Source organism: Williamsia sterculiae (assembly GCF_900156495.1).
GTDB classification, from domain to species: Bacteria; Actinomycetota; Actinomycetes; order Mycobacteriales; family Mycobacteriaceae; genus Williamsia_B; species Williamsia_B sterculiae.
In genome coordinates this window covers 172,505-230,175 of record NZ_FTNT01000007.1, presented here as the reverse complement: position 1 = coordinate 230,175, position 57,671 = coordinate 172,505, and the positions used below count along the sequence as shown (strand labels likewise).

51 protein-coding genes, 1 other RNA gene and 2 pseudogenes (2 of these 54 running past the window's edge) are annotated in these 57,671 nt (G+C 67.9%); 29 read left to right on the top strand and 25 right to left on the bottom strand.

The features are described from left to right. From BW971_RS13130 to BW971_RS21705, 5 genes are all read left to right on the top strand, one after another. Positions 1-381, top strand: partial view of a TIGR01777 family oxidoreductase gene (locus BW971_RS13130; protein ID WP_076480215.1) — the end only. The gene continues 510 nt to the left of window position 1, outside the view; only the last 381 of its 891 coding nucleotides appear in the window; its start codon lies off the left edge, out of view; it ends in the stop codon at positions 379-381. 20 nt (positions 382-401) lie between these two features. After that, positions 402-1,169, top strand: a complete 768-nt coding sequence (gene lipB, locus BW971_RS13125; protein ID WP_076480213.1) for a lipoyl(octanoyl) transferase LipB — start codon at positions 402-404, stop codon at positions 1,167-1,169. Positions 1,170-1,276: 107 nt separating this feature from the next. Then, positions 1,277-2,263 carry a lipoyl synthase gene (lipA, locus tag BW971_RS13120; RefSeq protein ID WP_076480327.1) on the top strand — a complete coding sequence of 329 codons (987 nt, stop codon included), beginning with the start codon at positions 1,277-1,279 and terminating at the stop codon, positions 2,261-2,263. 72 nt (positions 2,264-2,335) lie between these two features. Further along, on the top strand, positions 2,336-3,073 hold the full coding sequence (locus tag BW971_RS13115) for a DUF4191 domain-containing protein (RefSeq protein WP_076480211.1): 738 nt from the start codon (positions 2,336-2,338) through the stop codon (positions 3,071-3,073). Between the two features lie 40 nt (positions 3,074-3,113). Further along, the gene (locus tag BW971_RS21705; protein ID WP_200799436.1) at positions 3,114-3,251 is read left to right on the top strand and encodes a hypothetical protein; all 138 of its coding nucleotides are present in this window, start codon (positions 3,114-3,116) and stop codon (positions 3,249-3,251) included. On the opposite strand, the pseudogene BW971_RS22270 reads toward BW971_RS21705, so the two are convergent. Beyond that, positions 3,186-3,353: pseudogene (locus tag BW971_RS22270) on the bottom strand (hypothetical protein); the annotation flags it as partial. The gene BW971_RS21705 and the pseudogene BW971_RS22270 overlap by 66 nt on opposite strands. A 40-nt stretch (positions 3,354-3,393) precedes the next feature. Further along, entirely contained in the window at positions 3,394-3,858 is a 465-nt protein-coding gene (locus BW971_RS13105) for an RDD family protein (RefSeq protein WP_076480207.1), read from the bottom strand. Between the two features lie 208 nt (positions 3,859-4,066). Here BW971_RS13105 and glnA point away from each other — a divergent pair, with 208 nt between their 5' ends. Next, positions 4,067-5,500, top strand: a complete 1,434-nt coding sequence (gene glnA, locus BW971_RS13100; protein ID WP_076480205.1) for a type I glutamate--ammonia ligase — start codon at positions 4,067-4,069, stop codon at positions 5,498-5,500. Positions 5,501-5,583: 83 nt separating this feature from the next. Here the strand turns inward: glnA and BW971_RS13095 are convergent, their stop codons facing one another. Continuing rightward, the gene (locus BW971_RS13095; RefSeq protein WP_076480203.1) at positions 5,584-6,045 is read right to left on the bottom strand and encodes a MarR family winged helix-turn-helix transcriptional regulator; all 462 of its coding nucleotides are present in this window, start codon (positions 6,043-6,045) and stop codon (positions 5,584-5,586) included. Positions 6,046-6,101: 56 nt separating this feature from the next. Between BW971_RS13095 and BW971_RS13090 the strand changes: the two genes are divergently transcribed. Further along, a complete protein-coding gene (locus BW971_RS13090; RefSeq protein ID WP_076480201.1) occupies positions 6,102-7,004 on the top strand; it encodes an alpha/beta hydrolase in 903 nt (300 codons plus the stop codon). A gap of 11 nt (positions 7,005-7,015) precedes the next feature. Here the strand turns inward: BW971_RS13090 and BW971_RS13085 are convergent, their stop codons facing one another. The 4 genes from BW971_RS13085 to BW971_RS21495 all read right to left on the bottom strand — a co-directional run bounded on the left by BW971_RS13085 (position 7,016) and on the right by BW971_RS21495 (position 9,848). Next, positions 7,016-7,918, bottom strand: coding sequence for an NADP-dependent oxidoreductase (locus BW971_RS13085; protein WP_076480199.1), 903 nt, complete (start codon positions 7,916-7,918; stop codon positions 7,016-7,018). A 640-nt stretch (positions 7,919-8,558) separates the two neighbouring features. Further along, positions 8,559-8,696 (bottom strand): hypothetical protein, encoded by a 138-nt coding sequence (locus BW971_RS21500; protein WP_159441860.1) that lies wholly within the window; start codon positions 8,694-8,696, stop codon positions 8,559-8,561. 34 nt (positions 8,697-8,730) lie between these two features. Next, complete coding sequence (locus tag BW971_RS13075) at positions 8,731-9,723, bottom strand: copper resistance D family protein (protein WP_076480195.1); 993 nt, start codon at positions 9,721-9,723, stop codon at positions 8,731-8,733. After that, a complete protein-coding gene (locus BW971_RS21495; protein WP_159441859.1) occupies positions 9,699-9,848 on the bottom strand; it encodes a hypothetical protein in 150 nt (49 codons plus the stop codon). Before BW971_RS21495 ends, BW971_RS13075 begins: the two co-directional genes overlap by 25 nt. Before the next feature lie 207 nt (positions 9,849-10,055). Here BW971_RS21495 and efeU point away from each other — a divergent pair, with 207 nt between their 5' ends. Genes efeU through efeB form a run of 3 tightly spaced genes read left to right on the top strand, consistent with a single transcriptional unit; the run spans position 10,056 to position 13,493 of the window. Next, positions 10,056-10,967 carry an iron uptake transporter permease EfeU gene (efeU, locus tag BW971_RS13070; protein WP_076480193.1) on the top strand — a complete coding sequence of 304 codons (912 nt, stop codon included), beginning with the start codon at positions 10,056-10,058 and terminating at the stop codon, positions 10,965-10,967. Between the two features lie 28 nt (positions 10,968-10,995). After that, positions 10,996-12,213 carry an iron uptake system protein EfeO gene (efeO, locus tag BW971_RS13065; RefSeq protein ID WP_076480191.1) on the top strand — a complete coding sequence of 406 codons (1,218 nt, stop codon included), beginning with the start codon at positions 10,996-10,998 and terminating at the stop codon, positions 12,211-12,213. Further along, the gene (gene efeB, locus BW971_RS13060) at positions 12,210-13,493 is read left to right on the top strand and encodes an iron uptake transporter deferrochelatase/peroxidase subunit (RefSeq protein WP_076480189.1); all 1,284 of its coding nucleotides are present in this window, start codon (positions 12,210-12,212) and stop codon (positions 13,491-13,493) included. The genes efeO and efeB overlap by 4 nt, the downstream gene beginning before the upstream one ends. 187 nt (positions 13,494-13,680) lie before the next feature. Here the strand turns inward: efeB and BW971_RS13055 are convergent, their stop codons facing one another. Continuing rightward, positions 13,681-14,289: a phosphatase PAP2 family protein gene (locus BW971_RS13055; protein WP_234974391.1), complete on the bottom strand. Its 609-nt coding sequence runs from the start codon at positions 14,287-14,289 to the stop codon at positions 13,681-13,683. Positions 14,290-14,461: 172 nt separating this feature from the next. On the opposite strand from BW971_RS13055, the gene BW971_RS13050 reads away from it, so the two are divergent. Further along, positions 14,462-15,901, top strand: coding sequence for a sensor histidine kinase (locus BW971_RS13050; protein WP_076480187.1), 1,440 nt, complete (start codon positions 14,462-14,464; stop codon positions 15,899-15,901). On the opposite strand, the gene BW971_RS13045 is transcribed toward BW971_RS13050, so the two are convergent. Next, entirely contained in the window at positions 15,862-16,551 is a 690-nt protein-coding gene (locus BW971_RS13045; protein ID WP_076480323.1) for a response regulator transcription factor, read from the bottom strand. The two genes, BW971_RS13050 and BW971_RS13045, sit on opposite strands and share 40 nt — an antisense overlap. Positions 16,552-16,689: 138 nt before the next feature. Between BW971_RS13045 and BW971_RS13040 the strand changes: the two genes are divergently transcribed. After that, complete coding sequence (locus tag BW971_RS13040) at positions 16,690-17,436, top strand: ABC transporter permease (protein WP_076480185.1); 747 nt, start codon at positions 16,690-16,692, stop codon at positions 17,434-17,436. 59 nt (positions 17,437-17,495) lie between these two features. Here the strand turns inward: BW971_RS13040 and BW971_RS13035 are convergent, their stop codons facing one another. Then, positions 17,496-18,944 (bottom strand): cation:dicarboxylate symporter family transporter, encoded by a 1,449-nt coding sequence (locus tag BW971_RS13035; protein WP_076480183.1) that lies wholly within the window; start codon positions 18,942-18,944, stop codon positions 17,496-17,498. Positions 18,945-19,171: 227 nt separating this feature from the next. On the opposite strand from BW971_RS13035, the gene BW971_RS13030 reads away from it, so the two are divergent. From BW971_RS13030 to BW971_RS13005, 6 genes are all read left to right on the top strand, one after another. After that, positions 19,172-20,746: a sensor histidine kinase gene (locus BW971_RS13030; RefSeq protein ID WP_076480321.1), complete on the top strand. Its 1,575-nt coding sequence runs from the start codon at positions 19,172-19,174 to the stop codon at positions 20,744-20,746. Next, complete coding sequence (locus tag BW971_RS13025; RefSeq protein WP_076480181.1) at positions 20,743-21,435, top strand: response regulator; 693 nt, start codon at positions 20,743-20,745, stop codon at positions 21,433-21,435. The genes BW971_RS13030 and BW971_RS13025 overlap by 4 nt, the downstream gene beginning before the upstream one ends. A 168-nt stretch (positions 21,436-21,603) precedes the next feature. Further along, positions 21,604-22,254, top strand: a complete 651-nt coding sequence (locus BW971_RS13020; protein ID WP_076480319.1) for an ABC transporter permease — start codon at positions 21,604-21,606, stop codon at positions 22,252-22,254. Continuing rightward, complete coding sequence (locus BW971_RS13015; RefSeq protein WP_076480179.1) at positions 22,247-23,440, top strand: ABC transporter ATP-binding protein; 1,194 nt, start codon at positions 22,247-22,249, stop codon at positions 23,438-23,440. Before BW971_RS13020 ends, BW971_RS13015 begins: the two co-directional genes overlap by 8 nt. After that, the gene (locus BW971_RS13010) at positions 23,437-24,267 is read left to right on the top strand and encodes an ABC transporter permease (protein WP_407701219.1); all 831 of its coding nucleotides are present in this window, start codon (positions 23,437-23,439) and stop codon (positions 24,265-24,267) included. The genes BW971_RS13015 and BW971_RS13010 overlap by 4 nt, the downstream gene beginning before the upstream one ends. Positions 24,268-24,341: 74 nt before the next feature. Beyond that, positions 24,342-25,265 (top strand): glycine betaine ABC transporter substrate-binding protein, encoded by a 924-nt coding sequence (locus tag BW971_RS13005; protein WP_076480315.1) that lies wholly within the window; start codon positions 24,342-24,344, stop codon positions 25,263-25,265. Positions 25,266-25,289: 24 nt separating this feature from the next. Here BW971_RS13005 and BW971_RS13000 read toward each other — a convergent pair whose 3' ends face one another. The 4 genes from BW971_RS13000 to BW971_RS12985 all read right to left on the bottom strand — a co-directional run bounded on the left by BW971_RS13000 (position 25,290) and on the right by BW971_RS12985 (position 32,477). Next, positions 25,290-26,291, bottom strand: a complete 1,002-nt coding sequence (locus BW971_RS13000) for an endonuclease/exonuclease/phosphatase family protein (protein ID WP_143690341.1) — start codon at positions 26,289-26,291, stop codon at positions 25,290-25,292. Positions 26,292-26,302: 11 nt separating this feature from the next. Further along, positions 26,303-29,314: a bifunctional [glutamine synthetase] adenylyltransferase/[glutamine synthetase]-adenylyl-L-tyrosine phosphorylase gene (locus BW971_RS12995; protein ID WP_076480177.1), complete on the bottom strand. Its 3,012-nt coding sequence runs from the start codon at positions 29,312-29,314 to the stop codon at positions 26,303-26,305. A 103-nt stretch (positions 29,315-29,417) separates the two neighbouring features. Beyond that, positions 29,418-30,758, bottom strand: coding sequence for a glutamine synthetase family protein (locus tag BW971_RS12990; RefSeq protein ID WP_076480175.1), 1,341 nt, complete (start codon positions 30,756-30,758; stop codon positions 29,418-29,420). Between the two features lie 84 nt (positions 30,759-30,842). Then, positions 30,843-32,477, bottom strand: coding sequence for an alpha/beta hydrolase (locus BW971_RS12985; protein WP_083709913.1), 1,635 nt, complete (start codon positions 32,475-32,477; stop codon positions 30,843-30,845). Between the two features lie 216 nt (positions 32,478-32,693). Between BW971_RS12985 and panB the strand changes: the two genes are divergently transcribed. The 3 genes from panB (at position 32,694) to BW971_RS12970 (ending at position 36,189) form a co-directional block, all read left to right on the top strand. Next, positions 32,694-33,548 carry a 3-methyl-2-oxobutanoate hydroxymethyltransferase gene (panB, locus tag BW971_RS12980; protein WP_076480171.1) on the top strand — a complete coding sequence of 285 codons (855 nt, stop codon included), beginning with the start codon at positions 32,694-32,696 and terminating at the stop codon, positions 33,546-33,548. A gap of 99 nt (positions 33,549-33,647) precedes the next feature. Next, complete coding sequence (gene pip / locus BW971_RS12975; protein WP_076480311.1) at positions 33,648-34,607, top strand: prolyl aminopeptidase; 960 nt, start codon at positions 33,648-33,650, stop codon at positions 34,605-34,607. Between the two features lie 46 nt (positions 34,608-34,653). Then, positions 34,654-36,189, top strand: a complete 1,536-nt coding sequence (locus BW971_RS12970; RefSeq protein WP_076480169.1) for a CYTH and CHAD domain-containing protein — start codon at positions 34,654-34,656, stop codon at positions 36,187-36,189. 27 nt (positions 36,190-36,216) lie between these two features. On the opposite strand, the gene rnpB is transcribed toward BW971_RS12970, so the two are convergent. After that, an RNA gene (rnpB, locus tag BW971_RS12965) (RNase P RNA component class A) lies at positions 36,217-36,636 on the bottom strand. Positions 36,637-36,783: 147 nt separating this feature from the next. On the opposite strand from rnpB, the gene BW971_RS12960 reads away from it, so the two are divergent. After that, a complete protein-coding gene (locus tag BW971_RS12960) occupies positions 36,784-37,773 on the top strand; it encodes an alpha/beta hydrolase (protein WP_076480309.1) in 990 nt (329 codons plus the stop codon). Positions 37,774-37,776: 3 nt separating this feature from the next. Here BW971_RS12960 and BW971_RS12955 read toward each other — a convergent pair whose 3' ends face one another. Together BW971_RS12955 and BW971_RS12950 are read right to left on the bottom strand one after the other, a co-directional pair. Further along, positions 37,777-38,751: a helix-turn-helix domain-containing protein gene (locus BW971_RS12955; protein WP_076480167.1), complete on the bottom strand. Its 975-nt coding sequence runs from the start codon at positions 38,749-38,751 to the stop codon at positions 37,777-37,779. Positions 38,752-38,845: 94 nt separating this feature from the next. After that, positions 38,846-40,039, bottom strand: a complete 1,194-nt coding sequence (locus BW971_RS12950; RefSeq protein ID WP_076480165.1) for an alcohol dehydrogenase catalytic domain-containing protein — start codon at positions 40,037-40,039, stop codon at positions 38,846-38,848. Positions 40,040-40,220: 181 nt separating this feature from the next. Between BW971_RS12950 and BW971_RS12945 the strand changes: the two genes are divergently transcribed. Together BW971_RS12945 and BW971_RS12940 are read left to right on the top strand one after the other, a co-directional pair. After that, on the top strand, positions 40,221-42,929 hold the full coding sequence (locus BW971_RS12945; RefSeq protein WP_076480163.1) for an excinuclease ABC subunit UvrA: 2,709 nt from the start codon (positions 40,221-40,223) through the stop codon (positions 42,927-42,929). 81 nt (positions 42,930-43,010) lie between these two features. Beyond that, complete coding sequence (locus BW971_RS12940) at positions 43,011-44,267, top strand: SLC13 family permease (protein WP_076480161.1); 1,257 nt, start codon at positions 43,011-43,013, stop codon at positions 44,265-44,267. A gap of 17 nt (positions 44,268-44,284) precedes the next feature. Here the strand turns inward: BW971_RS12940 and BW971_RS12935 are convergent. From BW971_RS12935 to cobC, 4 genes and pseudogenes are all read right to left on the bottom strand, one after another. Beyond that, positions 44,285-44,977, bottom strand: a pseudogene (locus BW971_RS12935) (histidine phosphatase family protein); the annotation flags it as partial. 28 nt (positions 44,978-45,005) lie between these two features. After that, entirely contained in the window at positions 45,006-45,743 is a 738-nt protein-coding gene (locus BW971_RS12930) for a zinc ribbon domain-containing protein (RefSeq protein WP_076480159.1), read from the bottom strand. Beyond that, positions 45,740-46,918, bottom strand: a complete 1,179-nt coding sequence (locus tag BW971_RS12925) for a Nif3-like dinuclear metal center hexameric protein (RefSeq protein ID WP_083709903.1) — start codon at positions 46,916-46,918, stop codon at positions 45,740-45,742. The genes BW971_RS12930 and BW971_RS12925 overlap by 4 nt, the downstream gene beginning before the upstream one ends. Beyond that, positions 46,915-47,988: an Rv2231c family histidinol phosphate aminotransferase CobC gene (gene cobC, locus BW971_RS12920; protein WP_076480157.1), complete on the bottom strand. Its 1,074-nt coding sequence runs from the start codon at positions 47,986-47,988 to the stop codon at positions 46,915-46,917. Before cobC ends, BW971_RS12925 begins: the two co-directional genes overlap by 4 nt. 30 nt (positions 47,989-48,018) lie before the next feature. Between cobC and BW971_RS12915 the strand changes: the two genes are divergently transcribed. Beyond that, the gene (locus BW971_RS12915; protein ID WP_143690340.1) at positions 48,019-48,714 is read left to right on the top strand and encodes an HAD hydrolase-like protein; all 696 of its coding nucleotides are present in this window, start codon (positions 48,019-48,021) and stop codon (positions 48,712-48,714) included. Next, entirely contained in the window at positions 48,707-49,186 is a 480-nt protein-coding gene (locus tag BW971_RS12910) for a low molecular weight protein-tyrosine-phosphatase (RefSeq protein WP_076480155.1), read from the top strand. Before BW971_RS12915 ends, BW971_RS12910 begins: the two co-directional genes overlap by 8 nt. A 46-nt stretch (positions 49,187-49,232) precedes the next feature. Here the strand turns inward: BW971_RS12910 and BW971_RS12905 are convergent, their stop codons facing one another. Then, the gene (locus BW971_RS12905; protein WP_076480153.1) at positions 49,233-50,249 is read right to left on the bottom strand and encodes a zinc-binding metallopeptidase family protein; all 1,017 of its coding nucleotides are present in this window, start codon (positions 50,247-50,249) and stop codon (positions 49,233-49,235) included. A gap of 155 nt (positions 50,250-50,404) precedes the next feature. Between BW971_RS12905 and BW971_RS12900 the strand changes: the two genes are divergently transcribed. After that, positions 50,405-51,352, top strand: a complete 948-nt coding sequence (locus BW971_RS12900) for an SURF1 family cytochrome oxidase biogenesis protein (RefSeq protein WP_076480151.1) — start codon at positions 50,405-50,407, stop codon at positions 51,350-51,352. Here the strand turns inward: BW971_RS12900 and BW971_RS12895 are convergent. Further along, positions 51,264-52,223, bottom strand: coding sequence for a cobalamin biosynthesis protein (locus tag BW971_RS12895; protein WP_234974398.1), 960 nt, complete (start codon positions 52,221-52,223; stop codon positions 51,264-51,266). The genes BW971_RS12900 and BW971_RS12895 overlap by 89 nt on opposite strands. 70 nt (positions 52,224-52,293) lie before the next feature. On the opposite strand from BW971_RS12895, the gene BW971_RS12890 reads away from it, so the two are divergent. Next, the gene (locus tag BW971_RS12890) at positions 52,294-53,154 is read left to right on the top strand and encodes a spermidine synthase (protein ID WP_076480147.1); all 861 of its coding nucleotides are present in this window, start codon (positions 52,294-52,296) and stop codon (positions 53,152-53,154) included. 74 nt (positions 53,155-53,228) lie between these two features. Next, on the top strand, positions 53,229-54,074 hold the full coding sequence (locus BW971_RS12885; RefSeq protein ID WP_076480145.1) for a TY-Chap domain-containing protein: 846 nt from the start codon (positions 53,229-53,231) through the stop codon (positions 54,072-54,074). 22 nt (positions 54,075-54,096) lie between these two features. Here BW971_RS12885 and BW971_RS12880 read toward each other — a convergent pair whose 3' ends face one another. After that, positions 54,097-57,483 (bottom strand): DEAD/DEAH box helicase, encoded by a 3,387-nt coding sequence (locus BW971_RS12880; protein ID WP_076480143.1) that lies wholly within the window; start codon positions 57,481-57,483, stop codon positions 54,097-54,099. Positions 57,484-57,521: 38 nt separating this feature from the next. After that, on the bottom strand, positions 57,522-57,671 hold the final stretch of the coding sequence (locus BW971_RS12875; protein WP_234974390.1) for an SAM-dependent methyltransferase. Its footprint extends 447 nt past the window's final position; 150 of the gene's 597 nt are visible here — the last part of the coding sequence; the start codon falls outside the window, past its right edge; it ends in the stop codon at positions 57,522-57,524.

Sequence of the window (57,671 nt, the reverse complement as noted above, 5' to 3'; positions counted from 1 at the left end):
AAGCTGCGACCGCTCTTCACACTGGGCCTCGGCGGCCGTCTCGGTGACGGCAAACAGTATTTTCCGTGGATCAGCCTGCGCGACATGGTCCGCGCCATCGACTTCCTCATCGCGACCGAGTCGGTGGTCGGCCCGGTGAACATGTGCGGTCCACGGGCGGTGACCAACGCGGAGTTCACCAAGGCTTTCGGGCGCGTCGCGCACCGACCCACCCCGTTCGTCGTTCCCGGACCCCTGATGAAGCTGGCCGGCGGTGAGTTGGCCGAGGAAATGATCCTCGGTGGACAGAACGTTGTACCGAAGGTCCTCACCGATCACGATTTCGAATTCCTCGACCAGGACGTCGAGGAGGCCCTGGAGTACGCCCGTGAACAATCCTGACACCGACGATCCGGACCCGCATGCCTGACCGCACGCGCAGTTGTCGCCGTTCCACCGCTCCGGTGGAGGTTCGCGAACTCGGGCGCGTCGACTACACAGAGGCCTTCGACCTGCAGCACCGATTGGCCGCCGAACGCGCCGACGGTGTCCTCGACCACGACGTGGTGCTGCTGCTCGAGCACCCGTTCGTGTACACCGCGGGTAAGCGCACCACCGAGGCCGACCGCCCCACCGACGGTTCACCGGTCATCGACGTCGACCGTGGCGGCAAGATCACCTGGCACGGCCCCGGACAGCTGGTCGCCTACCCCATAGTCGCGCTCACCCAGGCGTTCGACGTGGTCGACTACGTCCGCAGACTGGAGCAGGCGATGATGACCGTCGCCGCGGCACACGGTGTGACGACCCGCCGTGTCGATGGCCGATCCGGGGTGTGGGTCGACGCCGACCCGGAGAGCGGCAGACCGCAGCGCAAGGTGGGTGCCATCGGCATCCGGGTGGCCCGCGGCATCGCACTGCACGGTGTCGCGCTCAACGCCGACCCCGAGTTGACGGCGTTCTCCGCCATCGTGCCGTGTGGCATTCCCGACGCCGGGGTCACCTCGCTGTCCGCGGAGACGGGTTCCCCGATCGGCGTGGACACGATCCGCGGTCTGACCGCCGATGCGATCGTCGCGGCGTTGGACGGCGACCTACCGATCAGCGATCTGGCCACCCCCGAGGTCCCCGCAGCCCGGGATCGGACCTCGATCCGGAGTGTGCCGGCGAGCGTAGGATCGGCCCGGTGACTGTGCAGCGAGAGACCCTCGACGCCCCGTCGGACGACACGACCTCCGGCTCCCGAACCGCCGCTCCGCACACCAGCGCTCCGCAGGCCGGCCCCAACGGCCGCAAGTTGTTGCGACTGGAGGTGCGCAACGCGCAGACCCCCATCGAACGCAAACCCGAGTGGATCCGTACCCGGGCGACGATGGGGCCCGAGTTCAAGGAGCTCAAGGGACTGGTCAAGCGCGAGGGCCTGCACACCGTCTGCGAAGAGGCCGGCTGCCCCAACATCTACGAGTGCTGGGAAGACCGCGAGGCGACCTTCCTCATCGGTGGTGAACAGTGCACCCGTCGGTGCGATTTCTGCCAGATCGACACGGGTAAGCCCGCCGAACTCGACCGCGACGAACCACGGCGGGTGGCCGAGAGCGTGCAGGCGATGGGGCTGCGGTATTCGACGGTGACCGGGGTGGCTCGCGACGATCTCGACGACGGTGGTGCCTGGCTGTACGCGGAGACCGTCTACGCCATCAAGCGGCTGAACCCGAACACCGGCGTGGAATTGCTGATCCCCGACTTCAACGCGGACCCAGCTCAGTTGGCCGAGGTGTTCGCGTCCCGCCCGGAGGTGCTTGCCCACAACGTCGAGACGGTGCCGCGCATCTTCAAGCGCATCCGTCCCGCGTTCCGCTACCAGCGCAGCCTGGACGTGATCACCGCCGCCCGGGACGCCGGTCTGGTGACCAAGTCGAATCTGATCCTGGGAATGGGTGAGACCGACGATGAGGCGCGCGAGGCGATCGTCGACCTGCACGAGGCGGGGTGCGACATCCTCACCATCACCCAGTACCTGCGCCCGTCACCACGACACCACCCGGTGGATCGATGGGTCAAGCCGCAGGAGTTCGTCGAACATTCGCAGTTCGCGGAGAGCCTGGGGATGGCCGGGGTGATGGCCGGTCCGTTGGTGCGGTCGTCGTACCGAGCCGGTCGATTGTATGCGCAGGCCATGGCTCACCACGGCCGTGAGCTGCCGGAGTCGATGGCGCACCTCGGCGACCACAGCAGCGCCGCCCAGGAGGCCACGTCCGTGCTGGAGCGTCTGGCCGCTCGCTGAGCGTTCACCGAGCGTGCCGTCGGTCGCCACCGATGCGATCCGACAGGTGAGTCGGGCAGTATCCTGACAGTCATGGCGCAGTCGAAAGCATCGAAAGAGGCCAAGGCGACGGCGAAAGCCGAACGCAGGAGGGCCTCGAAGGAACGTCGGTCCCAGTTGTGGCAGGCGTTCCAGATGCAGCGCAAGCAGGACAAGTGGCTGCTCCCGTTGATGATCGGCTCGCTGGTGGCCATCATCGCGATCTTCGTGGTCATCGGCCTGCTGGCCGGGATAGTCGTCTTTCTCGCCCCCCTGGGCGTGGTCCTCGGCATTCTCGTCGCATTCCTGATCTTCGGTCGTCGAGTACAGAGCAGTGTGTTCTCCAAGGCCGAGGGTCAGCCCGGAGCCGCGGGTTGGGCTCTGGACAACATGCGCGGGTCCTGGCGAGTGAAGCAGGCCGTCACCGGCACCTCGCACCTCGACGCGGTGCACCGGGTGATCGGCAAGCCGGGCGTCGTGCTGGTCGGTGAGGGCTCCCCCGCGCGGGTACGGACGCTGCTGGGCCAGGAGAAGAAGAAGGTGGCCCGGGTGGTCGGCGACACCCCCATCTACGAGGTGATCGTGGGCAACGAGGAGGGTCAGGTCCCGTTGCGCAAGCTGGAGCGCCACCTCAACAAACTGCCCAGCAACATCACCGGGAAACGCATCGACGCGTTGGAGTCTCGACTCGCCGCCCTCGGCGGTAAGGGTATGGGTCCCGGCATGCCCAAGGGACCGGTGCCTCAGGGTGCCAAGGTGCGCAACGTGCAGCGCGCCGCGCGTCGTCGCTGACCGGGCGGCGCGCAGCGGCCTCCAGGAAGTGCGAGAACGAATGGCGCGACTCGAACGTCGTCTGCACGTCGGCATCCACGAGGACATCGATCAGGTTGATGAAACGTTGCTGCGCCTGGGCGTCGACGTCACGCAGCAAGGGCACGGCGACCACTGTCCAGCGGCTGAACGTCCGTGACCACTCCAGGTACTCGATCGTCGAGACGGGCCGTCTCGATGGCTGTGGAGAGGTCGTCGACGAGGTGGCAGCACACCGGTAGCAGCGAGTACCCGCGCACATATCTGCTCGTGCACCGACGGGTCGACCTTCGTCTCGTTCCTCAGCGGGAGCGCACCAACGCCGTCTGGGTGGCCCGGTCGTGGAGCCCCCGACCGTCACCGTCGTTGAGCAGCGGCGGGACGATGAACACGATGAGGACCTGACGGGCGACGGCGCGTACCACGCCGATGGAGGTCCGGCCGTCGACTCGCACGACCCGCAGCCCCACCACGAACTGGCCGGGGGTGAACGAGAACAAGGCCACGGTGACCGCACCGATGACGAACCAGACCGCGAGCACCACGGTGGAGATGTGCGGAGAGGTGAAACGGACGAACAGCAACGACACACCACCGCACATCAGCCAGTCGACCAGCAGCCCCAGGCAGCGTTGCCAACTCCCCGCCAACGAGCCCGGCCCGGTCTCGGGCAGCCCGAGGGAGTCTCCGCGATATTCCCCCAGCTCGGGCTTGCGGCCCAGCACCGATTCCGGCCCCGACAACCACGATCCCGTCATACGTCCCATTCCTCGATCATAGAGATCCAGGTCTGGGCACTGAACAGCTCGCGACGTGGTGCGTAACGCAGGAGAAACATCCGCTTCATGCACGGGCAACGTATCGTCCTTAGCGTCAGGCGCAGGATCCACTGCCGTGTCGAAGGGGTGGATTGTGTCGTATCGGGCACAGCCAGAGAGACTGGTACGCCCCGTCAGAGATTGGAGTCACCCACCGGTGTACAGCACACAAGAGGAACTACTCGAGGGCATCAAGAGCGAAGGTGTCGAGTACGTCGACATTCGTTTCTGCGACCTTCCCGGCGTCATGCAGCACTTCTCGATTCCCGCCTCTGCGTTCGACGAGTCCGTCTTCGAGGACGGTCTCGCCTTCGATGGTTCGTCTGTACGCGGCTTCCAGTCGATCGACGAGTCGGACATGATGCTGCTGCCGGACCCGGCGACCGCCCGCATCGACCCGTTCCGGCACGCGAAGACGATGAACATCAGCTTCTTCGTCCACGACCCGTTCACCCGTGAGGCCTACAGTCGCGACCCGCGAAACGTCGCGCGCAAGGCTGAGGACTACCTCGCCTCCACCGGCATCGCCGACACCTGCTTCTTCGGCGCCGAGGCGGAGTTCTACATCTTCGACTCGGTCGCCTACGGCTCGGAGATGAACGGCACCTTCTACGAGGTCGAGTCGGAGTCGGGCTGGTGGAACACCGGGTCACCCACCGATCCGGACGGTTCGCCCAACCTGGGTTACAAGGTCCGCCCCAAGGGCGGCTACTTCCCGGTGGCCCCGTACGACCACTACGTGGATCTGCGTGACACCATGTCGACCAACCTGCAGAATGCGGGCTTCGAGCTCGAGCGCGGGCACCACGAGGTCGGCACCGGCGGCCAAGCCGAGATCAACTACAAGTTCAACACGCTGCTGCACGCGGCCGACGACGTGCTGCTCTTCAAATACATCATCAAGAACACCGCCTGGGCCAACGGCAAGACCGTCACCTTCATGCCCAAGCCGCTGTTCGGTGACAACGGTTCGGGTATGCACGCCCACCAGTCGCTGTGGAAGGACGGCAAGCCGCTGTTCCACGACGAGGCCGGATATGCCGGACTCAGCGATCTGGCCCGCAACTACATCGGCGGCATCCTGCACCATGCGCCGTCGCTGCTCGCGTTCACCAACCCGACGGTGAACTCCTACAAGCGTCTGGTGCCCGGTTACGAGGCCCCGATCAACCTGGTCTACAGCCAGCGGAACCGCAGCGCCTGCGTCCGTATCCCCATCACCGGCAACAACCCGAAGGCCAAGCGCCTCGAGTTCCGCTGTCCGGACAGCTCGGGCAACCCGTACCTCGCGTTCGCCGCGATGATGATGGCCGGCCTCGACGGCATCAAGAACAAGATCGAGCCGCACGAGCCGGTCGACAAGGACCTCTACGAGCTGCCGCCCGAGGAGGCCAAGAGCATCCCGCAGGCTCCCACCTCACTTGCCGCGGTCATCAACCGACTCGAGGAGGACCACGAATACCTCACGGCCGGTGGCGTGTTCACCGAGGATCTCATCGAGACCTGGATCCAGCTCAAGCGCGAGAACGAGATCGAGCCGGTGCAGATCCGCCCGCACCCGTACGAGTTCGCGCTGTACTACGACTGCTGATCGGGTCTGCAGCAGCAGAACATCCGCCCGTCCGGCTTCTCGCCGGGCGGGCGGATCTGTTGGTGGAGGGTGATACCGAGGGCTCAGACGTCTCCGATCGCCGTCCGCATCGCGCGTTGATATCGACGGATGACGGCCTGCTCGTCCGCGGTGAAGGTCGTCAGGCATTCGGTCGCGGACGAGATCACCGGACCGAAGAACTCCCACCCGAGCCGCCGCGCCTCGTCGGTGACCCGCAGAACCACCTGCCGCCGGTCACGCTCCCCTGGGGCCCTCGTCACGTGGCCCGCGCTCTCCATCCGATCGATCAGCGCCGTCGTCGTGGCGGAGGTCAGGGCGAGTTGGGTCCGGAGCCACGTCGGCGTGGCGACGGTGCCCGCCCGCTCCGCGTCGAGGAGCGCGATCAGCGCACGGACGTCGGTGCCGTGCAGTCCGTGCGCCTTCGCGAACCGCAGTCCGGCCAGGTTCAACTCCACCGCGATCGCGCGCAGCTGATGAACCATATCCATGACGCCGACCACGTCGTCGTCGCTTCCGCTACCCATGAACGCAGTATCTCACTTATCGTGTATCTCGACCATCGAACAATCTGAGGACACGTATGAACGGACACATCGCGGCCTTCGCGACGACCACCGTGGGACAGCGCTTCTTCACCGCATACGACGGCCTGCTGTCATCGTGGCCCTCCGACACCACCACCCTCGACGTCGTCGGTCGGTTCGGCTCGACTCGTGTCACCGCCACCGGGCCCGAGACCGCGCCACCGGTGGTGCTCGTCCCGGGGTTCGGCTCATCGTCGATGGCGTGGGCGGGTGTGGCCCGCGACCTCGGTGTGGACCACCGAGTCTTCGCCCTCGACTTCATCGGCGACATCGGACGCTCGGTGCCCGACGACGTGCGCATGAGAACCATGGACGATGTCATCGAATGGTTCGACCATCTGCTGGACGCAGCGGGACTGTCCTCGCCGTCGGTGGTCGCGCACTCATACGGGGCGATGCTCTCCGTGGCCTACGCACTGCATCGCGACGACAGAGTGGGCCGCGATGACAGGGTGGACCGCCTCGTGCTCATGGATCCGAATGCGTGCTTCGCACCGACGAACCCGCGGTATCTCGTCAGATCCCTACCCGTGGTGTTGAGACCCACCGAGAGTCGACAAGAGCGATTCTTGTCCTGGGAGACAGACGGAGTCGAGTTCGACGACGACCTCTGGACCATCATGACCGTCGGTCCGGCTCACTTCCCACGACGACGGCCGGTGGTGCCTCGACGACCATCCACTGCACAGTTGTCCACACTCCCCCACGCCACGACGGCCGTCCTCGCCGCGAACAGCAAGGTCCACGACAGCGAGCGCGTGTCGGCGTCGATCACTGATCGTCTGCCATGGGTGCGCGTGTGTCTCATCCCCGCCGCGACCCACCACAGCCTGCCCACCGTCCCGCACGACCCCTGCGTGGCCGCCATCCGGGACGCTCTGACAATTGAGTCCGCTTGACGGTGGCTGCGTCAGTCCGGGGCGACGACGAGCTTTCCGCGCAGGGACCCGGACTCCCCCGCCCGGTGCGCATCGGCGATGTGCGACAACGGGAACGAATGCACTGCGGGTAAGACGTAACGTTTCGCCGCGACGAGATCCGCGACCGCGCCGAGCGCGTAGAGTGCCCGACCGGTATCACCTCGACTGAAGCGCACCCCGGTCGCAGCGGCACCGGCAAAGTCGGCAACGGTGACCACCTTGTCCGGACTTCCGGTGAGCTCGATGAGTCCCGGCAGAACGCCGTTACCCGCGATGTCCAGGGCCAGGTCCACCCCGTCCGGCGCGAGAGCACGGGCGCGGTCGATCATCCCGTCACCGTAGGTGACGGGCTCGGAGCCCATCGCACGCAACTGATCGTGTGTAGCAGGACTGCCGGCACCGATCACACGGGCGCCACGCGCGACCGCCAATTGCACTGCGGCTCCGCCGATGTTGCCCGAGGCGCCGGTGATGAGCACCGTGGCCCCGTCACCGACACCCAGTTGATCCAAAGCCCTGGCCGCGGTTTCCGCCGACGTGGGGACAGTCGCCGCCTCGGCGAACCCGAGTGACGGGGGAATGTGCGCGTACTCACTCAGCACGGCGAGTTCGGCCTGAGCACAGCCTCCTGCGCTGAAACCGAAGACCCGGTCGCCGATCGCGGCGTCGGTCACCCCCGCGCCGAGCTCGTCCACCACCCCGGCCGCCTCGTAACCGAGGGTCTGCGGTAGCCCTTCATCCATCTCACCGCGACGCTTCTTCCAATCGCTCGCGTTGATCCCCGCAGCCCGTACGGCGATCCGCACCTCACCCGGACCCGGATGCGGGTCCGGTAGATCGACGACCTCGAGCACATCGGGCGTCCCGAACCGATGAAACTGCACAGCTCTCATGACCCAACCACTTCTCGAGATGATCCAGCGCGACATCAACGAGCAACGCTACCCCGCTGGGGCGCTCCCGCGCCGCGGTCGATTTTGCTCGCCATCGTGGTGGCCCTCTGATCCGACCACATGACGTTCACGGTGGTTCGAGAGGCCATCACTCATAGCTGAATCATTGTACGACTACCGCTTTCACGGTACTATCGAACACCCGTTCCCCGCAGTCACCGCCAAGTTCGGAGCGGCTTCACCCCCCGGACCTCCGGTCGGTATTGGCGTCGCTTGACCGCCTCGAGGCCGACGAGTGGCCTTGACGACGCAGCTGTTGCAGCGTGGGTTACCGGCGAAACGCGGTCTGCGGCGCAACGGGTTCCTGCGTGAGGTGTTGAGGTTACGTGCACGAATGGAAAAACGGTGGCCGCACCGATGTGACCGTGTTGGCCTTGGCGTGCGACGCCGACCACGCACAGGTCAACGACACCGCGAACACGGGTGGATCACCGAGATCATCACCCCCGACACCGGACCACTCGAATGGGTCGGCCGCATCGGCTGGAAACAACGCGGCACCAGCCGACCACTCCGGGCGAACCCGGTCCTGTTCCAAGACCGAACCATCGCTGCACGAGCCACCGCCAACCGCAACCAACTAGCGTTGGAATCCGACCAGGCCCGCACCGCCCAACAATTCCGAGACACACTGGGCGACCATACGACGCTCACACGTCATCACCTCGCCGAAGGCCACCGCCGGGAACACGACCTCCACCTCATCCCCCTCGGCCACCCACCCCACGAGCAACCCCAGGTCGCTGACGCTCCTACGCCACGACCGACGTCGAAACCTGACGGCGTGTCAGCACGGCGGACGCCCGGGCGGTGGTGAACAACGACAGCCCCAACACCGCCGCGATCAGCAGGCCGAGGCTCAAGATACCCAGTGTGGCTGTGTGTTCCGTGCCGTTATCACCCGCCTGTGACCGTGGGGAACCCGTCAGGAACGGAACCACCGCGATGACCCCTATCCCCAACAGCGCCTCCACGGCAACCACCATGCGCAAGTGCGACAGTGCCGATCCGCGTGAAGTCCTGGGTAGCAGCCACATCTGGTTGAACGCTCCCGCACCCACCATCAGCGCGACGAGGAGGAGCTTGAACAACAAGAACCGGCCGTACGTCGTCGACCACAACTGCGATACGTGGCCGAACTCCTTCCAGACCAGCCACAGTCCGGACGTGAGGACGACACCGACCGACACCAGGGCCACCGTCGAGAACCGCTGCCAGATCAGCGCCCACCGCTGTGCGCGATCATCGACGTCCAGAACACGCGACCGCGCGATGACGGCGAGCAGCAACAATCCGCCCACCCACGAGGTCCCGGCAATGATGTGGCCCTGCGCCAGAATGCGATTCACCAACTCGTCACGCGACAGTTGTGACGCGTCAGCGGGGGTGGACCGCACCAGCGACGCCAGGAGCACCACCGGAAGCGCGACCCCGGCCAACCGGTCGATGCGGGCAACACCCCATGAGGTCAGCAATGGTACGAGCAGCGCGGCGGCCAGCAGAACGACCGCCACATGGACCGCGGTGAGCTCACCGGCCGAGATCCACGCCTCGCGACCGGCCGAACGGGTCAGATAGGCGCCCATGCGATCCGGATTGAGCGCCTGCACGAACGTGAGGTGCTTCTCCGCCCTCGCGGTACGTGCGGCCACCTGCAGATAGTCACTGACCAACAGCGCCAATGCTCCCCACCCCAGTAACCGTCCCGCGACGATGCGGGTCAGGGGCGTGGCGACCGGCCGCACACCAGGACGTAGGTGACCACGAATCCGATGGTGGTCGTCAGGGAGAGGAAGTAGGTCCCGGTGGCCAGGTACTGCCACCACGACGGCAGGGTCGCAGCGCCCGCGGCCTGAATGGTCGTCAACATGGAAGTAAGTTAAGCCTAGCCTTGCTTAATGTCCACTAGTGCCCGGCACGGATCGCGCGCTCGGGCACCCCAGGCCTCCTTGACGATTCGCCCCGGAGACGTATCACGACCCACCTTAAGGAGCGCTGAAAGTCACGGATTGGAACCGCCCCAACCCCCTTGTAGCGTCCTGAGCTGAGGCTTACCAAACAGACGATCGGGGTGGGTATGGCGATGATGCTCGCGGACGCGGCAGCGCCGTCGATCGCCACCCAACTGGTGGGTAGCGGGTTGATCGGGGTGCGCGAGGGACTCGAGACCGGGATCGTGGTGATGATCCTGGCCGCGTTTCTGGTGAAAGGCGGCCGCCGCGAGGGGTTGAAGTGGCTCTGGGGTGGCGTGGCCGTCGCCGTGGTGATGGTCTTCGGCATCTTCGCCGCCATCCACTACGGCACCTCGACCATCAGCGGGCTCGCCGCCGAGGCGGTCGCCGGGATCGCCTCGCTGGTGGCAGTCGTCATCGTGACCCTGATGGTGCTCTGGATGCGTCGCGCGGCGTCCGCGATCTCCGGCGACCTGAAGGCCGGGATGGCTCGGGCCATCGAGGTCGGAAGCGGCGCCGTGTTCCTGCTGTCCTTCCTGGCCGTGGGGCGAGAAGGTTTCGAGACGGCGCTTCTCATGGTCGGTTACGCGGAGAACACCTCCGGCAGCAGTTGGCCGTTGATCGGACTGTTCTGCGGGGTGGTGGTCGCAGTGGCCCTCACCGTGCTCCTGTACGTCGGCGCGATCAGGATCGACTTCGCGGTGTTCTTCACCTGCACCGGGGCACTGCTGATCATCGTTGCGGCAGGCATTCTCGCCTACGGAGTGCGGGCGTTACAGACCGTCGGCTGGCTTCCCGGGATCGCCGCCCGCGCCTTCGACATCTCGCGCCACTTCGATCAATCGTCGTGGTACGGGACCGCTCTGGCGGGCCTCGTCAATTTTCGGCCCGACCCCACGGTGCTGCAGGTGATCGCGTGGGTCGTCTACCTGGCGGTGGTGATGACCCTGTTCCTGCTGCCCCGCTCGTTCCTGCGTTCGCGGTCGACGAAAGCGACCCGGCCGACGCCCGATCACATCGAGACACCCGCCGCCTGACGCGCGCGGATTCCTGGAAGGCGAACCCGTGACATCGAGTACCCCCGAGCGACTCATCGCAGTCATCACCGCACTGGTGGCGGCCGGCGCGCTCACCACCGCCTGCACGGATAAACAGCCGGGCGGTAGCGGCACCATCGCCGTGACATCCACCGACACCGGATGCGACCTCGCCACGGCGGAGGCGGCAACCGGACCGGTCACGTTCACGGTGGCCAACAGCGGTACCAAGGTCACCGAGTTCTACGTGTACGGCAACAACAACCGGGTGCTCGGCGAGGTGGAGAACATCGGCCCCGGCCTCACCGGGACCCTCACCGTGGAGGTGCCCGACCCCGGCACCTACGCCACCGCGTGCAAACCGGGCATGGTCGGCGACGGGATCCGACAGACACTCACCGTGGCCGGGGAGAAGAAGGCCAGGGCCGAGGTCCCGGCAGACATCGACGCGGCCAAGAGCCGCTATCTGCAGTACGTGCGCGGACAACTCGACGGTCTGGTCGCCCAGACCACGGCCTTCACCGATGCGGTCAGGTCCGGGGATCTCGATGCGGCCCGCAGCCAGTTCGGGAGAACGCGCACTTTCTACGAGCGCATCGAACCGGTCGCGGCCTCGTTCCCGGATCTCGACCCGGCCATCGACATGCGGTGGGATGACACCGAGAACGGGGCTCAGCCGTTCACCGGATTCCATCGCATCGAACGGTTCCTGTGGCCACCGCAGCAGTCGTCTGTCGGTGAACGGGGTGACGACGTCACCCAGGCCGACCTGGACAACGCTCGCACCACCGACGACAAGGGCGCCATCGACACGACGGCCGACACGTTACGGTCCGACGTCACCAGGTTGCGCGACGAGGTGAGCAAACCCGACTTCACCTTCGAGACACAGTCGTTCGTGAAGGGCCCGCAGGCGCTCATCGACGAGATCGCCGCGACCAAGGTCGGCGGTGAGGAAGATCGGTACTCACGCACCGATCTGTGGGATTTTGCCGCCAACGTGGACGGTTCGGAGACGCTGATCGCCGAACTGCAACCCATCATCGCCGCCAAGTCGCAGACCCTGATGAACCGCATCACCAGCCAGTTCCAGGCCATTCGCGACGACATCAACGCTTATCGCGCGGGCGACGGATACGTCTCCTACGAGCGTGTCACCGCACCGCAGCGGAAGTCGCTCTCGGTCGCCATCGATGCGCTGTCGGCCACGTTGAGCCAGGTCCCCGGGCTGGTCCTGGGCAAGTGACCGACACCCACCCGCGATTCTCCCGGCGTGCCCTGCTGGGGGCCACGGGGGCAGGTCTGGCGGCGGGGGCGGCGGCAGGCGTCGCCGGGTCGTCCGCGATGGGTGCAACGGACACACACTCGTCCGACGTCGTGAGGTTCCGTGGCACCCACCAGGCGGGTATCACCACACCGGTCCAGGACCGGTTGCACTTCGCCGCCTTCGACGTCATCACCGATTCGCGTGCCGAGCTGACCGATCTGCTCCGCCGGTGGACCGTGGCCGCTGACCGTATGTGTCGCGGCGAGGAGACGGTGGCGGGCGGAGCGGTGGGCGGTGGGCCATATCGACCACCGTCGGACACCGGTGAAGCACTGGGTCTGTCGCCCTTGTCGCTGACCTTGACCATCGGGTTCGGGCCCGGACTGTTCGGCGCGACCGCGGACGCACCGCAGCAGCAGGATCGATTCGGACTGGGTGACCGTCGGCCGGCTTGCCTGGCGGAACTGCCCGCGTTCCCGAAAGACGCAATCGAGCCGTCCCGCAGCCACGGCGACATCTGCATCCAGGCCTGTGCCGACGATCCGCAGGTCGCGGTGCACGCCGTGCGCAATCTCGCCCGGTTGGGGGTGGGAGTGGTCAGCGTCCGATGGTCGCAGCTCGGTTTCGGTCGGACGTCGAGCACCACCACCGCACAGGCAACGCCCCGCAACATGTTCGGCTTCAAGGACGGCACCGCGAATGTGAAAGCTGATCAGTCCGACCTGCTCGACCGGTGGGTGTGGGTGCACCACGATGACAACCCGACCGCGGCCCGGTGGATGACCGGGGGCAGTTATCTGGTGGCCCGACGCATCCGGATGTACATCGAGCCGTGGGACCGCGCGTCGCTCAGCGAGCAGGAACAGGTCGTCGGCCGCAGCAAGGGCTCGGGTGCGCCGCTCGGCGCGACCGCGGAATTCGACACGCCGGATTTCCGCCTCACCTCCGCGGGTACCCCGCTGATCGCCAGGACCGCCCACATACGCCTCGCCCACCCCGACAGCCTCGGTGGCGTACGACTGCTCCGCCGCGGGTACAACTTCACCGACGGTTCCGACGGTTTCGGGCATCTCGACGCCGGACTGTTCTTCATCGCCTACTGCCGAGACCCCCAGGCCCAATTCGTCCCGATGCAGCATGCTCTGGCGGCCAAGGACGCGATGATGGAATACATCACCCACAACGGCAGCGCGTTGTTCGCCTGTCCTCCCGGTCTTGCCGCCGACGAGTGGTGGGGTCAGCGTCTGTTCGACGATTGAGTCGGCAAGCCTTTCGCCACATCGATCTCGCTGTCACAGAGGAGAAGTCGCGCCGATCCGGCTGGAGGTATCGTGCGGTGGCACCTCACCAGTCCACTGGCGCCGTGGTACGAGACACCGAGCGGTACCACCATGACAAAGGTCGCGTCCATCATGACCGACAGAGTTCGTCCGGCCCACACGGTCGTCACCGCACCCGGTTGCGCAACCCAGCGGGTAGGCGCGGTTCGAGTTGTCGCAGAGAGTTTTTCACGACCGGTGGCGCGAGCGTCGCGACGGCGACGCCGAGCGCCATCCCGGCGACCACATCCGATGCCCAGTGCATTCCCAGATACAGCCGGGTGATCGCGGACAGTGTCGCGACCGCCGTCGCAACCGCGATAACCACCCGTCGCACCCAGGGTGCGCGCACCTGCGCCGTGACGACCACCGCGAGGGTCATCACCAACGCCGTCGTGCCGGTGACGTGACCCGACGGGTACGACAGACCGGTCTCGATCGCCGAGAGCTGTTGGCCTGCGGGAGGTCGGGGCCTGGCCACGGTCACCTTGGCGATCTCCCAGCCGGCCCCTGCGAGTGCCACACCGAGGACCACAGTCGCGGGACGGACGACGGTGCGGTCGACCGTGAACAGCACAGCAGCCGCCAGCGCTGTCCACCCGGTGACCCAGATCGGACCGAAGGCGATCGTCAAGGCGGCCATCGCCGATGTCACCCACGCGAGACGGTGATGGTCGATCCAGTCCAGCACCATTCCGTCGATACCGTCGGGCGCGGGATGCGAGCTCAGGGTCATCCCGAGCAGGCAGACGAACCCCCCGAGTGTCACCGCGAGCTGAATTGGTGTTCTGTGTCCACACATCCCGTCACTGTGATCGGCGGATCCTTGGGAGAGGCTGAACGCGGCTTACCGCTCGCTGTGCGTGTGCCGGAACCCTGCTGCGCGCCAAGCATCTACCCTCGACCGCATGGTGCAGACGATCGGCGCGGTCCCGCGGTGGGCGCGCGACCGGCTGCGTCCGGTGCGTCAACGGCTGACGGTGGTCGCGACACTGCTGTTGGCGGTGGCGTTGGCGCTCGCGGCGGGCATCATGTTGTTGGTCCTGCGCGCCGCCCTGAACAACTCCGCCGACACCACCACTCAGGGTCGGGCCGATCACGTCGCGAGCGTGTTGGCCACCGAGGGATCCGGCGGCGTCGACTCGGTGTTGCTGGCGGCGACCAAGGACGTGGACGTCATCCAGGTCATCGACGCGCACGGCACCATCGTCGCCTCCACCCCCGGTGCCGCTCGCGGCGCACTGTCGAGCCCGCAGCCGACGGGTAGCCGTCGCACCATCGATGACGCCCAGATTGACGGTAAGGGTGAGGAATACCGTTCCACCACGGTGGGAGTCGCGACCCGCGACGGTGATCTGACGGTGGTCGCGGGAGCCGCCGAGGGCCCCATGCACCGCATACTTCTCACGGTCGCGATCATCTTCTGCGTCGTGTTCCCCATCGTCCTGCTGTTGTTGGCGGCCACGACGTACTACTCCGTGGGACGAGCGCTGCGACCCGTGGATCGGATCAGAGCACAGGTCGACGACATCTCCGGTGGTGATCTGCATCGCCGGGTACCGGTACCCGACACCGACGACGAGATCGCGGAGCTAGCCACCACGATGAACCGGATGCTGCGACGCATCGAGTCGGCCCGCGAACAACAGCTGCGCTTCGTCGGCGACGCCTCGCACGAACTCCGCAGCCCGCTGGTGACCCTGGTCGGTCTGCTCGACCTGGCCTCGTCGACGGACACGCCGGTCGATCGCGACACCGTCGACACCCTGATGCTCCCGGAGGCCCTGCGCCTGCAGTCGATGGTGGCCGACCTGTTGCTGCTCGCCCGCGCCGACGAACGCGGGCTGCCCCTCGACCTCGGCGACGTGGACCTCGACGACGTGGTGGGCGCGGAGGCGGCACGGGTCGACGCCCTTCGTCACCACCGGGTCGACGTCGACGTCGCGCCCGCGCGGGTCCGCGGTGACCTCGACAAACTGACCCGCGCGATCCGCAACATCACCGACAACGCCGATCGTCACGCCCGTCGTCGCATCGGCTTTCGCGTGCGGACCGACCGGGCGTTCGCCACGGTCACCATCACCGACGACGGTGTCGGCATCTCCCCCGCCGACTGCGAGAGGGTGTTCGAGCGGTTCGTCCGCCTCGACTCGCACCGAGATCGCGAGGGTGGCGGATCGGGGCTCGGTCTGGCCATCGTCGACGAGATCGTCCGTGCGCACGGCGGTGCGGTGCGGATCGACGACATCGCCGGTGGCGGCGCCGCGGTCACCATCACCGTCCCGATGGCCGGCCCGGGCAGGCCCGTTCAGACCTCCGGGTCACCGCCGTCGTCGGCGAGCAGGTAACCCACACCACGGACCGTCTGGATCGCCTTGCAGCCGAACGGCACATCGATCCGCTTGCGCAGATAACTGACGTAGACCTCGACGATGTTGTCGTCACCGCGGTAGTTCGCGTCCCACACCGACCGCAGCACCTCGGATTTGCTGACCACGGTGCCCTTCTTCCGCATCAGGAACTCCAACATCCCGTATTCACGGGGGGTCAACGTCACCGCCTGGTCACGACGCGTGACCTGATGGGTCGCGGGGTCCAGGGTCAGACTGCCCGCGGTCAGCACCGCTGGCCGTTCGGGCGCTCCTCGACGCACCAGTGCCCGCAGCCGGGCGGTCAGCAAGGCGAAGGAGAACGGTTTGGTGATGTAGTCGTCGGCGCCGAAGTCGAAGGCGTCGATCTGGTCGTAATCGCCGTCCTTGGCCGACACCATCAACACGGGTGTCCACACCTGCGCGCGGCGGAGGTTGCGGACCACCTCATACCCGTTGAGACCCGGCATCATGATGTCGAGGAGGATCGCGTCGAAGTGGTGCGCGGTCGCACATTCGTAGCCGTCGACCCCGTTGCCGGTCACCTCGACCGCCCATCCCTCGGCGATCAGCATCCGGCGCAACGTCTCGGCTGCACTGCGATCGTCTTCGACAACGAGTACCCGCACCCACGCCATCGTGCCCGCCGCGCGACGGCGCGGCCAGCGACGGGGTTCAGCGATCCTTCAGCATCGAGGCGTCACACTACTGCGGCGGTTGACGCCCAGCTCCTACCATCGCCGCAACGGCACACGATCGAGGGATACGTGGACCAGTGGATTCGGCTCGCCTGTGGTGCCGCATTGTTGGTGACCATCGCGGTGGCGGTGCTGCGCTGGTACGGGGTCCGGCAGTGGGGCCCCGCCGCGGTCGCCGTCGTGCGGGCCGCAGTGCAGTTGACCCTGGTTGCGGTGATCCTGCGCGGCGCCGTCTCCGACTGGCGGATCGCGGGGCTGATCGTCGTGGTGATGTTCGCGGTCGCAACCGCCACCACCGCCCACCGGATCCGCCACCTGAGCGGGTCGGGGCGCGCCACCGTGCTGGCGTGTGCGGCCGGGGCAGGCGTGTCGGTGGGGCTGATCGTCGGCCTGCCCGTCCTCGACCGGAGTACCGAGGACCTGATCGCCGTGTCCGGCATCGTCATCGGCGGATGCATGACCGCGGCGACCCTGACCGGTCGCACCATCCTGCACGGCATCCGCTCCCGGCAGGACGAGATCGAGGCCTGGTTGTCGATCGGGGCCACCCGCCGTCAGGCGATGACCGACATATGCCGCGCCGCTGTGTTCGAGGCCCTCGTCCCCGGGCTGGACCAGACCCGCACCGTCGGGCTGGTCACGCTGCCGGGCGCCTTCGTCGGTGCCCTGCTGGCCGGGGCCGGGGCCGCGCAGGCGGCGCAGTTCCAGTTCGCCGTCTTGTCCGGGCTGGTCTGCGCCCAGGCGATCACCGCCGTCGGCATGGCCCATCTCGTCGGCGACCAACGGTTGATCACCACGGAACGCGGCACCGACTAGTCCCCACACGACACCGTGGGCCCGCTCCCACCGGGAGCGAGCCCACGGTCCGTCGCGGATCACGCCTTGGCCAGCGACTTCCCGTCGGTGGGGGTGCCGACCGCGGCACCGTGGTCGTCGCCCACCATCGTGGTCTCGTCGAACGGATCACGTCCGGCCAGCACGTGGTCGACGCGGTCCGGGTCGATGGTGTGTGTCCACGACCCGACCAGCAGGGTGGCCACCGCATTGCCGGAGAAGTTGGTCACCGCGCGCGCCTCGGACATGAAGCGGTCGATGCCGACGATGAGACCCACCCCGTTCAGCAGGTCGGGGCGGTGGGCCTGCAGACCACCGGCCAGGGTCGCCAGTCCCGCGCCGCTGACCCCCGCGGCACCCTTCGACGCGACGATCATGAACACCAGCAGACCGAACTGCTCGGCCAACGAGAGCGGCTTGCCCAGTGCGTCGGCGACGAAGATCGAGGCCATCGTCAGGTAGATCGCGGTGCCGTCGAGATTGAACGAGTACCCGGTGGGCACCACCACGCCGACCGTGGTGCGCTGCACGCCGAGGTGCTCCATCTTCGCGATGAGCCGCGGTAACGCCGACTCCGACGACGAGGTCGCGAAGATCAGCAGATACTCCCGTGCCAGGTACCGCACCAACTTGAAGATGGACACGTGGGCAACCGCGCGCAGGACCGCCCCGAGCACCCCGAACACGAAGATCAGGCAGGTCAGGTAGAACGCGACCATGAGCATCAGCAGCTCACCGACCGCCGACCAACCGGTCTGGCCGACCACCCCCGCGATGGCACCGAAGGCGCCGATCGGGGCGAGCCACAGCACCATGGTCAGGATCCGGAACACCAACTTCTGGATGTATCCGATCGCGGTCAGGATCGGCTCACCGGTGGTCCCCATCGCCTGCAGTGCGAACCCGACCAGCAGCGCCACGAACAGCGTCTGCAACACGTTGCCCGCGGTCAGCGAGGACAGCAACGACTCGGGGATGATGCCCTGCACGAAATCCATCAGACCACCGGCCTCGTGGGCGTCGTCGGCGAGCTGCTGGCCCTTGCCCGCGCTGGTGGCCGACAGGTGGAGACCCGACCCCGGCTGGATCAGGTTGCCCACCACCAGCCCCACGGCCAGCGCGATGGTCGACATCACCAGGAAGTAGACGAACGCCAGACCGCCGACCCGGCCCACGGTCGCGGCCTTGCGTACCGAGCCGATGCCCAACACGATGGTGCAGAAGATGATGGGGCTGATCATCATCTTGATCAGGCTGACGAACATGGTGCCGAGCACCGCGATGTCCTTGCCGACGCCCGGGGCCACGAGCCCGACGATCACACCGGCCACCACGGCGACGATCACCGCGAGGTACAGCCAATGGGTACGGTCTCGCTTCTTCTCGGTGCCCACCCGGGTGGTCGGACCACCATTGATGTCGGTGCTGTCGATCTCACCCGATGGTGGTGTCGAGGCGTCGTCGCGCCGCCCCCGTGATCCGAATGTCATGTCCCGCTCCTTGCGCTGCTACACCTGGCGATCTGTCAGGATTGTGTGCATCGGAGGTGACCCCGGTCACCCTTCTGTGCATTACGTTCACGAACTGCGGCGGCGACGCCGCGCGGATGCTCCCGGTGGCCACCGGACGAGGAGGTGCCGTGACCGGCGTGGCACGTCTGCGACGACTCGTGCCCACCAGTCTCGCCGGGCAGTCGGTGGCCCTGGTGGCGGTCGTCATGGCGGTGATCGTGCTGGTCGGCGGGACGCTCGCCGCTCTGAACGCGCGGGCAGCGGGTGACCACGACGCGCGTGAACGCGTCACCGCGGTGGCGACCACCATCGCGGCCGCCCCGTCATCGGCCGAGGCGATCCTCTCCGGTGCGGCCACCGCGCAATTGCAGCCGGTCACCGAGTCGGTACGTCGCAGCACCGGCATGGCGTTCATCACGATCATGGCGCCCGACCGCACCCGCTACACCCACACCACGCCGTCGATGATCGGCGGCAAGTACATCGGTTCCATCGATCGGGCGCTGGCCGGTGAGACGTTCACCGAGGTGTCCACCGGCACCCTGGGCCCGTCGGTGCGTGCCATCACGCCGATCCGCGATCCCGACGGCCGCATCGTCGGGTTGGTGGCCGCGGGCATCACCCAGGAGACGCTCACCGCCGCCTGGTACGCACAACTCCCGTTGATCATCGGAACCGCGGCGGCCGCGGCGGCGGTCGCCCTCATCGGTCTGATGTTGTTGCGCAGGCGTCTGCGTCGGGCCACCGGAGGACTCGCCCCCGAGGAACTCCGGGTCATGTACGACCATCACGACGCCGTGCTGCACGCCGTGTCCGAGGGTCTCATCGTCAGCGAGACCGGTGAGCCCGTGCTGATCAACGACGAGGCCCGACGTCTGCTCGACCTGCCCGACGGAGACCTCGACGTCATGGCCCTACCCGACTTCCTCGCCCGCATCGCGGCCACCAGCGGAGTCGCCGACGGTGACGACCCGATCCGGGACGAACTGCATGTCACCGACAACCGGGTGTTGGTGGTCAACAGCGCCCCGGTTCCCGGGCTGCGCGGATCGTCGGTGATCACGATCCGCGACCGCACCGAGGTGCAGGCCGCGCTCGGTGAGCTCGACAGCATGACCCGGTTCGCCGAGGCGCTGCGGTCGTCGGCGCACGAGTCGGCCAACCGCCTGCACACCATCGTCACCCTGGTGGAGATGGGTCGCCCGGACGATGCGGTGCGCTTCGGCACCGAGGAGTTCGAACTGTCGCAGTCACTGATCGATCGGATCACCCGCGCTGTGGGTGAACCGGCGGTGGCTGCCCTGCTGCTCGGCAAGACGTCGCAGGCCGCCGAACGGGGTATCGCCCTGACCGTCACCGACGACTCGGAGATCGACGCCGCCATCCCCGACGCGGTCCCCGGCGTACTGAGCCCGGTGGAACTGATCACCGTGGTGGGCAACCTGGTCGACAACGCCCTCGACGCCTGCGACCCGGACGACCCGTGGGTGGAGGTGACGGTGCGCAACGACGCCCGGACCGCCGAGGTGGTGGTCGCCGACAGCGGACCGGGGATGGACGCCGCCGCCTTCGGTCGCGCCGTCCGGCGCGGATACTCGACGAAGTCGGGTGGTGACGGCGCCGGACGCGGATTGGGGCTGGCCCTGGTCTCGCAGGTGGTCCGACGGCACCGCGGGTCGATGATCGCGGAGAACACCTACGGATCGGTGGTCACCGTGCGGGTGGACGGGTCACCGCAATCGACATCTCGAGCCGGCCGGTCCTCGGTGATGCCGCGATGATCCGCGTTCTCATCGTCGAGGACGACACGTTGATCGCGTCCGCCCACGCCTCCTATCTCGAGCGGATCGGCGGTTTCGAGGTGGTCGCCCAAGCCTCGACCGCACAACAGGCCATGCGCGCCGCAGCGGGTGCGGCGGCCACCGCCTCCCCCATCGATCTGACGCTGCTCGACCTCGGTCTGCCCGATGCCAGTGGTATCGACCTGGCCTCGGCACTGTCCGGCATCCGGCCCGAGCCGGACATCATCGCCATCACCTCGCAACGGGATCTGGCCATGGTGCGTGCCGCCGTGTCCCGCGGGGTACTTCTGTACCTCTTGAAACCGTTCACGTTCGCGGCGTTCCGCGACAAGATGGAGCGTTACCAGCGGTATCGCGCGGCGGTCTCCGCGGATGCGGAAGCAGTCAGCCAACGCGACATCGACACGGCGATCGCCGAACTGCGCAGCAACGACCCTCGTCCCAGCGCCAGGAAAGGTGCCTCACCCGCGACCTCGGACAGCATCGCCCGCCTGATTCGCGACAGCGCAGACGGGCTCACGGCCTCCGAGGTCGCCGCCGCTCTGGGCATCTCCCGGGTGACCGGGTGGCGGCACCTCGAAGCATTGGCCGACGACGGTACGGTCGCCCGCGCCACCGAATACGGCACCACCGGGCGCCCGCAGGTCCGCTACACCTGGCGTCGCTGACGCACCGACCTGCCGCGCGCACTCGCACAACCCGCCGCCCGAAAAGAGTGTTACGCGAAGATTTTGAGACACGAAATCGGAGTTGTCCCACAATTCTGCCCGAATACCGCAAAGATGAGCAGACAATGTCAACGCTCTGGGCTTCGGTTCCGTACGGGGAGGCTTGATCTGAACGACATCTGGGACTTCATCAGCAACCGGCGCTCGCAGTTGGTGACCGATTCGTACCTGCACGTCAGCGCCGTCATCCAGTGTGTCCTGCTGGCGACGGTCATCGGGGTGGTCGTCGGCGTCGCCGTCTACCGCAGTCCGGCGGGGTCGGCGCTGGCCACCGCACTCTCCAGCGCCATCCTCACCGTCCCCTCCTTCGCCCTGTTGGGTCTGCTGATCCCGCTGTTCGGGCTCGGCGTGGTCCCCACGGTCATCGCACTGACCCTGTACTCGCTGTTGCCGATCATCCGCAACACCATCGTCGGTCTGGCGGCCGTCGACCCGGCGATCACCGATGCGGCCAAGGGCATCGGGATGAACCCGTGGCGCGTGCTCGGTCGCATCGAGCTCGTGCTGGCGTGGCCGTCGATCCTCACCGGGATGCGGGTGAGCACACAGCTCGCGATGGGCATCCTGGCCATCGCCGCCTACGCCAAGGGACCCGGTCTGGGAAACCTGATCTTCTCCGGACTGTCCCGCATCGGCAGCCCGACGGCCGTGCCCCAGGCGTTGGTCGGAACCGTGCTCGTCGTCATCCTCGCCCTCATCCTCGACGCCATCTACGTGGTGATCGGAAAACTGACCACTTCGAAAGGCATCCGTGACTGACGCGCACGTCACCGGCGAATCCAGCACCCCCGTGACCAATCCGGACATCTCCGGGGTCGAGATCATCCTCGACCACGTGGAGAAGCGCTATCCCGGCCAACAGCAACCCGCGGTCGCTGATGTGTCGCTGACCATCCCGGCGGGCGAGATCGTGATCCTGGTCGGCCCTTCCGGCAGTGGCAAGACCACCACGATGCGGATGATCAACCGCCTCATCGAACCGTCGTCTGGACGCATCACCATCGGTGGTCGCGACGCGTTGTCCATCGACCCGAACGAGTTGCGGCGCACCATCGGCTATTCCATCCAGCAGGCCGGGTTGTTCCCGCACATGACCGTCGGACAGAACATCGCGGTGGTGCCCAAGCTGCTGAAATGGAAGAAGGACCGGATCAACTCCCGCGTCGACGAACTGCTCGACCTGGTCGGCCTGGACCCGGGTCAGTTCCGGGGCCGATACCCGCGCCAGCTGTCCGGTGGTCAGCAGCAGCGTGTGGGCGTCGCCCGCGCGTTGGCCGCCGACCCACCGGTGCTGTTGATGGACGAGCCCTTCGGTGCCGTGGATCCGATCACTCGCGGACTGCTCCAGGACGAGCTGATGCGGCTGCAGTCCGAACTCCGGAAGACCATCGTCTTCGTCACCCACGACTTCAGCGAAGCCGTCAAACTCGGTGACCGTATCGCCGTGCTGGGTGATCAGTCGGCGGTCCTGCAGTACGACACCCCTGAGGCGATTCTGGCCCACCCCGCCAACGAGACGGTAGCCGGCTTCGTCGGGTCGGGCGCATCGCTGCAGCAGCTGAATCTCTTGCGGGTCCGCGACGTGGACATCGAACAGCGACCCACCGCGAAGGAGAGCGACTCGGTGGCCGAATTCGCCGCGCGCGTCCAGGACTGGGGTGTCATCGTCGACGACCGCGATCGGCCGATCCGGTGGACCGACCGCGACCACCTGCAGGGCGCCTCGTCGTTGCGCGACATCGGTGTCGCCCTCGGTGAGACCGTCAGCACCCAGTCGACATTGCAGGACGCGTTGGAGGCGATCCTGGCCGAGCGCAACGCCTCCGCGGTGGTGACCGGGGCCCGCGGCCGTTACCACGGCGTGGTGACCATCGAGACCCTCATCGAGACCATCCGGGGGCTGCGCGCCGAACACGCGGACACCAAGGTCGGGGATCGCCGGTGAGCACCGACACCGGTCACACCGGGGCACCGGGTGTGACACCCGAAGCCCCCGAGCCGGACGACGTCGCCGCACCCGCCACCAACGCCGACCCGATCTCCCGGGCCACCAACGTCCAGTTGTGGTTGCAACCGATCATCGTCGCCGTCGTCGCGGTGGCCGTCATCGCGTGGGCCTTCAGCCAGGACCTCACGGCGACGCAGAAGGCGACCGTGAACGCCTCCTATGTATGGGATCTGTTCCTGCAGCACCTCGCCCTCACCGTGGCGATCACCCTGATCGTGGTGATCGTCGCCATCCCGGTGGGTGTGTTGGTCACCCGCAGGCGATTCCGTTGGTTGGCGCCCGTCTTCATCGGGTTGGCCAACATCGGTCAGGCCGCCCCGGCGATCGGCCTGCTGGTGCTGTTCTTCCTCTGGACGGCGACCACCGGGTTCTGGGTGGGTGTGTTGCCCATCGCGTTCTACTCGATCCTGCCGGTGCTGCGGAACACCATGCTCGGTCTGCGTGAGGTGAATCCGACCCTGATCGACGCGGCGAAGGGGCAGGGTATGAGCGGCCTGACGGTGTTGCGCCGCATCGAGCTACCGCTGGCCGTGCCGTTCATCCTGGCCGGCCTGCGCACCTCGCTGGTGTTGGCGGTGGGTACCGCGACCCTCTGTTTCCTGGTGGACGCGGGCGGCCTCGGCATCCTCATCGACACCGGATACAAGTTGCGCGACAACGTGACCCTGATTCTCGGTGCGGTGCTGGCCGTCTGCGTGGCTCTGGCCGTGGACTGGCTCGGTGCCGTGGCCGAGAAGTACCTGAGCCCGAAGGGACTTCGTTGATGAGGAGTTCTCACCCGCGCAGACGCGCCCGCGGTGTGGTCCTCGGCGTTGCCGCGCTCCTGAGCGCCACGGTGATGCTGGTGAGCGGCTGCGGTCTGCAGTCCGGCGGCGCCTTGCCGCTGAAGGTCGAACCGGGCACCATCACCCCGCAACCGGATCTCAAGGGCGCCAAGCTGGTCGTGGGGTCCAAGGACTTCACCGAGCAGGTCATCCTGGGGTACATCCTGGAGTTCACCCTGTCGGCGGCGGGTGCCGACGTCCGCGACCTGACCAACATCTTCGGCTCCAACAGCACCCGCGACGCGATGGTCGCCGGTCAGGTGGACCTGACCTACGAGTACACCGGCACCGGGTGGATCAACTACCTGAAGAACGAGAAGCCGATTCCCGACGCGCGGGAGCAGTACATCGCGGTGCGGGATGCGGACAAGAAGAACGGGATCGTCTGGCTCGACCCGGCACCGATGGACAACACCTACGCGCTGGCCACCAACCAGGCCAATGCCAAGTCCACCGGCGTCAAGACACTGTCGGACTACGCCGCCTTGGTGAAGAAGGACCCCAGCCAGGCGACCACCTGTGTGGAGACCGAGTTCCGCAGTCGTCAGGACGGATTCCCCGGGATGGCGGCCGCGTACGGTTTCAACCCGGCGGCCGCGCCCACCCAGATCCTGCAGACCGGTGTCATCTACCAGGCGATCGCCAACAGCAACTGCAAGTTCGGTGAGGTGTTCACGACCGACGGGCGCATCAAGGCGCTGAATCTCGTGGTGCTCGACGACGACAAGAAGTTCTTTCCCCGCTACAACGCGTCGGTGACCATGCGGGAGGCCATCGCGCAGAAGTACCCGTCGATCGCCAAGGTCACCGCGCCGGTGTCCGCGGCCCTGACCATCCCCGAGATCACCGAATTGAACCGTCAGGTCGACGTGGACGGTCGGGAGCCCGCAGATGTCGCCCGCGACTGGATGGTGTCGAAGGGATTCGTGAAGGACTGAGCAGTCGGATCGCGGTGCTGGGGGTCAGCCGGCCCGCAGCACCGCGACCAGTCCACGATGATCGGACCCACCGACCGTGAACGACGACAACGACTCCGCACGCCAGCCGGTGGAGATCACGTGGTCGAGGGTGACCGCGGGACCCCACCACCGATCCTCCGGATAGGTCGGGAGTAAACCCGCACCGGCGGTGTCACCGGCGTCACGATAACCACCGACCAACAGGTCGCGGAAGCGTTTGTGGTCGTAGCCGCTGTTGAAGTCGCCCGCCGCGATCGCGGGCCCCCGCACACCGCGCAGTTCGGTGCCCAGCATGGACAGTTCGGTGGCCCACAGTCGCGGGGCGTCGGGCAGCGCCTGCTGCTTGACCGGTGGCACCGGGTGCACCGAGAAGACCGTCGTCGCACCGACTCCCGGCAGGTCGATCACCGCCCGCAGGTTCTCGAACAACAGATTGGGTACCCGGGCGCGGTCACGCATGGGTTGTCGGGTGAACAGGGCACCGCCCCGACCACCGGGCTTCGGTGCGCTGTACTCGTTGGGTAGCAGCGTTCCGATCCCTGCGTCGCGCAGGCGTTGCAGCGCTTCGGGACTCAGTTCCTGCACCGCGAGCACGTCGGCGCCGGTGCTCCGTACCCGTTCCACCAGGTCGTTCACATCGCCGGCACCGAGCCGGATGTTGGCCGACACCACCGTCACGCGCGCGCCTCCCGAGGCATCGTCATGCACCCAGAGCGGGTATTGCGTCCACCCGGCGACCCCGACGACGACGACGGCCAGCACCAACGCGATCCAGCGACGGGCGATGGCGAAGAAGACGACCGCGAGCACCCCGCCCAGAACCGCGAACGGGACCACCGCCGTGGCGGCCGTCGCGACCTCACCGCGGGAGGCGTAGAAGTGCAACCAGATCGCCACCGCCGCAGCCGCGATGAGCAGCCAGCCGAGCACCACCACCACGAACCACAGGATCCGGAGGATCACCGACCCCCGGTCACCGACGCGCCCGGAGCGCCTCCCCCTCATGCGCCAGCAGCCTATTCACCGAACACCTTGAGGACAACGGCCTTGGCCCGGCGGGTCACCCGCAGGTAGTTGTCCAGGAACTCCGCGGCCTGATCGTCGGGCCAACCGGCCGCATAGGCCACCGCCCGCAGCACCGGCCCCGGACCGGGCAGCTGATCCACGGGTTTCCCGCGAACCAACACCAATGCGTTGCGGGCGGCGGTGGCCGTCAGCCACGCCTCCGACAGCAGCGCCACGTCGTTCTGGCCCAACAACTCCGCCGCACCGATCGCCTCCAGACACTGCAGGGTCGAGGTGTTGTGCAGGCTCGGCAACCGGTGGGCGTAGCGCAGTTGCATGAGCTGCACGGTCCACTCGATGTCGGCGAGACCGCCGCGGCCCAGTTTGGTGTGCGTGTGCGGATCGGCGCCGCGGGGCAACCGTTCGGCGTCGACCCGGGCCTTGATCCGACGGATCTCACGGACGGTGTCGCGCGACACCCCGCCCTCGGGGTACCGCGTCACGTCGGCCATGAGCAGGAACTCGGTGCCGAGCTGCTCGTCGCCCGCGACCGTGTTGGCCCGCAGCAGCGCCTGCACCTCCCACGGCTGTGCCCATTGCCGGTAGTAGGCCGCGTAGGCGGCCAGTGTCCGCACCACCGGACCGTTGCGTCCCTCGGGGCGCAACCCCGTGTCCACCTCCAGCGGCGGGTCCGCGCTCGGCGTCGACAACAACGCACGCACCCGTTCGGCGATGGTGTTGGCCCACCGCACCGCACCCGCCTCGTCGGACCCCGGCACCGGATCGCAGACGAACAACACGTCGGCGTCCGAACCGTAACCGAGTTCGTTGCCGCCGAGCCTGCCCATCCCGATCACCGAGAGCAGAGCCGGGGCGGGTTCGCCCCGCTGACGTTCGGAGTCGGCCACCACCACCATCAACGCCGCGTTCAGCACCGCCGCCCACACGCTCGACACCGCCTCGCACACCTGCGGGACGTCGAGCATGCCCAGGATGTCCGCCGATGCGATCCGGGCCAGTTCGGCGCGTCGATGCGAGCGGGCGACCGCTATGGCCCGCTTGGGGTCCTGCTGGCGCAGCGCCGACGCGATGAGACCGCCCGCCACGTCCGCGGGTTTCACCTCCACCAACTTCGGCCCGTCGGTGCCGTCGGTGTAGAGCCGGATGACCTCCGGTGAGCGCATCAACAGTTCGGAGATGTATGCCGAGGTGCCCAGCACGCGCATCAACCGCTCGGCCACCACCCCCTCGTCGCGGAGCAACCGCAAGAACCAGTCCAGGTCGGCAGCCGCCTCGCACAGCCTGCGATAGTTCAGCAGACCCGCGTCGGGGTCGGGGGTGCGACTGAGCCATTCGAGCAGCGTCGGGAGCAACAGTTCCTGGATCTGGCCCCGGCGACCCGTCGCCCCGGTCAGCGCCTGCAGATGCCGAAGCGCCCGGTCGGGCTGGGTGTAACCCAGCGCCGCGAGCCTGCGCTCCGCCGACGTGTCCGACAACCGCAGCTCGTCGGCGTCGAGGCGGGTCACCGAGTTGAGCAGCGGGCGGTAGAAGAGCTTCTCGTGCAACCGCCGTACCCGCAGTGATTGACGGTGGATCTCGGCCCGCAGTACACCCGTCGCATCGAGGTCCCCCTCGGGGCGGATGTGCGCGGCGCGGGCCAACCAGCGCATGCCCTCGTCATCGTCGAACGGCGGCAACATGTGTGTGCGTTGCAGTCGCTGCAACTGCAGGCGGTGTTCCAGCAATCGCAGGAACTCGTACGACGCGGTCAGGTTGGCACCGTCGTCGCGGCCCACGTAGCCACCCGCCGTCAAGGCCGACAGCGCCGCGACGGTCGACGGCACCCGCAGCGTCTCGTCGACGCGACCGTGCACCATCTGCAGCAACTGCACCGCGAACTCGACGTCGCGAATGCTGCCGCTGCCCAGTTTCAGTTCCCGATCCCGCAGACCCTCGGGCACGTTCTGTTCCACCCGGCGACGCATGGCCTGCACCTCCGGGACGAAGTCCTCCCGCTCGCAGGCCTCCCACACCATCGGGCTGACCGCCTCGAGGTACCGCGCGCCCAACTCCATGTCACCGGTCATCGGCCGGGCCTTGAGCAACGCCTGGAACTCCCACGTCTTGGCCCAGCGCCGGTAGTAGGCCAGATGCGACTCCAACGTCCTGGTCAGCGCGCCCGCCTTGCCCTCGGGTCGCAGCGCCGCATCCACCTCGAAGAAGGCCAACGAGCCGATCCGCATGAGTTCACCGGCCAGCCGCGCGCTGCGCCCGTCGGCGGGCTCGCTGACGAACACCACATCGATGTCGCTGACGTAGTTGAGTTCACGAGCGCCGCACTTGCCCATCGCGATCACCGCGAGACGACCGGTGGGATCGTCGTCGCCACAGATCTCACCGATCGCGACGGCCAGCGCCGCGGTCATCGCGGCGTCGGCCATGTCGGCGAGGTGGACACCGACCTCGGGGAACCACATGACGGGTTCGTCCTCGACCGTCGGCGCGAGGTCGCGCGCGGCGAGTTGCAGCAGCAGTTCGCGGTAGGCGGTCCGCAGGGCCACCACCGCTCGGGGTCCCGAGATCGCCGCCCGGTGAATCTGATTACCGCGGTCCACCTCGTCACCGACCGGTACCGCCTCCACCGATCCCAGCATCCGGGCGAACATGGCGTCCCGATCGGGCAACTCGTCGACAACCAACAGCCGCCAGCTGCGGGTCTCGGCGACCAGGAAATCGGCCAGCGCGGAGGACGACCCGACGACCGCGAACAGCCGTCCGCGGAAGCACCTGTCCTCGCGTAGCAGCAGGTCGATCTCGGGCCAGTCACCTTCGACCGCCGACTCCAGCCGCACGAGACTCCGCAACGCCAGATCGGCATCGGGTGCACGGGACAACGCCCACAGCAGGTCGACGGATTTCTCGTTGTTCCACCCCAGGGCGGCGAGGTCGTCAGCGGCGGTGGGGTCGAGCAGACCGAGCCTGCCGGGTCCGGGAACCCGGTTGCGCGGGAGGGGCGGTGTCACGCCTCGACGGTAGTCGCGTCACCCGGCGACCCGGAAATCACGCGCTGCCGCGACCCTCGCCCACGTCGGCCTGGGGGCTACACCGGCTCACACCGGCACGAGCTCACAGGGACAGGTAGGTGTCCAGCTCGTACGGTGTGACGCGGCTGCGGTAGGCGGCCCACTCCGCCCACTTGTTGCGCTGGAAGTAGTCGAAGACGTGCTCACCGAGGGTCTCGGCGACGAGTTCGGAGCGTTCCATCACCTTCAAGGCGTCAGCGAGACTGCCGGGCAGTTCCTCGTACCCCATCGCCCGGCGCTCGCCGGAGGTCAACGCCCACACGTCGTCCTCGGCCTCATCGGGGAGTTCGTAGTCCTCCCGGATACCCTTCAGCCCTGCGGCCAGCAGCACCGCGAAAGCCAGATACGGGTTGCAGGCCGAATCGGGGCTGCGCACCTCGATGCGGCGCGACGACGCCTTGTTGGGGGTGTACAGCGGCAGGCGAACGAGTGCCGAGCGGTTGGCACCACCCCAGGTGGCCGCGGTGGGCGCCTCACCGCCGTGGATGAGCCGCTTGTAGCTGTTCACCCACTGGTTGGTCACCGCGCTGATCTCACTCGCGTGCGCGACGATGCCCGCGATGAACTTCTTCCCGGTCGCCGAGAGTTGCTGCGGGTCGTCGGGGTTGTGGAAGGCGTTGGTGTCACCCTCGAACAGGCTCATGTGCGTGTGCATCGCCGACCCCGGGTACTCGCTGAACGGTTTGGGCATGAACGTCGCCCAGACACCCTCACCGAGCGCCACCTCCTTGACGAGGTAACGGAAGGTCATCACGTTGTCGGCCATCGACAGCGCGTCGGCGTAGCGCAGATCGATCTCCTGCTGTCCCGGCGCACCCTCGTGGTGGGAGAACTCCACCGAGATGCCCATCGACTCCAGTGCCTCGATGGCGTGCCTGCGGAAGTTGGGGGCGGCGGTGTGGATGGACTGGTCGAAGTAGCCGCCGGCGTCGGCCGGGACGGGCAACTCACCGGCCTCGGGCGCGTTCTTCAACAGGAAGAACTCGATCTCCGGGTGCACGTAACAGCTGAATCCCTCGTCGGCCGCCTTGTTCAGCTGCCTGCGCAACACGTGCCGCGAGTCCGCCCACGACGGGGTGCCGTCGGGCATGGCGATGTCGCAGAAGATGCGGGCCGAGTGGTGCCGACCGGTACTGGTGGTCCACGGCAGGATCTGGAACGTCGAGGGATCGGGTTTGGCGATGGTGTCGGCCTCCGACACCCGCGAGAACCCCTCAATCGATGAACCGTCGAAGCCGATTCCCTCGTTGAAGGCACCCTCGAGTTCGGCGGGTGCGATGGCCACGGACTTCAGATAGCCGAGGACATCGGTGAACCACAGCCGCACGAACCGGATGTCGCGCTCCTCGAGGGTCCGCAGCACGAATTCCTTTTGGCGATCCATGCTCCGGAGACTAGGAGGGTGCTGTTAAATCCGTGTTACGAGACTGATTCAAGCAGAATATGCAGGCACTTCAGTCGCAGTGTCTCAGCATGTGAGTCCGACTTTCGGCAGAGTGAGATCGACGAAGTACGCGTTGACCGCGTCGTCGACGCAGCGCACCCCCTCGAACGAGACCGTGTGCTGGGTCCCGCGATACGTGATCAGCCGGGCGTCGAGTTGTTTCGCCAGATCCACCCCGGCCGCATACGGGGTCGCGGGATCGTTGGTGGTGGACACCACCACGGTCGGCGGCAGGCCGGGCGCGTCGATGCGATGCGGGGTCGACGTGTTCGGCACCGGCCAGAAAGCACACGCGTCCTCGGCACCGTGTCCGGTGCCACGGCCGTCGTCGCGGAACGGCGCGACTCGACGGGTGTCGGTTTCCAGCCGGTCGACCGTCGCGCGATCGGTGATCGGGGGGTCGTCGACGCAGCGGATGGCCGTGAACGCGTCGGCACTGTTGTCGTAGGCACCGTCCTTGTCGCGGCCCTCGTACAGATCGGCCAGCCGCAGGATCGTGTCGCCGCGACCCTGAGTCAGTTCGCCGAGCCCGCGGCGCAGATACTTCCAGAGATCCTTGCTGTACAGCGCCTGACTGGTGCCGGTCTGCGCATCGCCGTACGACAGGCCGCGCGGGTCGGCGGTACGAGCCGGTCGGTTGATGAGTGGCCGCACCAATTGCTGGAAACGCTGGGTGGACGTGGTCGGGTCGGTACCCAGCGCGCAGTCGGGCCGGGTCGCGCAATCCTTGGCGAAATCGTCGAACGCCTTCTGGAAACCCTCGTTCTGCCGCAGGTTCTCCGCGACCGGGTCGGCTGCCGGATCGACCGCCCCGTCGTTGACCATGGCACGAATCCTGTCGGGGAACTGCTCTGCGTAGGAGGCGCCGATGCGGGTTCCGTACGAGTAACCGAGGTAGTTGAGCTTGTCGTCGCCGAGGGCCGAGCGCAACACGTCCATGTCGTGGGCGACGTCGACGGTGCCGAGGTGCGCGAGATACTCGTCGCCCATCCCGCTGGAACACTTTCGGGCGTCGTCGCGGGCCTCGCCCTCCATCCGGGCGATTCCCGCGGGCGACCAATCGGTGTCGTCGCGGGCCCGGTCGCGGTCACGGTCGGCGTCGGTGCGGCACCGGATCTCGGGGGTCGAGCTGCCCACCCCTCGGGGGTCGAATCCCACCAGGTCGAACCGTCGGGACACCGCCTGCCGGTCCAGATCGGCGGCCTGGCCGGCCACGAAGGTGACCGCCGAGGCGCCGGGGCCGCCGGGGTTCATCATCAGCGAACCGATCCGGGGGCCCGTGGCGCTGAGCTTGTACACCGCGATCTGCGCGGTGGCCCCGTCCGGCCTGGTGTAGTCGACCGGGACGGTGAGCATCCCGCATCGACTGCGCTGCTTGGGGTACCCGTCGTCCCCGGGGAGGAATTTCTCGCAACCACCCCAGGCGATCTTCTGGTCGTAGAACCGGCTGAGATCAGCGGACTCCGAAGCCTGCGAGGAACGCGGCGCGGCGCTCGCCGACGATGTCGCCCCCAGCGTGTCGGCGGGCACCGCCTGACCGGTCTCCGTACTCGCACAACCCGCCGTCCCGACTCCGAGCCCGACGATCACCACACAGAGCAGCACCGGGGCGCGGCCGAACACTCGCAGCCGAAGGAGTCGGTGCCGAGAAGGTCGCATCGGGCCATCCTAGGCAGCGCGACACAGCCGACCGCAGCGGTACGCGTTGTGACCGAAGGCACAGGTCGTTACGGGTTCACGGGTGCGTGCCGGTGCGAGAATGGCGTTGTCCATATCCACCCGGGTACCCCCGGTGGGACACGACACGACATCGGAGTCTCGGTGTCGCCGCCGTGCCCTCACCCCACGGGGACTCGAGGCACGAAAGAGACACTCATGTCCGACAGCTCTGTCTACGGCGCGTCCGCGTCCTCCGCTCCCGCCGACTCCGCCTCCCGTCGCACCACCCGGGTACACCATCTGGCCCAGATGAAGGCCGAGGGTGACCGATGGTCGATGCTCACCGCATACGACTTCTCCACCGCACGGGTCTTCGACGAGGCGGGGATCCCCGTCCTCCTGGTCGGCGACTCCGCCGCCAACGTGGTCTACGGCTACGACACCACGGTCCCGGTCTCTGTGGACGAACTGCTGCCGCTGGTTCGTGGCGTGGTCCGTGGCGCACCGCACGCACTGGTGGTCGCCGACCTGCCCTTCGGCTCGTATGAGGCCGGCGCGCAGCAGGCGCTCGAATCGGCCATCCGGTTCTTCAAGGAGGGCGGTGCCCACGCGGTGAAGCTGGAGGGCGGTGAACGCGTCGCCGACCAGATCGCCGCGCTCACCGCCGCCGGGATCCCGGTGATGGCCCACATCGGTTTCACGCCGCAGAGCGTCAACGGCCTCGGCGGATTCCGGGTCCAGGGTCGGGGCGATGCCGCCGACCAGCTCGTCGCCGACGCCATCGCGGTCCAGGAGGCCGGTGCCTTCGCGGTGGTGATGGAGATGGTGCCCGCCGACCTCGCCGGTCAGATCACCCGCAAGCTGACCATCCCGACGGTCGGGATCGGCGCGGGTAACGAGACCGACGCACAGGTCCTGGTGTGGCAGGACATGGCCGGACTGACCAGCGGAAAGACCGCGAGATTCGTCAAGCGTTTCGCCGACGTCGGCACCGAGCTGCGCACCGCCGCCCGCACCTACGCCGACGAGGTGCGCACGGGACGTTTCCCCGCCCCCGAGCACTCGTATTGATCACCCGCCCCGCTCGCCGAGAGATCCGCCGGCCGATACCCCGGTGAAAGACCGACCGGTCCCGAGCTCTCGCAGCCGGGGTACGGGCATAGTTGAGTGATGACCCACGCTGCCCTCTACCCGGAGATCGAACCCTACGAGACCGGTCACCTCGACGTGGGCGACGGCCAGCAGATCTATTGGGAGACCGGCGGGAATCCGAACGGCCGCCCGGCGGTGGTGGTGCACGGCGGACCCGGTGGCGGGACCACCCCGCTGCAGCGGCGGTTCTTCGACCCGCAGGCCTACCGCATCATCCTCTTCGACCAGCGCGGTTGCGGGCACTCACGCCCGCACATCGCCGACGGTGCCGACCTGACCATCAACACCACCTGGCATCTGGTCGCCGACATGGAGCGACTGCGCGAACACCTCGGTGTCGAGCGATGGCAGTTGTTCGGCGGTTCGTGGGGATCGACGCTGTCGTTGGCCTACGCCCAACGTCACCCGGAACGGGTCACCGAACTCGTGCTCCGCGGCATCTTCCTGCTGCGCCGCGGCGAGATCGACTGGTATTACAACGGTGGCGCCGCGAACATCTTCCCTGACCTGTGGGAGGACTATCTGGCACCGATCCCCGTCCCGGAGCGGCATGACGACCTCGTGGCCGTCTACCACCGGCTGCTGAACTCCGACGATCCCACGGTCGCCGCACGAGCGGCGATGGCCTGGACCGAATGGGAGCGTTCCACCAGCCACCTCATCCGCCCGCCCGATCAGGAACCCGAACAGGAGCGGTTCGCATTGGCGTTCGCGGGTATCGAGAACCACTACTTCATGAACGGCGGATTCCTCGACGAGGGCCAACTGCTGCGCGACGCCGACCGCATCGCCCACATCCCCGGAGTCATCGTGCAGGGCCGCTACGACGTGGTCTGCCCGGCCCGTAGTGCCTGGGACCTGCACCGGGCCTGGCCCATCGCCGACCTGACCATCGTGCCCGACGCCGGGCACGCCTCCTACGAACCCGGCATCGCCGCCGAACTGGTTGCCGCGACCGACGCTTTCGCGCGGCGCTGACCCGACCGACAGACCACGCAGCACGACGACAGGAGCAGACACCACCGTGAGCGCCACCGAACATCTGGAGATCGAGCTGAAGTTCGACGTGGACGCCGGGCGGGTGGTCCCGGACCTCAGTGGGCTACCCGGGGTGGCGACGGTGGCCGATCCCTACGTCGAGTCGCTGCAGGCGATCTACTACGACACCGAGCGACTGGATCTGCTCTCGAACAAGATCACCCTGCGCCGACGCCGCGGTGGACACGACGCCGGGTGGCACCTCAAGCGGCCGTCCGTCGGTGCGGGGCGACGCGAACTCCATCTACCCGACGACGGCATCGTGGCCGACATCGGTGACATCGCGGCCGCCGGGGTCGAGTCCTCGTCCCCCGTACCCGACGAGCTGATCGTGCCGGTGTTGGCGCTCACCCGACACCACACCCTGATCCCGATCGCCTCGATCGACACCCGACGGACCGTCACCGAACTCCTCGACGCCGAGGGTGCCGTCCTGGCCGTGATGTGTGCCGACCAGGTGACCGCGCAGTCGTTGTTGCCGCACGGCGCCGGCCATCAGTGGGCGGAATGGGAATTCGAACTCGACGGCGGTGGTCGGGGGCTGCTCGACGCGGCCGAGTCCGCTCTCATCGCGGCGGGCGCCCAGACCGCGTCCAGCGCGTCGAAACTTGCCCGCACCGTCGGCGACATCCCGCCGCGACGCAGGCACGGGATGGGTGCCGAGCCCACCGCACTGGAACTGGTGCTCACCCAGGTCGCCCAGCACGTCGACCTGTTGGTCGCCAACGATCCGTTGGTCCGCGCCGACGAACCCGATGCGGTACACCAGATGCGCGTGGCCGCGCGCCGCATCCGCAGCGTGCTGCACGGCTTCCCGGACGTGATCTGGGGTCCCAAGACCAGACATGTCGCCGACGAGTTGAAGCTTCTCGGACAGTTGCTCGGTGCCGCCCGCGACGCCGAAGTGCAGTTGGCCCGCAACGAGGATTCGCTCGCGGGCGAGGATCCGGGGGCGGGGCTGCGCACCCTGCTCGTCGACGAGCTCGCGCGGACCCGGGCGGATGCGATGGCCGTGATCCAGACGTCGATGCACTCCGATCGGTACTTTGCGTTGTTGGATGGTCTCGACGAGTTGTTGGCCCGACCGGAACCCGGCGAGCGGGCCGAGAACCCCGCGGAGGACGAGATACGCCGCGCCGTCCGCAAGGGCCGCAAGGCGGTGGCCAGAGCGCAGGCCCACGCCGCGGAACTGCCCGAGGGTTGCGACGAGTGGACCGAGGCCATGCACACGGTGCGCAAGAAGGCCAAGCGCTTGCGGTACAGCGCTGAGTCGGCCGCCGACCTGCCCAACGGGGTCGCCACCAAGAAGCACAAGACCATCGCCAAGGCCGCCAAACGCATCCAGTCGTCGCTGGGCGACCTCCACGACGCCGCGCTGGCCAGGGAACGGCTGCGCGAGGCACTCACCCACGACGGGCTGCACCGCCATGACGCATTCGTGCTCGGTCGGATCGACGCCCACGAACAGAGGTTGTCCGACGCCGCCCTCGCCGAGTACCGGGCGGTCGCCCGAGAACTCTAGAGCGCGAGACCTGTGACAGGTGCGGGGCGAACGAGTCGGCCTGTAAGCCGGATCCTGTGCCGACCACAGGGGTCGGCGGCGGCCATCCATCTGGGCACACCGTCACCGGGTACCTCGAGCGGTCCACCCGCAGGCTCGGGCGAGCAGCCCTCCGACACCTGCGCAGCCGCACCGCGGACGGTGCGACCTTCGACCTTGCTCCGGGTGGGGTTTACCGAGCCGCCGCGGTCACCCGCGGCGCTGGTGCGCTCTTACCGCACCGTTTCACCCTCACCGACGCCGTTGCGAGCAACGGGTCGGCGGTCTGTTCTCTGTGGCACTGTCCCGCGGGTCACCCCGGGTTGTCGTTAGCAACCACCCTGCTCTGTGGAGTCCGGACTTTCCTCGGTGTCGGGCACATCGATACCCACCGATGGTTCCCCACACCGCGGCCGCCCGGCCGGCTCGTTCGCCCGGTCAGACTATCGCAGCGGGCCGGCAGACTCCCCGGCACGCCCGACGTGGTTTACTCGTGCTGGGCGGGGTGACAAGCGCGTTGCCAGGGGGAATCACATGGTCCGCAATTCGATCTCGGCGAACTGTTTCAGGACGGTCGTGATCGTGGTGTCGTCGATCGCGGTGGTGTTCGGCGCGGGCACGGCGACCTCACTCGCCGCACCGTCCTCCGGCGGGTCCTCACCCGTCGCGACGGCGGCCGCCGCGGCCACCCTCACCAAGATCGCGTATCCGAATCCCCGCCGGGCGCAGCTCAGTGTCTACTCCCCCGCCATGCGCAAGGTGGTCAGGGTCGACGTACTGGTCCCGGCGAACCGTACGAAACCGCACCCCACGCTGTACCTGCTCGACGGCATCGACGCGGGGGTCTACACCGGCTACCGGGAGAGCGGTTGGACCGACCAGACCGACGTCGCCGCGTTCATGGCCGACAAGGACGTCAACGTGGTGCTGCCCATCGGTGGGACCGCCGCCTACTACACCGACTGGCAGCGTGACGACCCGATTCTCGGCCGCAACAAGTGGGAGACCTTCCTGGCCGACGAACTCCCGCCGCTGATCGACAAGACCTTCGCCGGGAACGGCACCAACGTCATCGGCGGTCTGTCGATGGGGGCAACCGGGGCGATGGCGCTGGCCGTCCGGCACCCGGATCTCTACACCGGGGTCATGGCGCTGAGCGGAGCCCTGGATCTGCGCTCGCTGGCCGCCAAGCAGGCTGTCCAGGGCACCGTTCTCACCCGTGGCGGGAATCCGAACTCCATGTGGGGTCAGGTCGACGACCCGGACTGGGCCGCCCACGATCCGGCCGCCCACGTATCCGCGCTGCGCGGCAAGACCATCTACGTCGCGGTCGGCAACGGAACGCCGGACCTGCGGCTCGGACTCGCGGGGTTGGCTTCACCCGTGGGCGGCTTCCTGGAGAGCGCGTCGCTGGCGAGCACCCGGGACTTCCAGGTGGCGGCCCGACGTGCGGGGGTCGATGTCACCTACAACTTCCGCACCGGCCTGCACTCATGGGGTTATTGGAAGCAGGATCTGCACCGGGCGTGGCCCACTCTGGCCACGGCACTGCGTCTGCCCCGGTAGCCGTTACCGGGTACCTCGATCCCGTTCCCGATACTCACCCGGTGTGATCCCTGCGGCGGAACGGAACGCGCGATGAAAATTGCTGGTCGTCTTGAACCCGGTCTCACGGGCGATTGCGCTGATCGGACGGTCGGGGTAGCGATGCAGCAGCTGCTTGGCGGTGTCGATGCGTAACGTTCGGACGAGCTGCATGACCGAGGTGTCGCTGCCTTCGTAGAGCCGGTAAAGGCTACGGCGGGAGAGATGAGCGCCGATGGCGATGTCGTCGGCATCGAGGTACGGATCCGCCAGATGGGTGCGGATGAACGTCCGGATCTGGTCGTGTTGGAGAAAATCAGGCAGATCCGGTCGCCGGCTACGGGCGGCGTACGCGAGCAAGGTCGACGCCAAAGCCGAGGCATGTGTCGCGAGGTAGTCCGCGCCCTGAGGGTCGTGTTGCTGGGTGGCCGCGAAGTTGATGAAGAAGGCAGCGATCGCGGACATCGCTCCGTCGCATTCGATCGTGACCGCGAGTAGATCGCTGTCACGGGTCAGCCCGGCCAACGCGTAGGCGTTGTCGGCGTCGAGGTGAACGATGACCTGGTGGTACGGGCCGTCGTGATACATCGTGAACGGCAGCGTGCTGTTGTACACCACAAAGGACCCGGGGAGAACCACGGCGGTGCGGTCGGATTGCTGCAGGATTCCGGAGCCGGAGATCTGGAAGACCGCGAACAGGTCTTCCCTGTCTTCGCGGCCCCGGCCGAGTTCCGCGCGGCCACGGCGCGCACAGTCACCGGAGACTCGTTTCGACGACAGCGCGAACGTCTCGTATTCGCCCCGAACGACATCGGCGCGCAATCGGGGTGTGGTGGGATCGCACACGACGTCGACGTAGACGCGACGCCTTATCTCACGCCAGTGGTCGATCGCGTCCTGAGGCGCCTGGTCGGAAGTCGACCACTGTGCGATGCGCTCACCCGGGGCACCTCCCGTCATGGCTGCTCCTCCCGACCTCGGCGGAGGTTCGTGACCGCGACCGACGAGCGGCGGTCACGAACCTCCCACGATATAGCTGGTGGTCTCAACGGGGTCAGGAAGCGAGCATCCCATGCGGGTCGATGATGTACTTCTCCGCCGACCCCTCGTTGAACACCTCGTAGGCGTTCGGCACCTCGTCCAAGGTGATGACCTTGGGGTTGAGCATCGCGTTCAGGTAGGGCATGCGGTCCCACAGGATCGCCATCATCAGTTCGCGGTTGTATCGCATGATCGGCGCCTGCCCCGCCGTGACATGTGGGGACTTGATCCACGCCTTGCCGAACTCGAGGGGGAAGATCCCCTCCTGCTCGGCCTCGGTCGGTGCGATCGGGTCGGGACCGTAGACACCGATGACACCGGTGGCACCGCCGGCCCTGGTGGCATCGAGCACCTGGTTGATCGCGGCCGCGGGCAACAGCTCGTCGGATTGGGCACCGATGCCGTGCGCCTCGGAGCCGACGTAGTCGACCGCGCAATCGACACCGGGCTCGCCCAGGATCGCCTCGATCTGGTCGGTCAACGGTACGTCTTTGCCCAGGTCGATCGTCTCACAGCCGTTGTTGGCCACCAGGTTCAGACGGTCCTGGTCATAGTCACCGACGATGATGCACGAAGCACCGAGCAATCGGGCCGCCGCGGCACCACACCGACCGACCGGGCCCGCGCCGGCGATGTAGACCGTCGAGCCCGGCTTGGCTCCGGCCTCCATCAGTCCGTGGAACGCGGTCGGCAGGATATCCGACAACACCGCCAGGTCCAGGATCTTGTCCATCGCCTGGTCCTTGTCGGGGAATCGCAGCAGCTGGAAGTCGGCGTAGGGCACGAACAGATACTCGGCCTGCCCACCAGTGAAGTCTCCCAGGTTGAATCCGTAAGCGGCGCAGGCGACATCGGGATTCGCGGTCTCACACACCTCGGTGCGTCCGGCGCGACAGTTGCGACACCGGCCGCAGGCGACGTTGAACGGCACGGAGACCAGATCCCCCTCGGAGAGGAACTCCACGTCCGAGCCGACTTCGATGACCTCGCCGGTCATCTCATGGCCGAGGACTGCCCCCTGCTTGAACGGGAACGAACCCCGGTAGATGTGCAGATCGCTGCCGCAGATGTTCGTCGCGACCATCTTGAGGATCACGCCGTGCGGTGCCTTGTTCCCGTTGGGCATCTCCAACTTGGGAAAATCCAGATCCTGCACCCGAAAATCTTTTACGCCTTCGAACACCACAGAACGATTATTCGATGCCATAACTGCCAACTCCTCTTCACATCACGCTGATACCGGACGCCGTGTTGTCGGGTGACGCACCGGCGAGTGCTCTTCGACGCTAATGCGCATCGCCGCATGCGTCGGCCCCCTGTTGTGCCGAGGACATGACCATTCGTGCCAACTCCGCGGCGCACCCTCCGGTACGGTTACGGTCGTCGTCATGACATCCCGCAAGTCCAATCGCTCTGCCGCCGAACGCACCTCGTGGCGGGACGGGATCGTGGTCCGCGGTGCACGGCAGAACAACCTGAAAGACGTCGACCTGGACGTTCCTCGGGACGCGTTGGTCGTGTTCACCGGGGTTTCCGGTTCCGGTAAGTCGTCCCTCGCGTTCGGCACCCTGTTCGCCCAATCGCAACGCCGTTATCTGGAATCGGTCGCCCCCTACGCTCGGCGACTCATCGATCAGGTCGGCGTGCCCGATGTCGACGAGGTCGAGGGAATGCCACCCGCGGTGGCCCTGCAGCAGCAGCGCGGCGGCGGTAACGCACGTTCCAGCGTCGCATCGCTGACGACCCTGGGGAGCCTCGTGCGAATGCTGTTTTCGCGTGCCGGCTCATACCCGTCCGGTCAGCCGATGTTGTATGCCGAGGACTTCTCGCCCAACACCGTCGACGGCGCGTGCTCGACCTGCCACGGCATCGGTCGTGTCTTCGAGGTCACCGCGGAACAGATGGTCCCCGACCCGTCGTTGACGATCCGCGAACGAGCGATCGCCTCGTGGCCACCGGCATGGCAGGGTCAGAACCTGCGAGACATCCTCACGTCGATGGGTTACGACGTCGACGTCGCGTGGCGTGACCTACCCCGGGAACAACGTGACTGGATTCTCTTCACCGAGGAGCGTCCCACGGTGCCCGTGTACGCAGGGTTGACCACGGCAGAGACCGCACGCGCTGTCCAGGAGGAGTGGGAACCCAGCTATCAGGGCACATTCGTCGGAGCCCGTCGGTATGTGTTGGATACATTTGCGACCACCAAGAGCACCATCGTGAAGAAGCGCGTGTCACAGTTCGTGTCCAGCGGCGTGTGCCCGGAATGTCACGGCAAGCGGCTCAAGCCGGAAGCGTTGAGCGTGACCTTCGAGGGTATGGACATCGCGGAATTCACCGCTCTGCCCACCGGACAGCTCTCCGAGCTGGCCGAATCCGTACTCGCACAGGACTGGGTACCCGCCGACCGGGAGCCCGGGCATGTGCTGGATCGGGCGAAACGTCAGGCCGCGACGCGCAGGCGTGTCGCGGCCGGCGGATCGGCCCACGGCTCGGCACCCGACGTCCGGCGTACGGTCAACATGTCGGAGGAGAAGGTCGCCGCCGCACGCCGGCTGATCGAGGACCTGCACGAGCGGTTGCAGCCCATCATCGACCTCGGGTTGGGCTATCTGTCGCTGAGCCGCAGCACACCCACCCTGTCCGGTGGCGAACTGCAACGCCTTCGACTGGCAACCCAGTTGTCGTCCAAACTCTTCGGTGTCGCATACGTGCTCGACGAGCCGTCCGCCGGACTGCATCCGCGTGATCTCGACGCCCTGCTGGGCATTCTGCGGGGGCTGCGGGAACGCGGGAACAGCGTCCTCGTCGTCGAGCACTCACTGTCTGTCATCGCCGAGGCCGACTGGTTGGTCGACATCGGCCCCGCCGCCGGTGAACACGGCGGTCGAGTCCTGTACAGCGGCCTGCCCGCCGGGTTGCGATCCGTCGAGGAATCGATGACCCGACGCTATCTGTTCGCGCCGAACGCACCCGTCGGCCGCACACCGCGCGAACCGACCGGGTACCTCGGTCTGCACGACGTGTCCCGCAACAACCTGCGCGACGTCTCGGTCCGGATCGGCCTGGGCTGCCTGACCGCCGTCACGGGGATCTCCGGGTCGGGAAAGTCCAGCCTGGTCAGCCAAGCCCTGCCCACCCTGGTCGATGCCGCACTCGGCCGCGGAGACCACGCGGGGAGGCTCGACGACACCGAGTCCCCGGACGACGCGGATGTGTTGCTGGCCGGGGACCACGGATCGGTACACGGCCACGCCGTAGTGGAGCCGGGCGCTGTTCGACGTGTGGTGACCATCGACCAGAAGCCGATCGGCCGGACACCCAGATCCAACGTCGCGACCTACACCGGCCTGTTCGACAACGTGCGACGATTGTTCGCTGCGACCCCGATGGCGCGGCGGAGAAAGTACACGGCGAGCCGGTTCTCGTTCAACGTCGCCGCGGGGCGCTGCCCGACATGTGAGGGCGAGGGTTCGGTCATGGTCGAGTTGCTCTTCCTCCCGAGCGTGTACACACCGTGCCCGGACTGCCACGGGACCAGGTACCAGTCCCGCACGCTCGAGGTCACCTGGCACCGACGCAATGTCGCCGAGGTCCTGGCCATGAGTGTCGACGAGGCCCGCGACTTCTTTCGCGACGAAGACGACATCGAGCGCACGTTGCGCGTCCTGCAGGAGGTCGGGCTGGGGTACCTGAAGCTGGGTCAGCCGGCACCCGAACTGTCCGGTGGCGAAGCGCAGCGCGTCAAACTCGCCTCCGAACTGCAACGGGCTCATCGCGGGGACACCCTCTACGTTCTCGACGAACCCACGGCAGGTCTGCATCCCTCCGACGCCGACCGGCTCATGGATCACCTGCAGGGCCTCGTGGATGCCGGGAACACCGTGGTCATGGTCGAACTCGACATGCGCATCGTCGCCCATGCGGATCGTGTCATCGACATCGGTCCCGGTGCCGGTACCGACGGTGGTCGCATCGTGGCCGACGGCACCCCCGAACACGTCGCCGCACACACCACCAGCGTCAGTGCCCCGTACCTGCGGACGGCGATCGCCTCGCACATGGTCGGCTCGCCCGCAGGGATCTCCACGGAGTAGCTGATCGAGCGGACCGCGCGGGACCATGGAGAGCGGTGTGGGTTCGGAAACCCTCTCGGAACGGGCCATTAGAGTTGTCGCGTGGATCTCCTGTCGGTCGCGCTGATCGTCGCGGCCGTCGGGTTCGCCGCCTGGCGCCCCCGAGGTCTGCCAGAACCCACCGTGGCCGTGCCCGCCGCGCTGCTGTTGATCGCGATCGGTGCGGTCAGTTTGTCACGTACGACCGACGAGCTGCGCACCCTGCTGCCCACGGTGGTGTTCCTGGCCGCCCTACTGGTCATCGCGCACTGTTGTGCCACCCTCGGGGTGTTCGACTGGCTGGGTCTGCGGATGGCACGGACGGCCCGCGGGGACGCGTCGCGCTGGTTCCTGTTGGCGTATCTGGCCGCCGCTGCGACCACGGCGGCGTTGAGCCTCGATGCCACGGTGCTGCTGTTGACCCCGGTGCTGCTGACCACCTCGCGTGCGTTGGGCGTCTCCGCGGCACCGACCGGATACGCGGCGGTCGGTTTGGCCAACTCCGCATCGACCCTGCTGCCGGTGTCCAACCTCACCAACCTGCTGGCCTTCACCGCCACCGGGTTGGGCTTCCTGCAGTTCACCACGGTAATGGCAGTGCCGTGGGTGGCGACCCTGCTGGTGCAGTACGTCGGATACCGGATCGCCTTCCGACACGACCTCCGATCGTCGTCGCGGCCGGAGGTGGCCGATGCCGGGTCCACATCCGGCTCCGCGGCCGCGCCGAAGGCGGCGTTGGTGTGCCTCATTGCGATCCTGATCGGCTTCGGGGTGTCGTCGCTGGTGCATGTGGAGCCGGTCGTGTTCGCGGTGATCGGTGCGGTGGTGTTGGCCGCATTGGCGCTGATCCGTCGACGGACGTCGGCTGCGGCGGTACTCGTGTCGACCCAGCCCATGTTCCTGGTCTTCGTCGGCGCGTTGGCGGTCTTGGTCGCGGCCATCGCCGACGGCGGTGTCGGACACTGGCTGTCGGGTCTGCTGCCCACCGACACGGGGCTGCTCGACCTACTCGTCGTCGCGGCGATCTCGGCGGTGGTCGCGAACGTGGTCAACAACATCCCGGCCACGCTGCTGCTGATGGCGGCGGTCGGCGTGACGGCACCACCGGCCATCCTGCTGGCCGTGTTGTTGGGGGTGAACATCGGCCCCAATCTGACCTACACCGGGTCGTTGGCCAACCTGCTGTGGCGCACGGTGCTGCGCGACAACGGGGAGGAACCCTCGGTCACCCGGTTCACCGTGTTGGGGGTGCTCACCGTCCCGGTGTGTCTGGTGACCGCGACGATCGCACTCGCGGTGATGTGCGACGTGGTGCTCTGACCGTCCGGCCGTCGATCTCAGCTCGACTGCAGGTGATGGGTGTCCTGCAGGTGGTGGGTGTCGTTGACCAACCGCACCGACGCGCCACCGTCGGGGTACAGGTCGGCGATGCTCAACGAGGCCAGGTCGAGGTGCAGCCGGAACAGCAGCGACGGTCCCACTTCCAGTGCCGCGCGCAGCATCGTCTTGATCGGGGTGACGTGCGAGACCACCACGACGCTGCCCGGCCCGTGGTGGGCGACGATCCGTGCCTGCGCGTCGCGGACCCGGACGTCGACGTCGGCGAAACTCTCGCCGTCCGGCGCGGGCACGGTGATGTCGCCCAGCCATCGTCGGTGCAGTTCGGGGTCGGCCTCGGCCGCCTCGCGGAAGGTCAGTCCCTCCCACCGACCGAAGTCGGTCTCGGTGAACCCGTCGTCGGTCCCGACCGGCAGCCCGAGGCGGTCGGCGGCGGCCTTCGCTGTCGCCTGCGCCCGGGCCAGCGGCGATGACACCACCGCGACGATGTCCGGGATGCCCGCGATCCGCTCGGCGGCCCACTCGGCCTGCCGGGCGCCGAGGTCGGTCAGTTCCGGGTTGCCCCGTCCGGAGTACCGACGCTGTACCGACAGCGCGGTCTGACCGTGTCGCAGCAGCAACAGTCGGGTGGGCCGGCCCGACACCGCCGTCCAGCCCGGCCCGGCCGACGGGGTCTGCGTGACGCGGGTCACCGGCCCCGTCCCTCATGGGCGCCGTCCGTCACAGGCCCGACTCCGCGGTGCGTACCAGGATCGCGCCGCACTCGTCGCAGCGCACCACCTCGTCGGCGGGTGCCTTGGCGATGCGGGCGATGGTGCCGCGGTCGAGTTCCATCCGGCAGGCGCCGCAGGTTCGAGCGCGGAGCAATCCGGCGCCGATCCGACCTCTGTCGTGTTGGGAGCGGTACACCGTCAGCAGTTCCGGCTGCGTGGACGCCTCGAGTTCGTCACGATGCCGCTGCCGGGACGTCAGCTGCTCCTCGACGTCACCGAGCGCGATCAGCCGACGCTGCTCGACGTCGGCGATCCGTTCTGCGAGATGGCTCAGAGTCGCCGCGACCCGCTGCTGTTCGGCCTCCACCGCCTCCTGCTGTTCGAGTAGTTCCAGCAGTTCGTCCTCGACCACACCGCGTCGGCGCTCCAGGCTGGAGAGCTCGTGTTGCAGCTCGGAGAGCGCCTTGGCAGGCAACGCGCCGGAGGTGAGGCGCTCGGTGTCCTTGGTCTCGCGCAACCGCAGAGTGGCGACGTCGTTCTCCAGCCTGCTGATCTCCCGTTGCAGGTCCTCGGCCGCGATCTCCGCGCGTACCTGATCGTCGCGGTGGGTCGACTCCTGCTCGCGTAGCTCGTCCAATTCGGCGTTCTCCGGCAGGTTCGCCGACCGGTACCGCAGCCGATTCACCTCCGCATCGACCTCCGCGAGGTCGAGCACTACACGCTGGTCGCCGGGATCGGCTCTCATCTGACGTCCTTCTCTCGGGTCGTGCTGTGGTCGTCGACCCCGACGGCGTTTCCACCGCGGTGCAGGGTGAACGGGTCGGTCGGGGTGGTCGTCACCGCGACCTCTAGGTCGTCGAATGCCGCGATGAGGAGGTCGGCAGCCTGTCGGCACCACGGGAACTCGGTGGCCCAGTGCCCGGCGTCGACCAGGGCGGGTCCACCGGCGCGCAGGTCGTCGTCGACCGGGTGGTGACGCAAATCGCCGGTGACGTAGACGTCCACCCCCGCACGCGCGGCCGCGCCGATCAGGGAATCCCCGGCACCGCCGCAGACGGCGACCCGGGCCACCACCCGGTCGGGGTCACCCGCGGCGCGGATCCCCACCGGCGCCGTCGGCAGACGATCGGCGACCAGGTCGACGAACGACCGCAACGTCATCGGGGCGTCGAGGCTGCCCACCCGGCCCAACCCGGTGTCACCGTCGGGGGTCACCGGTTCCAGCACGTCGTAGGCCGGTTCCTCGTAGGGGTGTGCGGCGTGCAGTGCCGCGCGCAGGCGTCCGCGCAGGGCGACGGCGGCGACGAACTCGACGCGGTGCTCGGGCAGTACGGTGATCTCCCCGACCGCCCCGACGGCCGGGTCGGCGCCGCTCATCGGCAGGAACTGCCCGGTCCCGACCACACGCCAGGCGCAACGGCTGTAGTCGCCGATGTGCCCGGCACCCGCCGCGAACATCGCGTCGAGAACCCGGTCGGCGTCGGCCTCGGGGACGAACACCGACCACTTGTCCATTCCCGGCGCGGCCTGCGGGTCCAGTGGACCGTCGACCCGTACACCGAGGAGCGCGGCGAGGGCGTCGGAGACCCCGGGGTTGGCCGAATCCGCGTTGGTGTGCGCGGTGTACAGCGCACACCCGCCCCGGATCAGCCGATGGACCAGCACACCCTTCGGGGTGTCGGCGGCGACACTGTCCACCCCGCGCAGCAACAGCGGGTGGTGCGCGACGATCAGTTGCACCCCGGTGCGCAACGCCTCGTCGACCACGGCCTCCGTGGCGTCGACGCACACCAGCACCCGGGTCACCCGATCGTCGGGGTCACCGCAGACCAGACCCACCGAATCCCAGCTCTCGGCCAGTGCGGGCGGATATCTCTCGTCGAGCAGGTCGACAACCGACCGCACCCTCACCCCGGTCATCCGGCGGCTCTCCCTTCATCCGACGTCCCGATGTCCCGCAGCGCCCGCACCAACGTCGCCACCGCGCCGGCCTCGCGGACCGCGAGCCGCAGGTGATCGGCGTCGAGACCACGGAAGCTGGCACAGCCCCGGACCGCGATACCGCGATCGGCGAGGCCGCGCTTGTACCGCACGCCGTCGGGCACCCGCACCAGCACGAAAGGTCCCGCGGGTTCGACGCAGACGACGATCCCGACGTCACGTAACGCGGTGACGAGGTGATCGCGTTCCGCGGCCATCGTCCTGGCCTGGTCGTGGGCGTAGGCAACACCCCTGGGCTGCGCACAGCTGTGCAGCGCGGCGAGTTGCAGGGTGCCCAACGGCCAATGCGGGCGCACCGCAGCCAGCTTCGAGAGCAGGTCTGCCGGACCCAGCAGGTAACCGGCGCGCAACCCGGGCAGCGCGAACGTCTTGGTGATGCTGCGGATGACCAGCACGTCGGGGTGGCGTACCGCGGCCACCGATTCCGCCTCGCCCAGCACCATATCCGCGAACGCCTCGTCGACCACGACGATGCGGCCCGGTCGACGCAGCGCCTCGATGTCGCGACGTGGGTGCAGCACGGATGTCGGGTTGGTGGGATTGCCCACGATCACCATGTCGGCGTCGTCGGGCACCGCGGCCGGATCCAGACGCCAGCCGTCGCCGGTGGGTACCTGCACCACCGGCACCCCGGCGGCGCGCAGCACTCGTTCCGGTTCGGTGAAGCTGGGCTGGATCAGCGCGCACGACCGGGGTGCCAATGTCGGCAACAGGGCGAATCCCTCCGCGGCGCCGGCCAGTGGCAACACCTCGTCGGACGGTCGCCGATGGCGCTCGGCGAGAGCGTCGCTCGCGGCCCGCGCGTCGTCGGCGGCGGGGTACCGACCGAGGTCGACGAGACGATCACGCAGGTCGTCGAGCAACCAGTCCGGTGTGCCACCACGAACGTTCACCGCGAAGTCGAGCAATCCCGGAACCGCGTCGACGTCACCGTGGTGAGCCAGGTCGAGGTCAGGTCGCATCGCGACGCCTGCGCTGCCCGGTTTCATAACCGTCGAGCCTACGGGCAGGATGAGATCGTGGAATCGACCCCTGAGACCCTCCCCACGACGGACGCCGTCGAGGCGGACCCCGCCGCCGCCGACACCGTGTTGCTCTTCGACCTCGACGGCACCATCACCGATTCGTTCACCGGGATTGCCCGCAGCTTCCGCCACGCCCTCGCCGAGGTCGGTGCCGACGAACCCGACCCGGAGGTGGTGCGCGGTATCGCCGGTCCACCGATGATGGACACCCTGCACGCACTGGGCCTCGACGGCGACACCGCGGAGGCCGCCATGACCGCCTACCGCACGCGCTACGTGAACGAGGGCTGGTTGGAGAACGCCGTCTACCCGGGGATGGCGGAACTGCTCGACGACCTGAGCGCGGCCGGTCGCACCATCGCGGTGGCGACCTCCAAGAACCAGGTCACCGCGCGCGCCATCCTCGACCACTTCGGGTTGTCACATCACTTCGCCTACATCGCCGGCGCGTCGGACGACTCCAGCAGGCGCCACAAGTCCGATGTCATCGCCCACGCGTTGCGGTGCGTCCCCGCCGACCCGGCACATGCGGTGATGATCGGCGACCGGTCCCACGACGTCGGCGGCGCCGCTCGATTCGGCATCCCGACGGTCCTGGTCGATTGGGGTTACGCTCTCGACGGAGAAGCCGACGGCGCACGCTGGGTCGTCGGAACCGTGTCAGACCTGAGGGAGTTGCTCGGTGCCTGAGCCCCTGCACATCACCTTCGTCTGCAGCGGCAACATCTGTCGCTCGCCGATGGCGCAGAACATCTTCCGCACCGCTGTCCGAAATGCCGGTCTCGGCGACCAGGTGCGCGTGGACAGTTGCGCGATCGGTCCGTGGCACGTCGGCGACCCGGCCGACGAACGAGCCCGTGCCGAACTCCTGCGCGCCGGGTACCCCGACCAGCACACCGCAGCCCAACTCGGACCCGAACACGATGACGCGGATCTGTTCGTGGCCATGGATTCCGGCCACCTCGCGGCGCTGCAGCGCAAACGGGTGGGCGATCGGGCGATGTTGCTGCGCGGCTTCGACCCCGACGCCGACGATCTCGAGGTCGCCGACCCGTACTACGGCTCCCCCGACGACTTCGTCACCGTCCGCGAACAGATCGAGTCGGCAGTCCCCGGGCTGCTCGCCTGGGTACGCGACAGGTTGCCGTCCGAAGTGCGTTGACCGGGCCGGGGTCCGCCGACCGCACTCCGTCGAGCCGGCGCGAGGCTCAGCCGTCGTAGGGACTGACCAACGAGTGCACGAAGCGCATCTTCTCCAACACCTTCGCGGGTAACACGAACGGGTACAGGTCCTTGTGCCCCATCGACCGGTTGATCTGATTCAGGGCCCACGAGAGCGGCAACCACCATTCGATGATCCGGTCGAACCCCACGTCACCCGCGAGCGGTGCCTCGAGCACCGCCCCTGCCGGGGCCATCCCGAACGCCGCTGCGGTGTCCAGGGTGTCGCGGATGTGCAGGTAGTGCGCGAACGTCTCGGCCCAGTCCTCGGCCGGGTGCATCGTCGCGTACGACGACACGTGGTCACGGCGCCAGTTGTCGGGTGGACCGTCGTTGTAATGGCGGTCCAGCGCCGCCTGATAGTCGGTGTCCGGGTCGCCGAACAGCTCCTCGAACCGCGCCCGATGCTCGCCGGTACCGACCAGCACCATCTGGTAGAAGTGGCCGATCTCGTGACGGAAATGCCCGAGCAGGGTGCGGTACGGCTCGTCCATCGACACCCGCAGCTGCTCACGGTGGACGTCGTCACCCTCGGCGAGATCGAGGGTGATCACGCCGTTGGCGTGACCGGTGATCACCGGATGGTCCTTGCTGGACAGCAGGTCGAAGGCCAACCCGAATCCGGAGTCGGTGTCCTCCTTGCCGAAGATGGGCAATCCGAGTTCGTCGAGTTCCAGGATCACCCGCCGTTTGGCCTTCTCGGCACCGATGAAGGCCTGTCTGGCGTCGGTGTCGTTGTCGTTGGGTCGGGTCCGGGTCAGACGGCAGCTCTCGCAGAGGCTCGGCAGGCCCGCGCCCTGCTCGATCACCCAGTTGCATCCGGCGATCAGGTTGTTGGCGCACCGGGTGACGGTGACACCGTCGATCTCCGTGTGTTCACCGTCACCGAGGATGACGAAGTCGCGGCTGGGCAGGTGAAAACCCAGGGCGCTGTGGCAGTGCAGGCAGAGCGTGTTCTCGAACGACAACTGCTGACCACACTTGCGGCATACGAAGTCACGCATCGCCGGTGATGTCCCATCGCTGAAGGCAGTGCGACGGGGAATCCCGCGCTGCCCCCAGGCTATCCGTCGACGCACATGCGACCTCACGTCGGTGGGGGGGTCGCCGGGATGACGCGGGTCGCCGCAGACGGGCGTGGACTGGGTACCGTGAGAACGTGCGCGTACTACGAGGATTTCTGCGCCCCGGATGGGTGGCGCTGGCGATCGTCGTCGTCGGTTTCGCGGTGGGCTGTTTCTGGGTGCTCGCCCCGTGGCAGCTGGGCAAGAATTCCCGCACCGACGCGCGCAACGCGCAGATCCGCACCGCGTTGTCGGAGTCGACCATCCCGATCACGGATCTGGGATCCGATCCGATGACCTCGCGCAACGACTGGCGCGAGGTGTCGCTCCAGGGCCGGTTCCTGCCCGACAAACAGGTCGTGGTGCGGTTGCGATCGGTGTCGGACAGTCCCGCCTTCGAAGTGCTCACCCCGTTCCGGACCGCGCAGGCCACCTATCTGATCAACCGCGGTTACGTGCGACCCGACGTGGGCACCCGGTTGCCCGTCATCGCGGCCGCCCCCACCGACCCGATGACGGTTCGGGCGCGGATCCAGAGCGCCGAGGGCACCGCGCCCGGCCGCGGTCCGCGCGTCGACTCCGGGGTGCTGCAGGTCTACACCATCGATCCGGTCGCGGTGAGTGCCGCCGCCGACGTGCCCCTGGCTCCGGGGTACCTGCAGATGTCCACCGGTCAGGTGGGCAGTCTCGGTGAGATCCCGGTCCCCCAGCTCGACTCGGGGCCGTATCTGTCCTACGGGTTGCAGTGGTTGGCGTTCGGCGTGATGGCGCCGTTGGGGCTCGGGTACTTCGTGGTCGCCGAGGTACGTCAGCGTCGGGCGGCGGCCGCCGCGCAGGCCGATCCGGGAGCTGCACATCCGGCGCGGGCCATGCCGCGACCCGGCGGGCGCGCCGCGAAACAGGCGCGGGCCTCACTCACCGCGGCGTCCACCGGCTCGGCTCGAGAGTCCCGGGTCAGCGGAACCGTCGGCAGCGGGAGCGGCGCCGTCGGGATCGGCGACGACTCGGTGCGCGCGAAACTCGCCAACCGCTACGGCGACTGACCGCGAGCCCCACCCCGACGAGCACGGACGCGGTCTGCACCCGCCGTGACAACGCGATCGCGGCACGCAGATCGAGGACCGTCGGCACCTGCCCGTCGCCGAGTACCGGACGTTCCTCGACCCGGTGCGGATAGACCGTGGTGCCGCCCAACCGGATCCCCAGCGCGCCCGCGCAGGTGGCCTCCGCAACGCCGGCGTTGGGGCTGGGGTGCCGGGCCGCGTCCGCCCGCCAGGCGCGCAGTGCGCCCGCGCGGTCCGGCGCCAGCAGCACGGTCAGCAGACCGGTCAGTCGGGCGGGCAGCAGATTCGCCGCGTCGTCGGTGCGAGCGGCGGCCCACCCGAACCGTTCGTAGCGTGCGCTGTGATGGCCGACCATCGCGTCGAGGGTGTTGACCATCCGGTATGCCAGGACGGCGGGGGCGCCCCCCAGTGCCGCCCAGAACAGCGGTGCGACGGTCGCGTCGGAGGTGTTCTCGGCGATTGACTCGATCGCTGCCCGCACCAGGCCGGTCTCGTCGAGCGCGCGCGGGTCGCGACCGCACAGGCTGGGGATGAGCGTCCGCGCGCCGTCGACGTCCCCGCGTTCCAACCGGGTGGCGAGGTCGTCGCCGACGTCGCACAGGCTGCTGCCACCCAGCGCGATCCAGGTGCTCACCGCCGTCGCAGACAGCGGTGCACACCGGTCGGCCGCCATCCCGACCGCCCAGACCGGTGCCACACAGCAGGCGGTGAACAATGACCCCGTCGGCCTCGAGTCCCGGTACAACCGCCGTTCCAACGCGGCGGCCGCTGTCCCCATCCCCGCCACCGGATGCCCCCGGCGGGGGTCGCCGACCACGCGATCGGCCAGGTAACCGGCCACGAGACCCATCACGGCGGCCGAACGGGTTCGGTGGGCGCGGGTGACGGACACGGATGAGACGGTATCGGCCGGACGTGCCATGCTCTGCGGAGTGTCCCGCCGTCGCGATCCCCGCCGCGCTCATGACGAGCAATCCCGCGGCACGAGCCCCGATCCACCTCCCGGAGTGCACCGCATCGATTCGGGAACCTGCGAACTGGTCGCGGACCGGTTCAGCGGTGGCTGGATGCTGTTGGTCAACGGCGTGGAGAGCTCGCACATCGACCCCGATCATCCGGATGCGCTGGAATTCGAGTACATGCGGTGGATGGCGAACCTGATCCACGACCGGTTCCCGTCCGACGGCCGGATGCGGGCGGTACACCTCGGCGGTGCCGGGTGCGCCTTGGCCCGTCACCTCGACGCCACCTACCCGCAGGCACGGCAGGTGGCGGTGGAGATCGATGCCGAACTGGCCCGGCTGGTCCGGGAATGGTTCGACCTGCCGCGCGCACCCCGACTGCGGATCCGGGTCGGCGACGCCGCGCAGGTGACCGCCGAGCTCACCGCCCACGGTCGCGAGGTGATCGTCCGCGACGTCTTCACCGGCGCGGTCACCCCCCGGCCGCTGATCACCCGGGATTTCACCCGCCGGGTGCACGACGTTCTCGTCCCGGGCGGGCTGTACCTGGTCAACTGCGGTGACCACCGCGACCTGCGACTCGCGCGCGCCGAGATCGCGACCATCGGATCGGTGTTCGGCGAGGTGGTGGTGGTCGCCGATGGCGCGATGCTCAAGGGCAGGCGCTACGGCAATGTCGTGATCGCGGGCAGCGACACCCCGTTCGGTGATCTGGCGACCGTTGCCCGACTGCTGCGGTCGGATCCGATGCCCGCCCAGATCCTGGACGACGCGACCGCCCGCCGGTTCGCCGGGTCGGCCACACCGATATCCGACTGATCGCGGAGGCGGAGGTCCGTGTCGGACCCCCTCGATACGGTGCGCCCACAGCCCGCCCGTCGAGAGGATCACCCATGGTGCCGAGTTCCACCCTGTTCGACCGTCGCCTGCGCGCGGCGTGGGCCGAACACCGCGCGCACCTCACCGAACTCGTCGCCGCGATGGGACCGGGTGACGAGTACGTCGCCCGGTACGGCGACCACCGTCTGACCGTGGCGCACAGGTCACCGGGCTCGGTGCGGATCGAGGTCCGGGCACGCGACCTCGACCGGCAGGGCGAGCGGCTGCTGCGCACCTGCGGCCTCGTCCCGAACGGTGTCGGGGTGTGGCATGCAGACCGCCGGGCCCGCGTCGCCGACCGGATCGCGCGGACGGTGGTGACCCTGCTGCACGACGTGTTCGGCGTGGTGCACCCGGGCTTCCTCGAACGACTCGACAGCGCGGAGGCTGGTACCCGTTCGGCGGTATGTCATCCGGTGCCCACGTCGCCGGGACGAGTCGACACCGACGCGGGGACCCGGCGGACGGTGGTGGACACCGTGTCGGCGACCGTGGCCGAGGTCCTCGGTCATCTGCCCCCAGTGGACGCCGACGGCGACCTGGTACTCGACCACCCCGCCTTCCCGTCGTATGTGGGGGTGTCCCGGTCCGGGCGCACCGTCAGCTTCTTCTGGGTGTACCCGGATGCGGCACCCGACCGCGAGGCGGTCGCCGACGTCGCGCTGACCATGTCCACCCGATGGCCGGACATCCGGTTGACGTTGTGGGGTGATGCCGTGGTGGCGGTCCAGCGGTTGGAGACCACGGAACCGTCGCGCGCGAATGTGCTGCACGCACTGCAGAAATGGCGACGGTTCATCGGTGTGGGGTGTGCGGACGTGTGCGCGGCGCTCGGTGGTCTGCCCCGCAACGTGGGGTGAGACGCACCACCGGCGTGGACGGTCAGTCCGACAGCAGGGCACGCACGTCGTCGGGTGAGACGGCCTCGTCGAACCGTTCGGCGCCGTGCAGCACGGCGTCGAACAGTTCCTGTTTGCGCTCCTGCAGGGCGATCACCTTCTCCTCCACGGTGTCCGCGGACACCAACCGGTAGACGGTGACCGCCCGCCGCTGGCCGATGCGGTGGGTGCGGTCGACGGCCTGGGCCTCGGTGGCCGGGTTCCACCAGGGGTCGCAGATGAAGCAGTAGTCGGCCTCGGTGAGGTTCAGTCCGAAGCCACCCGCCTTCAGGCTGATGAGGAACACGCGGGTCTCGCCACTGCGCAGTCGGGCCACCTCGGCGTCGCGACGGCGGGACGACATGGACCCGTCGAGGTACCCGTACCCGATATCCTCGGCGTCCAACCGGTCGCGTAGCAGCGCCAGGAACCCGGTGAACTGGCTGAACACCAGCGCGCTGTGCCCTTCGGCGACCAGCTCCGGTAACCGTCGCACCAGATGATCGATCTTGGCCGACGGGACGCCATCGGCCGCGGGATCCACCAGACCCGCGTGCAGACTCAGTTGTCGCATCGTGGTCAACGAGCGGAAGATCGCGAAGCGGTGCCGCTCCCACTCGCCCAGCAACCCGAGTACCTGTTGCCGTTCCCGGGCCAGTCGGACGTCGTAGCGGCGGCGGTGTGTCGGTGCCAACCGGAGCCGGACCACCTGTTCCTGCTTCTCCGGCAGGTCGTCGACCACCTCGGATTTGGTGCGGCGCAACAGGAAGGGCCGGATACGGCGCCGCAAGGCGTGCAGTCGGTTGGGGTCGGTCCCGGATTCGACCGGTTTGCGGTACTGCTCGTAGAAGTACTTGGCCGACCCCAGCAGACCGGGCGCGACGATCGCCGTCAACGCCCAGAGTTCCATCAGACTGTTCTCCAGCGGGGTACCCGTGATGGCCAGGGTGAAGGCCACGTCGAGCCGCCGCGCGCACTGATGCACCTTCGCGTTGTGGTTCTTCACGAACTGCGCCTCGTCCAGGATCAACCCCGCCCAGTGCTGGTCCGCATAAGCGGCGAAGTCGATGCGGAACAGTGCGTAGGAGGTCACCACCACGTCGGCACCGGCGATGCGGTCGACCAACGCAGCGCGACCGGCGGCCTCGGTCGAGGTGATCGCGACCGAGGTCAGATCCGGCGTGACCCGAGCACACTCGGACACCCAGTTGCTCACCACACTGGTCGGTGCGACCACCAGGAAGGGTGCGCTGGCCGAACCGTCGCCACGGGCCCTGGCGATCAGGGCCAGGGTCTGGATTGTCTTGCCCAGTCCCATGTCGTCGGCGAGTATGCCACCGATCTGGTTGTCCCACAGCATCGCCAACCAGTCCAGCCCGGTCCGCTGGTACGGCCGCAGATCCACCGTCAGTTGCTCGGGCACCGCCACCGGGGCCGGTGGTGCGGCGAGGGCGACGACGTTGTCGCGCCATCGCCGAATCTGCGCGTCGACCACGCCGAGCTCGAACAGTTCCGCCCACAGCCCCGCGTCGGCGTACCGGCCCACCGTGGTGCTCGTGGCGGTCACGTCACCGAGGGTCTCGGCCTCCTCCAACAACGCGGCGAGCTTCTGCACCTCGGGGGTGTCGATACGGAAATAGGTGCGAGCCGGGGTGAGCATGTGTGTTGCGCCCTTGGCCAGTTGGCCGATGACGTCGGCGACGGCCACCGCGTGCCCGTCCACGTCGAGAACGACGTCCAGGTCGTGCCAGTCGGCGTCGGGGGCGTCGGCCGGGCGTACCGCGGTGGTGGTGCCGTCATGAGTGAAACGGATACCAGGGTCTGTCGCGGCGTAACGGAAGTCGGGCAGATCTCCCACCACCTCGATCTCCACGTCGGCGCTCTCTCGCAGTTCCGGCAGCATCTCGACCACCAGTCGCGCCGCCTCCACCTCGGTGAGCGCCACCGGCCCGCGCAACAACCGCGGGTCCACCAGGGAGGCGGCGTGTGCGGGGTTGCGGGCGGTACGCAGCAGCTGCGCGTCGTGTTGGCCCGCCGGGTCACCCGCCCGCATGCGCTGCTGGGCCAGCGCGATCATCCGCACCGGCCAACCGGAAGCGATGGCGATGACCTCGACGGCGGTCTTCTTCGCCCGCTCCCAGGCGTTCTCCTCGGCGACCTCATCACGGATTGCGCCGGTGACCGGGTGGTCGGGGTGGAAGTCCACCGGCGAATCGTTCACCCGGTACCGCATTCGCCAGTCCACCCGGTACGGCTCGGATTCCAGGTGCAACGCCAGCACCGGGACAGGCCCGGTGACCTCGGGCGGACCGAATTCGGTGTTGTCGTATCGGGTCGGCACCCGCGCGGTGATGCGTGGGAGGGTCTCGGCCACGAACCGGGGCACGTCGGCTCCCGGCACCCGGACCACCTTGTCCGCGGCGAACATGGCGGCCAGCGCCGGCGCCGGACGCGGTGACAGCGTCGCGATGACCACCCGCGTCCCGTCGTAGACCTGGACCGCAGCGGGTGTCGGGGTGCCGAGCAGGGCACCGGCGCCCGGTGCCACCGGCGAGCCGTCGACGAGCAGTTCGGTCCGCACGGTCACGTCGGCCGGACCGTCGTCGGGGCTGTCCACACCCACCACGGACACGGTCAGGGTGGCCACGCCCGCGGTGTGGACGGCCGGGCCATCACCGTCGGGCAGCAGTCGCACCTGGGCGGACACCACGGTGGCGAATGCCTCCCAGAACGATTCGGACGTCCGACTCAACGACGTCCACGACCGTGCGTCGCCTCCGTCGTCGACGACCACCCGGGCGAGATCGCGCAGCGCGTGCAACCGGGTGGCGTCTGCACCGGCGCGGATCTCCTCGGGATCCATCGACAACAGCGTGGACCAGGACAGGTCCGCGGCCTCCCGTCCGTCCGACCACACCAGAGTCGGCCGGACCGACACCGAGGCGCCGCCCGCGGCCCGCGGATCCGACAGCACCCGGGCGAACAGGGCCGGGGTTGCCTCGGTGTCGGACACGGAATCGTCGTCGTCGGTCACCAGCGCCGCCAGTTCGGTCTCCCAGCCGGCAGGTGCGGGTACCGCACCGTCGTCGACGAGGGTGCGCAGCGACAGCGCGACGGCGGCTCCGTGCACGCAGAAACGGCGCTGCGGGCAGGTGCACCGTGTCCCCGAGATCCGCCACAGGTCACCGACAGCACGGAACCGCACCGACGTCTGCCGGATCACCTCGGCGGAGTCGGCGCACTGGGCCTCCGCCACGATGGTCCGTGGGTTCCAGCTGACCCCGTGAACGCGTCCGGAACGCGCGTAGTCGGCCCCCTCCGTCACCGTCTCCGACGCGAACGGCGGATGCAACCGATCGGGCACGATGAGATGAGCCCAGTCCGCCAGCACGCACCCACTCTAGTGAGCGGCACCGACATCGCCGCCGGTCACACCAGTCCCCCGTCCGCGGCCACCGACGGTGTCTGTGGGTGGATCAACACGTCGGCGCGCAGGTCGGCGTCCTGGTAGGTCGCGGCCACCGCCAACCCGCCGGCGGTCAGAGTGTCGTGTACCTGATCCCCGGTCAGCGGGTACTC

Excerpts from the sequence above, each read along its gene's own strand:
- lipB (WP_076480213.1), top strand. The coding sequence starts at position 402 with ATGCCTGACCGCACGCGCAGTTGTCGCCGTTCCACCGCTCCGGTGGAG.
- BW971_RS13115 (WP_076480211.1), top strand. The coding sequence starts at position 2,336 with ATGGCGCAGTCGAAAGCATCGAAAGAGGCCAAGGCGACGGCGAAAGCC.
- BW971_RS21705 (WP_200799436.1), top strand. The coding sequence starts at position 3,114 with ATGGCGCGACTCGAACGTCGTCTGCACGTCGGCATCCACGAGGACATC.
- BW971_RS13105 (WP_076480207.1), bottom strand. The coding sequence starts at position 3,858 with ATGGGACGTATGACGGGATCGTGGTTGTCGGGGCCGGAATCGGTGCTG.
- BW971_RS13095 (WP_076480203.1), bottom strand. The coding sequence starts at position 6,045 with ATGGGTAGCGGAAGCGACGACGACGTGGTCGGCGTCATGGATATGGTT.
- BW971_RS13090 (WP_076480201.1), top strand. The coding sequence starts at position 6,102 with ATGAACGGACACATCGCGGCCTTCGCGACGACCACCGTGGGACAGCGC.
- BW971_RS13085 (WP_076480199.1), bottom strand. The coding sequence starts at position 7,918 with ATGAGAGCTGTGCAGTTTCATCGGTTCGGGACGCCCGATGTGCTCGAG.
- BW971_RS21495 (WP_159441859.1), bottom strand. The coding sequence starts at position 9,848 with ATGTTGACGACCATTCAGGCCGCGGGCGCTGCGACCCTGCCGTCGTGG.
- efeU (WP_076480193.1), top strand. The coding sequence starts at position 10,056 with ATGGCGATGATGCTCGCGGACGCGGCAGCGCCGTCGATCGCCACCCAA.
- BW971_RS13055 (WP_234974391.1), bottom strand. The coding sequence starts at position 14,289 with ATGACCCTGAGCTCGCATCCCGCGCCCGACGGTATCGACGGAATGGTG.
- BW971_RS13050 (WP_076480187.1), top strand. The coding sequence starts at position 14,462 with ATGGTGCAGACGATCGGCGCGGTCCCGCGGTGGGCGCGCGACCGGCTG.
- BW971_RS13035 (WP_076480183.1), bottom strand. The coding sequence starts at position 18,944 with ATGACATTCGGATCACGGGGGCGGCGCGACGACGCCTCGACACCACCA.
- BW971_RS13030 (WP_076480321.1), top strand. The coding sequence starts at position 19,172 with ATGGCGGTGATCGTGCTGGTCGGCGGGACGCTCGCCGCTCTGAACGCG.
- BW971_RS13025 (WP_076480181.1), top strand. The coding sequence starts at position 20,743 with ATGATCCGCGTTCTCATCGTCGAGGACGACACGTTGATCGCGTCCGCC.
- BW971_RS13005 (WP_076480315.1), top strand. The coding sequence starts at position 24,342 with ATGCTGGTGAGCGGCTGCGGTCTGCAGTCCGGCGGCGCCTTGCCGCTG.
- BW971_RS13000 (WP_143690341.1), bottom strand. The coding sequence starts at position 26,291 with ATGAGGGGGAGGCGCTCCGGGCGCGTCGGTGACCGGGGGTCGGTGATC.
- BW971_RS12990 (WP_076480175.1), bottom strand. The coding sequence starts at position 30,758 with ATGGATCGCCAAAAGGAATTCGTGCTGCGGACCCTCGAGGAGCGCGAC.
- BW971_RS12985 (WP_083709913.1), bottom strand. The coding sequence starts at position 32,477 with ATGCGACCTTCTCGGCACCGACTCCTTCGGCTGCGAGTGTTCGGCCGC.
- panB (WP_076480171.1), top strand. The coding sequence starts at position 32,694 with ATGTCCGACAGCTCTGTCTACGGCGCGTCCGCGTCCTCCGCTCCCGCC.
- pip (WP_076480311.1), top strand. The coding sequence starts at position 33,648 with ATGACCCACGCTGCCCTCTACCCGGAGATCGAACCCTACGAGACCGGT.
- BW971_RS12955 (WP_076480167.1), bottom strand. The coding sequence starts at position 38,751 with ATGACGGGAGGTGCCCCGGGTGAGCGCATCGCACAGTGGTCGACTTCC.
- BW971_RS12950 (WP_076480165.1), bottom strand. The coding sequence starts at position 40,039 with ATGGCATCGAATAATCGTTCTGTGGTGTTCGAAGGCGTAAAAGATTTT.
- BW971_RS12945 (WP_076480163.1), top strand. The coding sequence starts at position 40,221 with ATGACATCCCGCAAGTCCAATCGCTCTGCCGCCGAACGCACCTCGTGG.
- BW971_RS12930 (WP_076480159.1), bottom strand. The coding sequence starts at position 45,743 with ATGAGAGCCGATCCCGGCGACCAGCGTGTAGTGCTCGACCTCGCGGAG.
- BW971_RS12925 (WP_083709903.1), bottom strand. The coding sequence starts at position 46,918 with ATGACCGGGGTGAGGGTGCGGTCGGTTGTCGACCTGCTCGACGAGAGA.
- cobC (WP_076480157.1), bottom strand. The coding sequence starts at position 47,988 with ATGAAACCGGGCAGCGCAGGCGTCGCGATGCGACCTGACCTCGACCTG.
- BW971_RS12905 (WP_076480153.1), bottom strand. The coding sequence starts at position 50,249 with ATGCGTGACTTCGTATGCCGCAAGTGTGGTCAGCAGTTGTCGTTCGAG.
- BW971_RS12895 (WP_234974398.1), bottom strand. The coding sequence starts at position 52,223 with ATGGGTCTCGTGGCCGGTTACCTGGCCGATCGCGTGGTCGGCGACCCC.
- BW971_RS12890 (WP_076480147.1), top strand. The coding sequence starts at position 52,294 with ATGCTCTGCGGAGTGTCCCGCCGTCGCGATCCCCGCCGCGCTCATGAC.
- BW971_RS12885 (WP_076480145.1), top strand. The coding sequence starts at position 53,229 with ATGGTGCCGAGTTCCACCCTGTTCGACCGTCGCCTGCGCGCGGCGTGG.